Genomic DNA, 57,671 nt, shown 5'->3' on the forward strand with positions numbered 1-57,671 from the left:
CCCCCCCTCCGCCTCCCCGACGGAACGGATGCATCTGTTCGCCTGAACGCCTAGTCTGATCGCGTGAAGTTATCGGGTGAGCGGCACGCGGAGACAACGCCCCTCGCCCGCGATCAACAGGCGCCGCGTCGGGGCGGGCGACAACGTTCGCCGAGGCGTGGCAACCCCACCGTTTTACCTGACAGTACACGAGATGCCTAAAGCCATCGAGAGCCGAGAGGTCCGGCTGACCCCTTCAGCGTATGCCTACCCTCTGCTGATCAAGCAGTTGCTCCATACGCCGCTTGCCACCTGCCCGGAGCAGGAAATCGTCTACCGCGACCAGACGCGCCATAACTATTGGACCTTTCGCCACCGTATCGGACAACTCGCCAGCGGACTGCTGGAATTCGACGTCGGACCCGGCGATACAGTCGCGGTGATGGATTGGGACAGCCACCGCTACCTCGAATGCTATTTCGCCGTGCCGATGATGGGCGCGGTGCTGATGACGGCGAACGTGCGCCTGAGCCCTGAGCAGCTTGCCTATACGCTGAACCATTCCGGTGCGCGCGCACTTCTGATCAACGCGGATTTCCTGCCGATGCTCGCAGAAATGCGCAGCAAGCTCGAGCACATCGATAAATTCTTTTTGCTTGATGACGCTGGCTCGACCGCCGTGCCCGATGACTTCGTCGACGAGTACGAAAACCTGCTGGCGCGGTCCTCGCCTGACTTCGTCTTTCCCGATTTCGATGAAAACAAGGTGGCCACGACGTTCTACACGACGGGCACAACTGGGATGCCTAAAGGCGTCTGCTTCAGTCACCGGCAGATCGTGCTGCACACGCTGGCCGAGACGGCGGCGCTGACCAGTGCGCCGCACCAGGGCCGTATCCACCGTGACGACGTCTATATGCCGATGACGCCGATGTTTCATGTGCACGCGTGGGGCATACCTTATGTGGCGACCATGCTCGGCCTGAAACAGGTCTATCCCGGCCGCTATGCTCCAGACTCGCTGCTCGAACTGAAGGTGCGTGAGCGCGTGACGTTCTCGCACGGCGTGCCCACGCTCCTCCAAATGGTCTTGTCATCTCCGGATGCCGCCGCGGCCGACTTGCGTGGCTGGAAAATCGTCGTTGGCGGTTCGGCGCTGCCTCGCGTCCTTGCGCAGACGGCGCTCGAGCGCGGCATTGACGTCTTCACCGGCTACGGCATGTCGGAGACAGGGCCCATCCTCACGCTTGCCCAGGTCAAGAGCGCCACGCCTGATGACACGTCCCACGAGCTCGACATGCGAACGCGAACGGGACTGCCAGTTCCGCTCGTCGAGCTGCGCGTTGTCGATGAACAGATGCACGACGTCGCGCACGACGGCAAAACCAGCGGTGAGATCGTGGCAAGAGCACCGTGGCTGACCGGCGAGTACGTCGGTGATCCCGCTGCATCCGAAAGGTTGTGGGCCGGTGGTTATCTGCACACGAACGACATCGGGGTCATTGACAGCCAAGGTTGCCTGCAGATCACCGATCGACTCAAGGATGTCATCAAGTCGGGCGGCGAATGGATCTCGTCGCTCGAACTGGAAGATCTTATTTTCCTGCATCCAGCTGTCGCCGAAGTCGCCGTCATCTGCGTGAGAGACGCTAAATGGGGCGAACGTCCGCTGCCGCTAATCGTGCTCAAGGCAGGCGAGGTTGCTGACGAACAGTCTATTCAAAAGCACTTGAAGGAATATGCGATCCGCGGCGTCATTTCAAAGTACGCCGTACCCGAGCGGGTTGTGTTCGTCGATGCGATCGACAAGACGAGCGTCGGGAAGGTCGACAAAAAACTGTTGCGGGCGAAGTACCAAAGCGCGGGATAGCGCTTGTCGAGCCCCGCCTTCCCGACCGGTACCCGACACGCCTCGCAAGGACGCGAGGCTCCGCGGCATGCCGGCGACCAAGCTCGATATCGGCGTCATCAAGCACTCGAATAAAAGAAAAGAATTACTCGAATAACGTTAACGGAGGAGACTTTTATGAGTTCATCCTATCGCCGCAAACGCATCACCGTTGTTGTCGGCACCCTGCTTGGAAGTATCGGAACGGCTGCACATGCGCAAAGCAGCGTGACGCTCTTTGGCAGTGCCGATAGCGCAATCCTGTACACAAGCAAAACCCTCGATCTCGCCAACGGGCAAAACGCCGGCCATCAATTCTCGCTAATCACGGGAGGCCAGGCTCCGTCGGTCTTCGGCTTGAAAGGCGTCGAAGATCTCGGTGGAGGAATGAAGGCAATTTTCGAACTGGAAAGCGGTATTGACCTCTCCACCGGCGGCCTCACCGATTCGAACGGTAACCTTTTTGGCCGTCAGGCATGGATCGGCTTGACCGGCGGCTTCGGCACCGCGAAAGCCGGTGTGCAATATTCGCCGTTTGCCCTATCGTTGATCGCGACCGACCCGCGCAATGTTTCCTATTTTGGCAGCGGCGTGCCGCTTTACATCAGCAACGTGTTTGTCACCGGCATATTCAATTCGAACGCGATTTCGTATACGAGCCCGATGATTGCCGGTCTGCAAGGCAGCGCGATGCTCGCGCTGGGCGGCACGGCGGGCGATTTTCAGGCCGGCCGGCAATACTCTGCCAGTCTGAACTACACGCTCGGCCCGTTCATGGTCAGCGCCGCGATGTACAGCGGCAACTCCGGCGGCACGGCTGCGACGACGCCGGTGCCCAGTACCGTTGCTTTCTCGGGCCGCACCATCGGCGCGAGCTACCGCATCGGGGACTTGACGATGAAAGCCTCGTTCATCAATTTCAAAACCGCCGGCTCCTTCGATAATCGCATCTATGGCGGCGGCCTGAGCTACCGGGTGACGCCCGCGACAAATATCGACGCGGGGGTCTGGTATACGAGCGACGGCAATGACACCAGCAACCATTCGATCATGGCTGCGAGCGGTTTGACCTATAACCTCTCCAAAGCGACCGCGCTCTATACCCAACTCGGCTATGTCTACAACCACGGGCGCATGAATACCGGATTGTCGACCAACGGCGCCCTCTTCGGGGTGGCGGGTTCCACCGTCGGCGTCGCTGCGGGCATCCGCCATATTTTCTGATTGGCTCGCGCCGTTCGGGCCGTGCGAACCTTTAGCCGACGGCTCGAATTTCGACCGCCCCGTTTATTCCTGCGCCTTCATGAACCTCGTCTTTCACCGCAACGCGGGCGACCTGCCACTGCCCTTGGCATTTCGTTTGGTTGCATCACCGTGCTGGCGGCTATGGCGGTACGGCACGCGCCCGATGCGGTTTCCGCGCTGCACTTGCCGTGGGCGCGGCGGGGTTCAGGACGACAGTGCTCGTTGGGATCATGGCGTTCGTCGCAGCGGTAAGTTCACGAAAAATTGGCTTGGAGTTTCGTGCGGTATCCGTTCAGCAGGTCCGCAAGCTCAGCGTCGATGGATTCTTGTATCCAGGTGACGAAGCGCCGCCAGTGATAATTGAAATATTTCCCGACGATCTCGATCAGATCGAGCTCGGGACTGTAGGGCGGCAGATTGAAGAGGAGCGTTTTGTGTTCAATGGACAAGCGATCCGGCGTAGCCTGGTCGACGCTGTGATGGATGCTCGCCTTTTCGAGCGCGATCACGGTCGGTTTGCCGTCGCCCTGCTGGACCAGCGCTTCGATAGCCCTGACTACATGGAGTCCCCTGACAGTGCGCGCGTGCGAGGCACGGATTAGCGCATTCTTGCCGAAGTCGAGCACCGATGATCGAGCGCCTGCAGTGGCTTTGGGTTCAATGGCATGGGGCAAGCCTCGTGGTGACCAGCTGCGCTGAACCGGAGGTGCACCCGCTGCACGCGTGCGTGCATCCCGGTGTCTGTGAATGATCGAATGATCGAAAGCTGCTGCAATGTGTTTTCCTCCACTTCGCTCAGGTCTACGACGCACGTCATCCGCTACCCTCGCTTCAAGATGCTGCCCGGTTAGCCAAATCCAAACAGATTTACCAGGAACACTTACAACCATAAAAAGAGAGGAACAGCATGGGCAACGGAAATAATCATTCGACAAACGAGTTCGAACTGCAAGATTCCGAATTGATGGTGCTATGCACGGACGCGCATGCGCGTGTCGTTTACGCCAATCCGGCCTATCAGAGGGCGATGGGCTATACCACGCAAGAACTCAGGGCGATACCGGTCGCAGACCGGCTTAGGGATATGCCGCCGCAGGTTGCGATTGACGCGGGCATCACCCTGCGTGCCGGCAAACCCTGGCACTCCGTCGTCAGGCTTTCCTGCAAGGATGGAGGCCAATTCTGGTCTCGAGCGAATGCTTCGCCGCTGTTCTCGCAGAGCCAATACATCGGCTCCTTGATGGTGCTTGCCAAGGCATCTTCGGATGAAATCAGAAAGACTGAGGCGCTCTACAAGATATTGATCTCCGGCCAGAAGAAGCTTGGATGGCGCCAGGGGCGCCTTGTGCGCCTGAACCTCCTTGGCAAGGCAATCGAAATGGGTCGCACGCTTGGACTCAAACGGCACATCTGGGGCGCCATTGCCGCATTGAACGCAGTGGTGACGATCGGGCTGCTCGCGTTCCGCGGCGAGGTTGCTTCGCTGTCGTTCTGGGGGCCGTTGGGCGGCCTATTGGCCACCACGACCGCGGCCGGCTGGTACTTGTCGCACGTCATCGTCGAACCCTTGCGCGAGGCAGTGCGGTTTGCCAACCGGATTGCCGCAGGCGACCTGAGCGCCGAGTCCGTCAGTACGCGCAGCGATGAGATAGGCGACGTCGTGCGCACGCTCAACCAGGTGAGCGTAAATATGCGCGTCACCGTAATGGACGTGCGCAACGTTGTGCATCTGATGCAGCAGGCAACCACGGAGATAGCATCGGGCACGCTCGACCTGTCGGCCCGCACGGAGATGCAGGCCAGCAGCCTCCAGGAGACCGCAGCATCAATGGAGGAAATCAACTCCACCGTGAAGAACAATGCGGACGCGGCGCGGCAGGCCAGCGATCTCGCGGCGCAGGCTTACGGCGCGGCTGAAGCGGGCGGCAAGGTGGTGGGCGAAGTAATCTCGACCATACAAGGAATTACGCAATCGAGCGGCAAGATCGGCGACATCATTTCCGTGATCGACGGCATCGCCTTCCAGACCAATATCCTGGCCCTGAACGCGGCGGTCGAGGCAGCCCGTGCCGGCGAGTCGGGCCGCGCCTTTGCAGTGGTAGCAGGCGAGGTGAGGAATCTGGCGCAACGAAGCGCGCAGGCGGCCAAGGAGATCAAGATCCTGATCACTGAGAGTCTGGACAAGATCAACGACGGCTCGCGGCTGGTCAATTCGGCTGGCAAGGCGATCGACGACATCGTGTCACAGGTGAAGAGCGTGACGGAGCTGGTCGGCCATATCGCGGAAGCGTCGCGAGAGCAGTCTGCTGCGATCGGGCAGGTCAGTCAGGCGGTCGAGCAACTCGACCACACGACGCAGGAGAATGCCACGCTGGTAGAAGAACACACCGCGGCAGCCGACAGCCTGAAATCGCAGAACGACCGGCTGGTGGAGACGCTTTGTGTTTTCACGCTGTCGCGTACTGAGGCCAACTCGATGCTGCTACGAACCGAGGTCGCGGCAACGTCGGCGCATACGCCCGCGAGGACCGCGACGAGGCGGCAGGACGCGCCGCGGAGGCCACCCGTTGTCGGTGCAATCCATCGCCCATCGAACGGCCTGGTGCGTGGCGGTGCGGACGCCTAAATGTCCGAGCGACGCTGCAGGCGGACGACGCCTTATGGCCGAGTCTACTCATTCGCGGCAATAGCCCGCAAGCTGCCTTCGACGATATCAAGGTCCGGTCTGTTGGGACTCGTCGAACTGGTGCTCTCGGCCAGTTCGTGACATTCGCACGCGCGATCAAATGGTCACCCAAGCGGCTGATCCACCTCCGAAAGCCGCCACTCACCGCAAATAACGGATTGGCGCGTCATTGGTCGGGCGCTGTGCCTTGACACCCCATCTTGGGCGTTTGCTTGCCGCGTGCGATGGCTCATTCCGGAAGCTTCACAAAGAAAGAGACCTCCGTAATCGCCATCATTTCAGGTGGTGCGTCGGCATATTCTGTCAGTGCAAGTCAGGCAGCACCTGCGTCTGCTCCATCTTCACAGCATCGAGTTCGCTTGGGTTGAGCCCCAGCAACCTGAGGATTGTCGGCGCGATCTCCGTCGTCTGGACGCGGTCGTCGACGATCTCGTTTGAGATACCTTTGCCCCAGACGACGAGCGGTACATGACGATCCTCCTCGGCATTGCCGCCGTGCTCGGCAACCTTGGAGAGCTTGCTGCCTGCCCAAACGGTTCCATGCTCCGCGATGCCAACGAGATCCGGGTAGCGATCGTCGCCCTGCCGACCTGAGTGGTTCGATTCGAGGCGTTCGAAGACGTCCGCGTACAAACGCGATCGTCATGCCCGCCCCCTGTAGTGCTATTCAGCATTCGCCAGCCGCGCGGGATCGACGATCCTGTCGTACCGGTCCGCGTCGATGATGTCGAGCGACAGCGCCGCAGCACGCGGCGTAATGCCTTCGCGCAGCGCGAGGGCAGTGATCCGCGCGACGGCATCATAGCCGAGCACCGGATTGAGCGCTGTCACCGACAACAGTGCGTTCTCCACGTTCGTTGCAAGTTGCGTCGTGTCGACCTGAAGTCCCTTTACGACGCGTTCGTTGAAGTTTCGACATGCATCGGTCAGGACGCGTATCGACTGCAGGACGTTGTAGATCAGCACCGGCTTCGCGACGTTCAACTCGAACAGGCCGGAACCGCCCGCAAGCGTCACCGTCTGGTGATTGCCCATCGCCTGGAAGCACGCCTGGACCAGCACTTCGGCGATCGTCGGATTGCGCTTTCCCGGCATGATCGACGAAGTGAGGCCGTCATCGGGGATGATCAGTTCGCCGAGCCCGCAGCGCGGTCCCGAACCAAGCAGTCGAATGTCATTGGCAAGCTTTAGAAGCGATGTCGCAATCGTATTGAGTACGCCCGAGACATCGACCAGCGCATCGTGCGACGCCATGCCCTCCAGCTTGTGTGGATGCGTTCGAAAGGGCAGGCCCGTGCTGGCAGCGAGTTCTGCGCAGAAGCGCTCCGCGAACTGCGCCGGTGCATTCAGTCCTGTGCCTGCGGCCGTGCCGCCCTGCGCAAGCACCATGAGCTGGGGCAACGCTGCGTCGATGCGCGAAATCGCAGCTGCCATCTGATGGGCGTACGCGGCGAAAGTGCGGCCCATCGTCGTCGGTACGGCATCCATGAGATGTGTGCGCGCCATCTTCACCACATCGGCGAATGCGAGTGCGCGTTCGTCGAGCGACGCCTGCAACGATACGAGCGCAGGTCGGAGACGCCCGGTCAGTTCAAGCGCGGCGCTCACATGCATGACGGTCGGAAAGCTGTCGTTCGATGACTGTGACGTATTAACGTGATCGTTCGGATGGACCGGCGACTTTGTCCCCAACGCTTGGCCGAGCAGTTCATTGGCGCGGTTGGCGATGACCTCGTTCGCGTTCATGTTGGTTTGCGTCCCTGAGCCGGTCTGCCAGATGCTCAGCGGAAAGTGATCGTCCCATTTCCCGTCACTCAGTTCCGTGGCCGCTGCCTCGATTGCATCGGCGAGACGCGGATCAATTACGCCACACCCGCGGTTGGCGCGCGCGGCCGCACGTTTCTGCAAACCGAACGAGTGAATCAGCGCGGCGGGAAAGCGCTCTTCTGCCGCGCCGAACACGTCCAGCGCACGCTGAGTTTGCGCGCCCCAATAGCGATGCGCGGGAATATCCACGGGTCCGAACGCATCCGATTCAGTGCGCGTATTCATGGTGGGCGTTTCCAGGTCGAATATGAAAGGTCGGAGCACATCAGGCGTCAACGAACGACTCCGCATTCGAAAGCGGAAAGCGGCTGGATCAAACTGATGCCAGCCGCTTTCGTCATGCGTCGATGCCGCGTGTTCGATTAACTCCAGTTATCGAAGCGTGGCCGGACGAGGGTTCACCTGATCGAAGTTTTCGGGCGAAGGATTGCTGTCGGTCGCGCGCTCATCCGCTTCCGCGACTTCCGGAAAAAGCTCGGGATAGAGATGGCGCTTCGCGACTTCCGCGTCGAATGTGCCCGACCAGCGCGCGACCACCACGGTAGCGAGGCTGTTGCCAATCGTGTTGCACGTGGCGATTGCCATCGACATGAAGCGGTACACGCCGAAAATGACAGCCAGTCCTTCCACGGGAAGAATGCCCGTCGACGTGACCGTCGCCGCGAACACGACGAACGATCCGCCTGAAACAGTCGCCGCGCCTTTCGACGTCAGCAGCATGAGCAGCAGGATGCCGATCTGATGTTCGATTGTAATGGGCACGTTGTACGCGTGAGCAATGAACATGACGCCCATTGACATGAAGATCGACGTGCCGTCCAGGTTAAATGCATAACCCGTCGGCAGGACAAGACCCACGGTCTGTTTCGTGCAGCCCAGGCGTTCCAGCTTGATGAGCAGCCGCGGCAACGCGCTCTCCGACGACGCAGTGCCGAGCACGATCAGGATTTCGTCCTTGATGTAGCGCATGAAGCGCCACATGCTGAAGCCCGCGAGCTTCGCGATGATGCCCATCACGACTGCGATGAACAGAACTATCACGGCATAAAAGCTCAGCACGAGTTGCGCGAGCGCGACCAGCACAGCCGTGCCGTTGCTGCCGACCGCGAACGCCACCGCGCCGAAGGTGCCGAGCGGCGCGAGCTTCATCACCAGATTGATGAACGAGAACAGCACCTGAGAAATGAGATCGAGCCCTTCGTTGATGCGCGCGCGGCGGCTATCGGGAATCGCGAGAATGCCGATCCCGACCATGACAGCCAGCACGACGACCTGAAGTAGTTCACCCTTCGCGAACGCGCCGATGAAGTTGTCCGGCACCAGATGCATGACGAACTCGGTGAAGCCTTGCGGCGCTGCCGTTGCTGCGACGACAGGCACCGCACCAGGTGTGACGGCCGTCATGCCTTTGCCCGTCTGCAACAGGTTCCCCGCCAGCAGCCCGACGGCCAGTGCGATCGTCGACACGACTTCGAAGTAGACGATCGAGCGCCAGCCGACGCGTCCCGCGCTCCTCACGTCGCCGGCGGAAGCGATGCCATGCACGATGGTGAGAAACACGAGCGGCGCGACGCCTGCCTTGATCAGCGCGAGAAAGATATCGCCGAGGATTTTCAGCTGCGCGCCGAACTTCGGAAACATCAGTCCGACTGCGATACCGAGCACGAGCGCAATCAGCACCTGCATACCCAGCTTGCGGTACCACGGCCGCTTCGCCGGTGGCGCGACTGATTCGCTATGTGATGCGTTGTCGTTCGTCATGGTGTGGCTCCTCCACAGCGTTCGTCAGATCTCGCACGACAGCGAGATGGCGCGATCGACCATTTGCGGCGCGAGGCCCAGATAGTTGGCGGGATCGATCATCGCGTCGATCGCGTTGCGATCGAAATGCCGCGTGACTCCAGGCAGTGCCGCCAGCGCTTCGGCGAGTGTGCCGCCGCTTTCGTTCACCGTGCGGCACGCATCGTAGACGATGTCGTGCGCCTGCTGGCGTCCCGTGTGGGGTGCCATCTGCATCATCACGGCTTCGGCGACGATCAACCCCTTGCTGATGCCGAGGTTGTGCTTCATGCGATCCCTGTCGACGATCAGTCCACCCAGCGCGAACTTCGCTTGATGGAGCGCACCCGAAGCAAGGATGAAGCTTTCGGGAATCGCAATCCATTCCGCGTGCCACGGTCCCGTTGCGCGCTCGAAGTCCTGGATCATCGCGTCGACCATCAGGCCGGCCTGCTGTCGCACGGCCTTCGCGGCGGCGAGCATGAGCTCGCTTGAAATGGGGTTGCGCTTTTGCGGCATCGTGCTGCTCGCGCCACGACCCTTGACGAACGGCTCGTACACCTCGCCGAATTCGTTGGACGCCATGATCATGATGTCGGTTGCAATCTTGCCGAGCGAACCGGTAACGAGCGCGAGCAGATTGACGGCCTCGGCGAAACCATCGCGAGCGACGTGCCAGGTGGTCGCGGGCACGCCGAGTTGCAGTTCGGCGGCAAGCGCCTTCTGCACGTCGAAGCCCTTGTCGCCCAACGATGCGAGCGTGCCGGCCGCGCCCGCGAATTCGACGACGGCAACGCGCGGACGCAGTTGCGCAAGTCGTTGCTGATGACGGTCGAACATCGCCAGCCAGATCGCCGTCTTATAGCCGAAAGTGACGGGCAATGCCTGCTGTAGATGCGTGCGACCCGCCATCGGCGTGTCGCGGTGCTTCTTCGATAGGTCCACGAGGATGCCGCGCAGTTCGCGGATATCGGCATCGATCGAATCGAGCGCGTCGCGCACCTGAAGCGCGACGGCCGTATCCATGATGTCCTGCGTCGTGGCGCCCCAGTGCACATAGCGGCCTGCCTCGCCGCACATGCCGACCAGTTGATGCACGAGCGGAAGAATCGGATATCCGACGATGTCGGTCTCCTCGCGCATGTGATCGAAGTCGATGCGCTCGATCTGCGACTCGCGCGCGATCACATCCGCAGCGCCAGCCGGAATCACGCCAACGCGCGCTTCGGCCTTCGCGAGCGCGACTTCGACGTCGATATAGCGCTGCACCAGCGCGTGATCGGAAAACAGGGCGCGCATTTTGGCGGTGCCGAAGGCGTCGCGAAACAGGATCGAATCGAAAACGGTGCTGGAAAGCGGAGTGGTGCGGGTAGTCATGACGATGCCTCGAGTCGAGCAAGCAGGATTGTGCGATAAGCGGACAAACGTCGATATGTCCGGACATATTGAGAGTAATATGTTCGAACATATCGTTCAAGCTATGATTTACCCTAGATGAGCATCGATCCCGGTGTCTCCATTCTTTGCAAGCATGAATAGACCTCATTACGCCGACATCGCTCGCGATCTGACCGAGGGCATCGCCAGCGGCCGCTTTCCGGTTGGTTCCTATCTACCGACCGAACTGGAGCTGCGCGACCAGTACAACACCAGCCGGCATACGATTCGCGCGGCACTGAACGAGCTTCAGCAGCTTGGATTAGTCTCGCGGCGCAAGAACGCCGGCACGCGCGTCGAGTCGGCGCAGCCGAAGAACGATTTCCGCCCTTCGCTGGGTTCAGTCGAGGATCTGGTGCAGTTCGGCTCAGAACATCTGCGGGTGATTCAGTCGGTGGAAGAGGTCACGGTTGCCGGCAGACTCGCCAAAGTTCTGCAATGCGAGGAAGGTGCGCACTGGCTGCGCGTGTCGAGCCTGCGTATCGAACGCGACAGTTCGCGTCCGCCCGTCGGCTGTACGGATGTCTACATCGATCCGGCCTACACGGAGATCGCCGAAGAAGCGAAGGCAGCGCCCGACACGCTGATCAGTTCGCTGATCGAGGCGCGTTACGGCCGCTGTGTCATTGAAATCCAGCAAAACGTCCAGGCAATGAACGTCACGAAAGAGATAGCGGGGCGACTTCAGATGCCCATCGGTTCGGCGGCGCTGGAGATCGTGCGGCGTTATATCGATTCGACCGGGGTGGCATTCGAAGTGTCGGTGAGCGTGCATCCCGCCGACCGGTTCGCCGTATCGATGAGGCTGAAGCGCTCAGGGGTATGAGGGTTTTCCCCTATTCGCATTTGGATGATGCGACCGATATCCAATATGTACGGACATATTCGGAACAATACCCTTCGGGCTCACATCATCCAGCGGACATTTGCACATGTTTTCGAAAGTCTCAATCAGGGCGCGGATCTCGCTGGCCTTCGGCCTGCTCGTCGCCCTGATCCTGGTTGTTGCCGCGTTCGGCCAGTGGGGAACGCAAGCGGGGAAGTCGGCGCTCCAGGAAATCTATGCGGTGCAATTGTCGTCAGCGGTCGCGCTTGGCGACACCAAGTACAACCTGGCGATCGCGCGCGTTTCGATGGACCGAGCGCTGCTGCATCCCGAATCGCCCGCCACAAAAGTGCTTCTGCAAAAAGCACGCGCCTATCTGGCGACGTCGAAGAAGGCCTACGAACGCTATCTCGCGCTGCCGAAGTCCGCTGAACAGCAAAAGCTGGCAGAGGCCGTCTCGCTGTCATTCGACCGGTTGAGCAAAGGTGCGATCGAGCCCACGCTGCAGTCGCTCGAAACGGGCGATGCGGTTGCCGCTAACCGGATCACTATGGACGTGATGCCGCCGCTGGCGCTCGCGTTCACCAAAAGCACCGACGCGCTCAACGACTACCTGATGACGAGCGGCGAATCGAGCTACGAGGATTTCCAGTCGACACTCAGCACGGTGAGCGGCGCATCGGTAGGAGCACTCTGCGTCGCCATCCTTCTGTCACTGGTGTGCGCGATCGGCCTGCATCGCGCGATTGGCCGTCCTTTGACCCGGGCGCTGGAGGTCTGTTCGGCGATGTCAAACGGAGACCTCTCGAACAAGGTTCAAGTGGAAGGCCGCCATGAGATGAGTGCACTCATGCAAGGTCTTTCATCGATGCAGGAGGGCCTGAAATCGACGGTCACAACCGTCCTCTCGAGCAGCGAGTCGATGGCGAGCGCCACGAGCGAAATCGCATCGGGTAACTCGGACCTCTCCCGGCGGACCGAGGCGCAGGCGGCCGCGCTGGAACAAACGGCGGCAAGCATGGAAGAACTGACAGCAACCGTTGCACAAAATAACGAGCGTGTCGGATTCGCTACCGAATATGCCAGCAACGCATCGGACATCGCGAAGACGGGCGGTGTCGTGATGGATCGCGCCGTGCGAACCATGGCCGGCATATCGGATCAGTCGACAAAGATCGCGTCCATCATCGGCACGATCGAAGGGATCGCTTTTCAGACGAACATCCTGGCATTGAATGCCGCCGTCGAAGCGGCCCGCGCGGGCGAGCAGGGTCGTGGCTTTGCTGTGGTTGCCGCTGAAGTGCGTACGCTCGCACAGCGCTCCGCCAGCGCGGCAAAGGAAATCAAGGCATTGATCGACGAAGCCGTGACGGGCGTGACTGAAGGATCGGGGCTCATCGATCAGGCAGGCCGCACGATGATGGAGATCGTGCAGTCGATCGAAAAAGTGAGCAACGTGATGCAGGAAGTGGCGGCGGCGTCGAAAGAGCAACGGGATGGCATCGAACAGGTCAACCGCGCTGTCTCACAACTGGATGAAACGACCCAGCAAAATGCGGCGCTGGTGGAAGAGACTACTGCGGCAGCACTGTCGCTTGCCGACCAGGCGCAGACACTCCGGTCGGCGGCGAGTCGCTTTCGAACCTAGAGGCGCTGAAGCCAGCCGAGGCTCGGTTGCATGACGTTGTTGATGTGAGTGCGGTACCTGCGCGTGGCTGGGGACTTCCGGATTCGGGCCACTATCGGTCACTCAAGCTCGACACACAGTTCGTCGGCAATCCCGCTACGGCGACGAATGGTTGACGTCAGGCGTCGTCCCGTGGCGTGTCACGGTCGCGCCTTGTGGTGGGATAACTGTGTAGCCAACCGCACGCAACCTCTCGAGGAGAGAAGCGGCACCGAAGAAATGGCCTGCGCCTACAGCAACAAGGATCGGTCCTCTGCCATGGAAATATTCATATCGGGCGAGTGCGGCCGCAAATACTTCGGTGTTGGCACGGAAGATATACTGGTCCGCAGCATAGAGAGCATCCGACTCCTTTGGATCACGCGTAGTCAGCAGTCGATCAAGCTGTGCTGCGTCTCCCGAGATCCATGCTGCCTCCATCGCGCGAAGGTCAGCGGTGCCCGGCACCCGCACACCTGTCAGGCCGTCGCATGAGGCGATCAACATCGCTTCTTGCGCCTGGGGCGGTACGTCGCTGAACACTTTCAAACCCTGTTCGTCGGTTTCCAGATAGATGAGTGGCATCTTTCTGGCTTGGGCAATCGAAGACAGCCGCAGGTCGATGCCCGGGTAGTCGACCAGCGATACCTCGCCGCCGGGTTCGGCGGCATCCGGCGTTTTTCGCCGGTAGAAGGCCGCCAGTGAGGCGAGCCACGGCTTTAGCTGAAAGAAGAAGAGCACCTTGTGTCCGCTTTGGCGCGCGCATTGCGCGAGTCGCTCGGCCGTTATCCCGCTCACGTGATTTGTTAAATTGTCGCTTGCCGGATACATGCCGTAGCGGCGAAGGATAGCGGCCGCCTGTGCGGGCGTTGGCTTTAGTGGTGCTTCCAGCACGATCGCCTGAACACGGTCGGCGAGTGCACCAAGCGCGACATCGATCCGCGGATCGTCGGCAGCTAGAAGATGAACGGTCGGCACCAGCAGCAAGGTGGGATGGTCGGGCAACGTAGCGGTCCAAACCATCACGTGCAGTTCATTAGACGCCGACGCACGCTTAGCGTCTGTATTGCCGGAGACGGACTGCGCGTGCGCAAAGATCGCCGTTGCCCCGGCAAGCACGCTGCACATCGCAAGAACGACGACGCGTTCTATCAGCCGCACGCCAGGAACCGTCGCGCGACTGTCCGGGCCGCGCGACGCGACAACGCGATCTTTTCGATGCATGGAGTTGCCCTCGGCCCGTCTCTGTTGCGTCGAGCAGCAAGCAAGGCGCTGCCATCGAACGCGCCTATTCCGGCGCGCTGCTCGAAGCCGGAGCCATCATAGCAACGACCGAGATGCCCGTAGTGTGGGAAGTCCAACATAGTCGGAGAGCAGGGACATCTCCGGTTCAGGTGGCCCCTACGTTTGGGCAAGCAGGCCCCGCGAACGTCCGCTTCGTAGAAAATCGATCGTCCGCTCCGGGTCGCGTGCTGCCGATCGCAGGCCGCGGAGACCGAAGCCGAGTATGCAACTCGCATGAGTCGGCACCCGGCCACTTCCGGTCGCTCGACGACAGCGTCCAAATTGTTGAAAATCTCGCACCGTAGGTCAATCGTTCGTTCTCTGGCCCCAAAACGTCGACAGTCTAGGAAAAATCGCTGTCACGCCTACCTTATAACGTCTTATCAACGAAGATGACTTTCTCCGCCAATTTCACTCTGACGACGCTGCCGTCGTCACCCTCCGATACGGACCAAGCAAGCTTGGATCTTCGTGCCGGCGTGTACAACGCGGGATTACTCACGATCCTTGGAGATTCACTTGGCGGCGAAGCCAGCCGCCCTTGGCAATGGCTCCTAGGTCGGGACGCTCGCGCACTCGCTTCGACGAGTTTCGGCGATCTCTTTTTTTGGTCGGGCAGGATGGAGGCGGTCTATTTCCTTGAGGTGGAGCGCGGGACAACGACGTTCGTCGACAAAGAGGTTAGCTACGTTTTCAACGACTTCCTCAACATCCCGGAAATACAGGATCGGGTGCTGCACCGGACGAAAGCAACATTGGTTATTGAAAGATGCGGAGCCCTTGCATACGGTCAATGCTACATCGGCGTGCCGTTGCCGTCCCTGGGCGGAAGTGGCGATGCGTCAACATATCAGCCGGGCATGCTGGGCGCTTATCTGTCCTTGGTCGCTCAAGAGGCTCGCCGTCGACTCGATGCTTCTCGTACCGGCTCCCAGAGCGTCCGCTGAGTGCCCACCGGTCCGCGCCACATCCCTTTTTGAACGGCCGTTCCCGGTAACCCCGACCGTCCCTTGTGGGTCGTGAAGCACCTGTCGCGACGCTCGTGAACAGTCATCCGCCTCGAGATTCATTCGGCATCTGTCGGCGAACGCACTGGTATCACTACCTCAAATTGCCCGACTTGCACCGTAGCAGCCAAAACAATGTCGTGGAATCCATAAGCGATCTTCAACAGGCAATGGATAACGTCTGAGCCCGTCCGCTCATTAGCGCGTTGCGACCTACTGGCCGACCCGGCATACCATGCCGCTGCCTCCATCACATGATGGAGGCAGCGTTGGCGGCGCGCATATATCGTTCAAGTGTATCGCTCGCCAGAAGCAGCTTGAATGTCTACCTCTAACCGCCCACCCGTCCCTCCCAATTACCGGCCAGTCAAAGGAAGTGAGCGCAACGCACGGACTGGCATGCGCGTGGTTGGTCCATCGGATCCGGCGCAGAAGCTCTCGGTCACGGTCCTGCTGCGGCGGCGTCCCGACGCCCCGCCCTTACCCGATCAGGCGCTTTGGCAAGCCAACCAGATCGCCCGTCGCAAGTACCTAACGCGTGAGGAATTTGCCGAACGCTATGGTGCCTCGCCGGCCGATATGGACGCCGTGAGCAGTTTTGCCAGAGCACAGCATCTGACGGTCGAGAGCACCAACATCGCGAGGCGTTCGGTAGTCGTCTCAGGCACGGTCGCACAGATGAGCGCCGCCTTTGCGGTCGAACTGCTTCAGTATGAGTCGGATTCGGAGACATATCGTGGGCGCGAGGGCCCGGTCCTGTGCAGACATGGAACCGGGAAGCTAGCGCGTTGTCGAAGTCACGCCTGCTCAGTGAACACGTTGCCGGGCTGCCCCTCGAACATTTCGACGAGATACCGTTCCAGCGGCTTTTCCGACGCGGTCTTTGGTATTTCCGGCACCACTTGCACCCACGAAATGACCGAGCTCGCTTCCAGCTTTGCGCGACAGGCGCGGAACACCTGCTGCGGGTCGAAGTCGTTGGCGCGCTTGGGCACGATGGCTGCCACCAGGTCTTTCTCGCCTGGCGCACCGGACGCGCCCCTCACGCCATAGACGTAGACGTCCTCGACGGCCCCCGACTCGGCAATCACCTTCTCGATTGGCGCCGGGTTGATGAACTCACCGTTGTGGCGAATCCCGCCGCCCTTGCGGTATTCGAAGAAGAGCCAGCCGTTCTCGTCCTCACGCACGACGTCGCCCATGTGCAGCCACCCGCCCTTGCACTTCTGCGCCGAAGCCTCCGGATTGCCGAAATATTCGACGTTGAACGGCAAGCCGTCCGCCGGCCTGAACAGCAGTTCGCCCGGCACGCCCTTCGCGCAGTCGTTGCCGTCGTCGTCGATGATCCGGTGCTGGAGGCTGGGAGCCGGCTTGCCGATGCTGCCAATGGGACCCACGCCGAGCGGCTTCACGGTGATGCCGCCTTCGGCCGCACCGTAGAACTCGACGATCCCCACGCCGAAGCGTTTCTCGAACGCCTTCCAGATCGCAGCCGGCATGCCGGCTGAAATCACGAAGCGAACGGGGTTGTCCGCGTCATCAGCTTTCGTGGGTTCGCTGTAGATCGCCGTCGTCATGCCGCCGAGCAGCGTGAACGTGGTGCAGCGATATTGGCGCGTGATGTTCCACAGGCGCGACTTTGTGAAGCGGCGCGACAGAACGGCGCGCATGCCCGCCGTGAGCGACGCGCCAAGCGTCACGATCTGGGCGTTGGCATGCGTGAGCGAGAGTCCGGAGTACGGCCTGTCGTCGGCTGCATAGCCGAACAGCGCCGAAACCGCCGCCGCCGTCGCGCAGTAGCGCTGATGCGTCATCACGATCCCTTTCGGGTCGCCCGTCGTGCCGGACGTGAAGATCAGTTGCATAGCGCCTGCCGGGTCCCGAGCCATGACGGGCAAGTCAGGAACATGCGCAGGCAACAACGCGTTCAGGGACGCGACGCCAGGGAAATCCGCCAGCGGCTCGCCACCCTCATCCGTTTCCAGTGCGATCACCCAGGACAACCCGGCAAGCGAGCGGCGCACGTCCATGAGGTTCTCGAGCGTATAGTCCGCGGCGATCACGCCACGGCATTGCGCCTGTTCGAGCATGTACGCGAGCTTGTCGCCTTTCGCGCGTGGATCGATCGGCACGAATACGGTGCCCGAAATCGACGCGGCAACCATCGCATCCACGAATTCGGCGTGATTAGCCATCAGCAATGCGAAATGATCGCCGGGACGCAGACCCTGATCGATCAAGACCTGCGCGAGCCGCTGCCCGTTTTCCCAAAGCTGCCGGCAGGTGCGCACTTCATCGGGCCGCGCGCCGGCGCCTTCGACAGTGAGCACGTCGAGGTCCGGCATGGTCTCGACGCGGTTGGCGATCAACGCCGCCAACGTGGTTTCCGGTCTCGTGCTCATGGCACACAGTCTCCTTTATTTCCTTGCTGCTTCCGCCGTTCTTGTGCGCCGCTCACGGCCGCACGGGAGTTCATCGGCCGAGAATCGTGATGCTGGCCACTGCCTCTTCCACACCGCACAGACCGCCACCATTTTCAGCGATCGCGATGCACGCGCCCTTCACCTGGCGGGCTCCCGCATCGCCGCGCAATTGCGTGACGAGTTCATGAATCTGGCCCAGCCCGGTGGCGCCTATGGGATGACCCTTCGATTCGAGACCGCCGGACGGATTGATGGGAATCCGTCCTCCGATGGTGGTCTCGCCGCGCTCGGCGCATATGCCACCCATCCCGAGATCGCATAGCCCGAGCACCTCGGACTGGATGATTTCGCCGATTGCCGTCGCGTCATGCACCTCGGCCACCGACACGTCCTTGGGCGCCACGCCGGCCTGCTCATACGCCTTCGACGAACCGAGCCGGACCAGATGCTGGTCGAACCCCGCGGCCGGCCGATCGGTGCCCGTCTGGAGCACGGAGGCGAGCACCCGAATGGCCCGCGAGCGCCGGCCCTTGAGCATCGCGAGCCCCGCCTCGCTGCAAACGATCGCCGCTGCCGCCCCGTCGCTGACCGGCGAGCACATCGGCAGCGTGAGCGGATACGTGATCGGCGGCGCGCCGAGGATATCGTCAATCGTGTAGGCATCCTGATATTGCGCCAGCGGATTGTGAATCGAATGCCCGTGATTCTTCGCCGATACGGCGGCGAATTGCCGTTGCGTGGTGCCGAACTCGCGCATGTGCATGCGGCCCATCGAAGCGTAGATGTCCATGAATACGCTATAGGGCTTCGTCGATACGCTACCCGCGGGCGGCTCGATGCCGTGGCCCATTTGCAGCAGCCTGCGCTTGCCGTTCTCCGTGTCGTGCACATCCCACGCGCCGTCGAACGAACTGAACGTGCGCGCCTTGTCTGGGGAGAACATCTTCTCCGCGCCCACCGCCAGCACGATATCAGCGGCGCCTGCCTTGACGTAGTTCACGGCAAGATGAAACGCGGTGCTCGCGCTCGCGCAGGCGTTTTCGACGTTGATCACGGGAATCCTGTCGATACCCATCGCACGCAACGCAAGCTGGCCGCGAATCATGTGCTGGCCCTCCATATGCCCCTGCGTGGAGTTGCCAAAAAACGCCCCCTGCACCTGCCTGCTGTCACAGCCCGCGTCTGCGAGCGCTCGCTCCACCGCCGCGCGCGTGAGCTGCTTGATGCTCGTGTCCAGATGCTTGCCGAAGGGCGTCATGCCAACGCCCGTGATATACACTTCGCTGCTCATCTCTTCTCTCCAACGCCGAGTTCCCGGCGCCACGTGCACCATGTACGCCAGGCCCACGTGGCGTTCGCCGCTGCTGTCAAACGCTCTTCACCTCGTAGGACAGGTAGCCTTCCTCCGCCAGCGCGCCGACAAGGTTGCGCGCACCGAATGCCCGCGCCGGCGAGACAAAGCCGACTGCGTGCAATTGATTTCGCAGCACGCGGCGCACGGCTTCCGCACCGAGCACACCCGTTTGCGCATACGGAGAATTGCCACGCAGAATCACGCTGACTGAATTCGTATTGCCCCGCCCCTGGCACGAAAGCGTGCAGCGGTTCGCGTCCGGGTTCTCGCGCGCGGGCTCGACCTGGGTCACGGCCTTGCCCCATTCGTTGGTGACTTCTTCCTGTTTGGCAGCGTCGAGTGTCCGGCACTCTGCCTCGAACTTCATCAGCAGGCCGACCACGGCGTTAAAGCGCTCTTGGTTGCGGAACGAGACGAGCGTCTGGCAATTGCGCACGCGCGGATCGTCTGCGTACCAGATTGGCTCGCCACCGCCGCCCCACGGCAACGCGTTCAGCAGCACGTGCTCGCCGGGCACATGAACCTGGTACGGCGTGGCCCATGGCCATTGCACCAGCTCGTTGTTGCGCAGGAAGAACTGCGGCCGCGTGCACATCCGCAGAAAGGACATCGTCGACGCGACACTGACTTCGGAGTCGCCGAGATACACTACGTCGAGGGTATCGATGCCCTGCGTTTCCAGCGCAATCTCGGCAGCCAGATTGCCTTCGGTCCACATGTACGAGTTGCCCGGACACAGCGCCAGACCTTTCGCCGCAAAGACCTCGCCATAAGCCTCTTTGAGCAGCGACATCCAGTCGGTTTCGCCGGTCGTGTCGAAGTAGTGGCAGCCCGCTACAAGGCTTGCTTCGACTACGGGCCGCCCCAGCTGCATGAACGGCCCGACGATGTTGATCACCGTTTTCTTGCCGTGAAAGAGTTCGGCCAGCGCCGCCGTTTCATGCTCAACGCTAACGCACTGGTAGTCATGCCCTGCCAGCTCTGGCACCTTCGCCATCTCCTCCTCGAGCCGCGCCTTGTTACGACCGGCGGCAATAAACGGGATTCCGCGCTCGGCGAGCTTCCACGCAGTCAGCTTGCCGGTATAGCCACTCGCTCCGTAGAGCACCACGTCGTATTGCGTTGCCATTTCCTTGTCTCCTTCCGCTTTATTCAAATGTGTGAGCACAACCTGTCGTTCAAAGCAGTTCCGGGTCGATCAGGTAATAGCCACCCTTGATCGCAAGGACTTCGTTACAGCCATCCTCGATCAGCGAAGCGCGTGCATCGCGCCAGATCTTTTCGATCGGATAGTCACGCGTCAGTCCGTTGCCGCAAAAGATCTGCAGCGCGTCGTTGGCGACCTCGAACGCGGTCTGGGTCGCCGTGATCTTCGACGTCATCGCTGCGTGCAGCGACGGCTGCTGCGCCGTGAAGTTGTAGTGCACGACGCGCTGTGAGAGAGCGCGTGCCGCCTCCACCTTCCGGAACATGTGAAAGAGCCGCGACGCGACTGACTGGTGGCGGATGATCGGCAATCCGCCCTGCTTGCGTTCATGCGCATAAGCATGGGCAAGTTCGAAGGCCGCGCGCGCGGTGCCGGTGAACACGGCGCCCATGATCGCGTTGGCAAATGTGTGGATCGCGTAGACGGCGTCGAGATACTGGTCGGGGCCGGCGAGGACGTGATCCTTCGACAACCTGACGTCTTCGAAGAAGAGCTCGCCCTGGTTGAGCGCGCGCTGGCCGATCTTGTCGAGTGGCTTGCCACGCGATACGCCTTTGGCGTCCAGCGGAACGATGACCACCGCGCCGCGCTTCGTGTCGACGCCATCGCCGCTGTCCGCAGCGCAATAGAGAATGCACACTTCCGCTGCAATGCCGTTGGACACCCACGCCGACTTTTGCCCGTTGATGATGACTTCGTCGCCGCGCAGCGTCGCGACGCAATTGGGGCGGCCGTACGTACCCTGCGGATGGAAGATCATGCCGTTCGCGTCGAGCATGTCGGACCCGTGATCGGGCTCCGTGATCGCCCAGCAGCCAAGCTTGTCGTCCGGCGTGAGCGAGCGGCAGAACGTGTTGCCGAGCACTGCACTCAACAACGCGGGAAGGAGCCCTGCGCCGTAGGTGATGGCGAGCCCGGCGTCGCCCCAGCCCAGTTCCTCGAAGAGGATGCACATCGTCTTCGCGCGCTCGGCAGGTTCGAGCTCGAGTAGCCCATCGACGCCGAACCCGAGCCCGATGACCTTCTTGCGAGCCTCCCAGTATGGCGAGCCCGGTGCGATGACCTGTTCGGGCGTCATGCGGTCGAGCTGGATGCCCGTGGGGCGCATCACTTCCTCCGCAAAACGATGAACCGTCTGTTGGACCATCTGGCCCATCTCGGACAACTCCGGCTCCGCGCCGAGCGGCCCGAGCTTGTGAACGGCGATGGGTTGATTCGTGGCTGACATGTCTCCTCCTTCGAGGCTAGTGGGAGTATCATTTTTTGAACGACGCATCGATCCCGTTGCGCGCTGACCGAACTTCAAGGAGTGACCGATTCGCGGGTTGCCTGAACGTTGGTGCTTCCATGAGTTGATAGTCGCTTTGCGCGGCGCTTGACCCTAGCCCCCGTATGGGGGAGCACGACCGCGCAAACAGGGGGCGCAGTCAGGGTGAACCCGAATACCCGCAGGTACTCCCGCAATTGCTCATTACAGTCCGGAGACAGCCCTGAACACGTCAGCTTTGTTCCCCGCCACGAAGGTTTTGCCGCCACGATCGCCCGCGCGCCTGGTCGACCGTCCGAGGTTGATTTGTCTTGCTGACGAGGCCGGAAACAAACGGCTCGTCGTGATCAAGGCGCCCGCCGGTTTCGGCAAGACGTCGCTGGCGCTGGTATGGTTCGAACGATTGCGCATGGGCAACGCACAGGTCGCATGGCTCTCACTCGACCCCGACGACGACGAACCGGCGCGGTTCCTCAATCATCTGGCGCATGCACTCAGGCATGCCTGCAGTGGTATCGGTGCATCAGCGATCGGCCTGACGGCCCAGGCGTCGCTCGTTCCCGCGCAAACGGTCGTGTCCACGCTGATCAACGAGCTCGTCGACGTGGGCGATGAGGTGTATCTCTTCCTCGATGACTATCACGTCATCAGCCTTCCTGCGGTTCACGATGCGTTGTCGTTTTTCGTCGAGAACGCTCCAGCCAACGTTCACGTGGTGATATGCACCCGCACAGATCCCGCGCTCCCGCTCGCACGATTGCGTGCGTACAACGAGATACTCGAGATCGAAGCGCCGATGCTGCGCTTCACCTTCGACGAAACGCAGCGCTTCGTCGAATCCGAATGCCCGGGAAAACTCGCCACCGCTGACGTCAAGTCGCTCTTTGCCAGCACCGAAGGGTGGGCCGCGGCGCTGCGCATTTCCACATCGGCGCTCTCACACGAAGCATTCAAGCCGGGGCGTGAGTTCATCGCGCCATCAGGTGCCTCACGACACTTCGCGGCCTATCTGGAGGACATGCTCGAGCGCCTGCCAGCAGAAACGGTCGCGTTCATGCTGCGAACGTCGATACTTGACCGGTTAACAGCGTCACTGTGCGAGGCCGTAACAGGCGTGGCGGCGAGCCAGCGCACACTGGAAGACGTGGCCGCGCACCAGCTATTGCTTGAACCGATGGATCTCGAAGGACATTGGTTCCGCTATCACCATCTGATGCGCGAGTACCTGCACCAGCGGCTTCAAAGGCAATATCCCGTTGAAGTGGCTGAACTTCATCGCCGCGCTTGTGCGTGGTACACGGACCATGAACTCTGGACGGACGCAGTCCGACACGCGATCGCTTCGGGTGCTACCGAAGACGCGCTTGCGTTGATGGGCCATTGCGCAATGGCCCTCGTCAGGAATGGAGACCTGCTTACGCTACTTGGCTGGCAGCGCCATTTTCCTGTTCAACTGATGCGCGCGCAAACGAGGATTTCGCTGGCGATTGCATGGGGCATGGCACTCGCAATGCGCTTCGAGGAGGCGCTTGTGATGCTCAAGGAACTTGAGCACGACGCGCAAGACGGGTGTGCCGATTCGGGAGCGATTCTTCTGGAATGCCAGGCGATACGCTCAGTTGTCGCCGCGCTTCAGGACGACGCGCTAAGGGCGCTCGTGCTGGCTCAGGGCTGTCTCGCGCAGCCGTCGACCGATGTCTGGACAACAAACGTCGTTTCCAACGTCGTGCGTTTCGGGCAGTGGAAAGCAGGCAACCTCGAAGCGCTCTACGCGACTCCCTGGATCCCCTATTCAATCGACGAAGATCAGCGCAACATGTTTTCCTCGGTCTATCGCCTTTGTCTGCTCGGCCATGCCGAAATGCAGCAGATGCACTTCCCACTGGCGGAGCGGTACTTCCTCGATTCCATGCGGCTCGCCGAGCGATACGCCGGTCCCCAATCCACCTCGGCGGCGTTGTGCGCGCCGATGATCAGCCAGATACGCTACGAACAAGGCCGGCTGGACGAAGCGGAAGCCCTGCTGGTCGATCTCATGCCCGTTATCGACGCCGTGGCCTTTCTTGACTGCGTGTTGATCGCGTACCGGGTACTCGTGCGGATCGCGGTTGCCCGGTCCAACCTTGGTCAGGCCTATGCGCTGCTGGATCGTGCCTATGCACTGGGTCATGCGCGCGGATGGGACCGGCTGACAGCCGCCGCTCTTGTGGAGCGGACACGGCTCTATCTCGCCGAAGGACGGATTACGGAGGCCAGCGTGTGTGTTTCGCAGCTGCATCAGCTTGCCGCGTCGGTAGGTAAGCGCACGCAGTTGGTTTCGCCCGAGATCGAGACGTACCGGGCGATCGCCGCAGCGCGTTTGTCGATCGCGCAGAAACGGACGCAAGATGCTGTCGGGTTATTGAATACCGCGTTGCGCAGTGTCGAAAATCGTCGCAATGATTATCTCGCGTTGCATTTACGAATTGAGCTATCACTCGTCGCGATGGCGACGGGAAAGCGAAACCTCGCGATTGCGGCGTTTCGCGATGTGTTGACCACGGCAGCGTCCGCAGGCATCTTTCGGTCTATTCTCGATCAGGGACCGGAAATCGGGCCGCTGCTACTCGCCCTGCGCGAAGAGGGGTCCAGCCCCCCCAACACAGCCGACGCAGCGCCCTATATCCACGCTCTGCTCGACGGCTGGCACGCGCGCTATGAGCCTGAGTGCAAACCTCACCGTGACGCGCAAAGGGACTCGTTAAGCCCAAGGGAACGCAGCATCGTCGCGTTGATCGCCCAAGGACAGTCGAACAAGGAGATTGCACGCACCATCGGCATCACGCCAGAAACCGTCAAGTCTTATTTGAAGAACATCTTTGTGAAACTGGGCGTCGAAAAGCGTGCGCAAGCGGTCGCGCGCGCGCAGGAACTCGGGCTAATGGAACGTATCTAGACATCACGTACGGGTGCGACGTGAAGTTGCATAGGAAATTGTTTCTGTTGGTCTCGGCCAGCATGCGTTCTCGGTATCGAGTTGGTATGAAGCCGCCGGGACAATATAGAACCTATCAGAATTTTGTGTGCAAGGCGGTTTAACACACCCTAACCAGGGTCATGCGCTCCGGCGTGGACCGCGTCTCGCGCGCACCCTTCGTCCCAACCCGCTTGCATGGAGGAGCCGATACCATGAGCGCCACCGTCGCCCATCACGCACGCTGCCCGATTCGGGGCGCCTGCGCTCGTGTCGTTCTACCCCGGCAGCCGGACCGTGCCCATCGGCGCGGAAGGGGGCATTGCTTCGAGCAGATGCGCTGGCTGCTTGGCTGGCACTGCTCGACGCAGTGGGAGACGTCGAAGAACTCGCCAGCGCGAGTCATCCGCATGCTTCGCAATGCGACGCGTGGGCTGCGTGATGAGTGTTTCGCGGATCATGCGGGTCGAAGCGCGCGCCTTTACGATTCCTACTGACAGTCCACTTTCGCGCACTGCTCGAAACGTATGCCGTGAATGGGGAGCGGTGGCGCCGGGAATTCAGACAGGTCGGTAAGTGGAAAAGCCGGGGACGGGAGTCGGTCATACTGGCCGGCGACAAGGAACCAGAAGATGACGAAACGAAACCGACGGACACGCTCACCGGCGTTCAAGGCAAAGGTGGCACTTGCGGCGCTCAAGGGCGACAAGACGCTTGCCAGAGATGGCCTAGAAATTTGACGTCCATCCGAAGAAGCAGTTGCAGCAGCAGGTTGCCTCCCACCGTTCGATCAAGCTGACCGTGCCTAGCGCAGAGAGTTCGCTCTGAGTGTAGACAGCACCGGTCGGATTGTTGGGCATGTTCACGACAAGCCACTTCGTGCGAGGCGTAATCGCAGCCTCAAGCAATTCGGGCGTCAGCTTGAACCCGTCCTCCTCAGGGCCCGCGACCCCGCTGTCGCAAATCAGATTTGCGGCGTCGAGCCTTGCTTGCCTCGCGTGTTCCCGCAAGACTATTCGCTGCCTCTACCGTCGTAGGGTGCGGCACGTCGAAAGGACGTTTCATCGCTCAGGAGCATTGCATGGCAACAGTCAAAAGCGAAACGAATGATAGTACCCAGCGCCCCGATTCGTCCCGGCGCAAAGTGATCATGGGGGGCGGCATGGCCGCCGCGACGATGCTCTTTGCCGGGGTTGCGAAAGCCGAACCCACATCCGGTCGGAACGCAACCGTCGACGGTATTCCGGTGCCGATGCCGCCCGAGGATAAAACGGCCGGACCGATCGTCGCCGGGCGCGACACCAAACTGGCGGGCCGGGTCGCGGTCGTGACCGGTGCCGCGCGCGGCATCGGGCGTGCGATCGCTGTCGAATATGCGGCGAACGGTGCTGATGTGATCGCCATTGATATCGCGGCGCCCGTAACCTCGGCCTCGAGCGCCGTACCGGCGACGCCGGACGATCTCGCGGAAACGATCAGGATGATCAAGGCGTACGGTGGCCGCGCGGAAGGCATTCGCGCGGACATCCGCGATGTTGCAGCACTCCGTGCCGTCGCGGAAGGTATCAACGAGCGCTTTGGAAAGATCGACATGGTCGTTGCCAATGCCGCGGTGCAGTATTGGAAGCCACTTCTCGAGCTACAGGACTCCGAATGGCATGATGTCATCGACAACAATTTGAACGGCACGGCGAACACGATACGCGTATTCGCTCCGAAGATGGTGGCGCGCAACTACGGCCGCATTATCGTCATCTCCTCAATGCAAGGGCGCCACGGCTCGAAGGACGCTGCAAGCTATTCGGCTTCGAAGTGGGGTATCTTTGGCCTGATGAAGTCCGCCGCACTCGAACTTGGCCCCTACAACATCACCGTTAACGCGATCACTCCGGGGCTCGTCGGCACCGCGCTTACGTTCTACGACGCGCGGCTTTCGGAGAGCATCGGCGAAACCGGCTATCACAAGCCGAACGGTCCGTTGACGCCGCAAGAGGCCTGGGACCGTCGCGCAGCAACCATGCCGCTGGGTGTCGCATGGCTGCAGCCGGAAGACATTTCGCCGGCCGCCGTCTACCTTGCGTCAGAAGGTGCCGCGATGATCACCGGAGCAGAAATCGAGGTGACGGGCGGTGACAGCGCGAAGAGCATCTGACGCCCCGGCGCGTAGTCATCATCCACGACCGCGCTCGTTCCGCGGGAAGCGGCAAGATCCGCAAACTCCTCGTTCGTCTTCGCTCCATCGCATCGATTAGGGAACTTGCCGCCAGTAGGTGATGGACGACACCCTTGTCATTGAGCTTACGCACCCGCGAATGTTTCGCTCGTGCGTAAGCACCGCAGATCCGCAATACAGGCTCATTTCCGGCATGGCCGCAATTAAGCGGTATTGAACAATACGTCACCTGGCTGACGGCTGCTCGGTACCGTTTCCATCTGCATCAGTTCGCTACCTAATTCGATCGCAACGGCATCCGGTTACGGGCTGTTTCGCCAACTTTGATCAGCGGGTTCATTGCCGAGTGTGGCCCATGTGTTGCGTGGACAACGCTCCGGAACGCCTGCGGAACGTTGCAGGTCCTGCAGCGCTATGTATCGGGAAGGAGTCACGTCACGGGACCTGAGCCCGATCGTCGAGTTTCCGCAATCATATCGACATACAGGTATCCCGCGATCTATCAGCCGGGGTCAGGTCGAGCAGGTTCTGGCGAGCGTTGACCGCCGTTCGCCCTGTGGCAGGCGCAATTACGCGATGTTGTTGCTGCTGTCTACATACGGGCTGCGGGACTGCGGAGTTGCCTCGCTAAATTTGGACGATATCGACTGGCGAAACGAGCGGTTATGAATCCGGGACCGCAAGACACGCAACACCACCACGTATCCGCTTTCGGAAGTTGCCGGATCCGCGATCGTCGACTACCTCAAGAATCGCCGACCGGCCACACCGCATCGTGAGATCTTCATGCGCATGTCGGCACCGCTTGCTCCAATTGGCCACGCGGCCGTGGTGTGCCGGGCTGCCCACTTTATCCGCAAGGCGGGCATCAGCGTTCCACGTGCCGGCTCGCACGTATTACGGCACAGCTGCGTACAGCGCTAGCTGAACGCTCATTTCTCACTCAAGCATATCGGTGACTATATTTGTCCGCGCCGACGGATTTTTGAGCCAAGTGGCTCAATTCTCGGTCGGCGTAAACATCTGTGCGGCCGAGGGTGTGTCAAAACCCCGTGCGATCGCCTAGACTGAATCAACCTGTTAGCGCGAGAGGCGGAGATGGGGCGATTTGTCGAAGGTGCAAACCGCAATCAGGCCGCTTTGCTGCCGGAATGTCTCGAAGACTTTATCGCCGAAGACAATCCCGTCCGGATAGTCGACGCATTTGTGGACGAGCTCGATCTCGCTTCCATGGGATTTGAAGGCACCACTCCCGCGATCACGGGCCGACCGTCTTACCATCCTGCCGTTCTGCTCAGACTCTATATCTACGGCTATCTTAATCTCGTGCAGTCGAGCCGACGCCTTGAGCGGGAGTGCCAGCGCAACGTCGAGCTGATGTGGCTGACCGGTCGCCTCGCGCCGGACTTCAAGACGATTGCAGAGTTCAGACGCAGCAATGGCGCCGGCATTCGCAACCTATGCCGACGCTTCGTGGTGATATGTCGCGACCTGAAGCTCTTCACGCAAGCAGTCGTTGCCATCGACGGCAGCAAGTTCAAGGCGGTGAACGGTCGTGACAACAACTCCACTCCATCGCAAGGCGTCAGGAACAGATCGAGCAAAGCATCCAGCGCTATCTGGATGCCCTGGAGACGGCTGATCGCACGCAACCAGCTGAGGTGGAAGCGAAAACCGAACGGCTACGGGAGAAGATCGAGACGCTGCGCGAACAGATGCGCGATCTGGATCGGGCCGCAGAACTGTTGAATGATTTACCGGAAAAGCAGGTTTCGCTGACTGATCCCGATTCACGCTCGATGATGTCGCAAGCCAAGGGCACAGGTGTGGTGGGCTACAACGTTCAGGTGGCTGTCGATACGAAGCATCACCTCATCGTGACCCACGAAGTTACGAACGTCGGTGGTGACCACGCGCAGCTAAGCCCGATGGCCAAGGCCGCACGCGATGCGATGGGCAAGAAGACAATCAGGGCACTGGCTGATCGCGGGTACTTCAGTGCTCCGGAAATCAAGGCGTGCGATGACTCGGGTATTGCGGCGCTGGTGCCAAAAACACAGACCTCCGGTGCAAAGGCAGATGGACGTTTCGATCGGGCCGACTTCATCTACATCGCCAAAGACGACCAATACCTATGCCCAGCGGGGCAACGGGCGATTTACCGATTTACTTCCGTCGAGCGCGAAACACCGATGGCCCTGCGTACTTACTGGAGCAGCGCTTGCCCGAAATGCCCGATAAAGAACCGGTGCACGCCGACCGACTACTGGCGTATTCGACGATGGGGACACGAAGTCGTGCTTGAGGCGATGCAGTCCAGGCTGGATCGTCAGCTCGACGCCATGACGATGCGGCGGCGGACGGTCGAGCACGTGTTCGGCACGCTCAAGCACTGGATGGGTTCGACGCACTTCCAGACGCGCGGACTTGGCCATGTCGCTGCTGAAATGAGTTTGCACGTGCTGGCCTACAACCTAAAACGGGTCATCAGGATTCTCGGGTTCGCAAAGACGACGAGTGCAATGAAGCTCGCAGGCGCGTGACCTCCCGCGCGTCGATGTCGTTTGCCAGTAAAAACGATCACGTCACCTGCCTGCGTCTCGGTCTAACGCGACTGCGCGCCCAACCGGGCGTCACCGGTCGGCCGTAATGCGCGTTTTTACACGGCCTCGGCCAACAAGAGACGATCGAGGTGAATTGGTGAATGGACGACCTTCGGCGCACAGTGGACCGATGCGGAGATTGGGCGGTTAGCCGACTCGCGTGAGCAACATCCGTTAGTGTCGCCGCTTGGCTGTCGGCAGGGTCGACGAATTGGCAGTGGGTAGCGCCGCAGGGAGCGCTTTTTGCGTTCCGCTGCATTCCGCGATACGGCAAACAATGGGCCTCAGATCTCTGGCGACAAAGGTGCGAACGGCTCGACGAGAAGAATTGGCAGCAAGCGGTCATCCTAGCACTCCGACTCCGACTCCATCACCACACTGCGCGTTAGCGGGGACCTGCGAGTATCGTTCCGCGCCCTCTGGTTACGACAGGTTACATAGAGTGGTCTTCGTAAAAGATGGTAAGTATCCGCGCTGAGGCGCCGAAAAACTCGGCCGACTTTGCTGCTATGCTTCATTCAGTCGCCCAGTTCAGCCGTGTTTTGCCCGCGTAACCCAACAACGGACTCTGAATTCCGCTCCACAGACCCGCAAGCGCGCACTCTGATTGCCTCGTGGTCATGCTGTTGCAAGTCGCGAACTATGACAGCGGTAGGCGCTTCTATCCGAGTGCCGAAAGCTTGCTGCACTGTGCCGGTCGTTTTCATCGAAGCTAGTCAACGCGCGACGAACCAATGCCTCCACTCTTTACCAAGGTCGAAGTTTCTAAGACAGCCCGGGTTCAGCTTCGCCCGATCGAGATGTCCGACGCCCAAAGGATATTCGAAATCTGGTCCGATCGCGAAGTGATGCGCTTTTACGACATAGCGCCACTAGACAGCATCGAAGATGCCAGGCTGCTTGTCTCAGCTATGGTCAAAGAGCTGGCGGAAGGATTAAGTGTGCGCTGGGCCGTCGTATCGAATTGCGGCATGCGTTTCATTGGCTCATGCGGGTTTAGATTCGATACCAAGTTCTATTCAGCAAGTATTAGCTTCGAATTGGAACGTCACTCATGGCGACAGGGATTAATGCGCGAAGCTCTAAACGCGGCGATCGCCCATGCATTTGACCACTGGCAAATCAACCGTATCCAGGCGGTAACGAACCTCGACAATTACGCCTCGATTGGACTTCTAAGAAGTCTGGGATTTGTGGAGGAAGGTGTGATGCGGCAATGGGGTTACTGGAAAGATGCATTTCATGACGTCCATCTTTTCTCCCGGATCAGGGCCGATCAACGGGCAATGCAGACATCACTGCCTTCATGAGGGTCACATGTCGACGGTCGCGCGCAGGCTGTTCCACTGTGATGCTCACTCTACAGGCTCAGTTCATTGCGATAAGTGTCACACGTACTGCTGGGCTAATGGAGAATCGATAGTCCCTTCAAGGTGATTACACGTTCGTATAGATGCGTCCACCGGCGGTGAACATAGTGTGGTGTACGACATGTGCTTCCGGCAATAGCTCGCTGTTCAGAGGCGCTGCTGCACCGGTCTTCGGACGTAGCGAAGACGGTCCAATGGGATCGCACTCGGTGACTCAGCACCGTCACCGGATGCGGACCGACTCGTCGCGCAACCGAATGCCCACATCCCAGCAAGGTCCCACCGCTCCGCTGAGCTAGTTCAGTGACGCTTGCGGGTTTCGGATTCAACCGACCGGTTGAATCCGCAGCCAGCTAGCGCTATTTTTGTCGTGCATTGAGCACTCCCCCCAAGAACGACTCTTACTCACCGGAGAAGAGACGACCACTTGCCTGTTCATGGCCGTACGTCATTGTGGTGGCTAAGGCCGAGCGCACACCCTGGAACTGGCTCGGCTCCTGCGGAGGCCTGTCTACCTGAATCAGCTCGATAGGCGAAGTGCAAGTTCGCGGCGATTAATGCTTACCTCTTCGAGCGTCGGTTCGCAAACAGGGTCTATGTGCGCCATGACGTTCAGGACCGGATGTTTCTCGACAAGTTCGCGCTGCACAGCGGTCGAGATGTCGTGCGCCTCCACGAGCGACAACCCTGCATTCACTTCCAGGTGAACGTCCACCACGATCATGTCGCCCATCTTGCGCGTTCGAAGGTCGTGGAAGCCCACGATGCCGGGCATTGCCGCCAGCGTCTCGCGAATCGCAGCGACCTCGTCCTCGTCTGCTGCGCGATCCATGAGGTCGTTCAGGGCGCCCCACGCAAATTGCCATCCCATGCGGGTCACCATGACGCCCACGATAAGCGCCGCGACAGGATCGAGAATCGGGTAGCCGAGCAGGCTGCCGACAATGCCGACAGCTGCAACCAGCGACGACGCGGCATCCGACCGCGCATGCCAGGCGTTCGCGGCTAACATGCTCGACCTAACACGTTTGGCAACGGCGAGCATGTAGCGGAAAAGCACTTCCTTGGCGACAAGCGCGGCTAATGCAACCCACAAGGCTGCTACATGCACGCGCGGGATCGCCTCGGGATGGCGGAATTTCACGACGGCGGTCCAAAGCATCCCAGCGCCGACAGCAAGTAGAAGCAGTCCCAGAAAGAACGACGCGGCGTTCTCGAAGCGTCGATGTCCAAAAGGATGGTCGTCGTCCGGCCCCTTCCTGCTTTGTTGACCAGCGACGAGGACAACAAAATCCGAAATGAGATCTGACAGCGAATGGACACCATCGGATAACAAAGCCTGCGACCTCGCAACGACGCCGAGAATGATTTGAGCAATTGAGAGGATCAGGTTCACGCAAACACTTACCATGATGCTGCGCTGGGTCGCCGCGTGATGCCCGGTTTCGATCGTGTCTTTGACGCTCATGGGTCTGGCTCCGCACGTCTCCGACTGCGCGCGGAGACCGATAAAATCAACGCGCGAATTATCACATAGTCGATCAAAAATAACCCTATAAACCTTTGATTATTATATAAATTTAAACGAAAACGATTCGCAATATCCTTTTCTTTAGTTATCCTCGCGACAGGACGTCAATCCATTGCTGATTTGAATCTATGGCCAGCCCGAATCACGCTCTACTTAAAGGACATTCTGTAGTAGAAACAATACGAATTCCGCGTGCCGAAAGAGCGACACCGTAAGCTTGCGCTAAGGGTTCTATGACAAAATACATGCGCGTTAAATTCTTCGATGGATAGGAATGTCCGACGTCGCGCAACATGGCAGCCAGACTTACGGGCTCGTCGCACGCCTTCCTCACTGGCTCATCGTAGTCCTGGTCGCAGCGCAATTCGTTCTGGGCTGGACGATGTCCGAAGTCGACCGCGACACGCAACGGGTCGGCCTCATTGCGTGGCATCTTGCGGTCGGCGCTGCACTGATCGCGGCCATGGCTGTACGAATCGTCTGGCCGTTCATTCACCGGCCGCCTCGTGGCAGCCTGCCACCGCTCCTAGATGCTGCAACGGATAACGTTGTGATCGGCTATTTGTAGCAGCGGATGTTCGCTTTCGCACGCGCGACGAAATCCGGGACTTGACAAAAAATGACCGGCCACCGGCGCCACCAAGTTCTCAGCGGCAGGGCTCGGCGGCTCAACCAACGTCCCGGAAAGACATTAAACTTCGACATACGTCTGAGCGATTTCAGCAAGTCGTTGCATCGACCGGTTGAATCCGCAGCCAAGGTCTGCCCTTCAGCCTTGTGTTCAGCCGGACGATCAAGAGTCAGTTAGCGCCCTGCAGCGGAGGTGCTGCGCTAGTCGCCGCCTGACGTGATTGCCGACTGCAACGTCTTTACTTCTCCTGACACGTCCGTAAGAAGCGATTCGAAATGCACCGTGTTGTCCGCAAACTGGACGCGCTCTGTGTCAAGGTCCACCGTGTTGCCGTCGAGTGCTGGCTGTATCGGAATTCGGTATAGCAACGGGCCGTCGTCATCGGCCAGTCCGCCCATTGCGACGAGCGCCGTGTCGCCGGCGATGTGACGGGGTTGCGTCAATGCCATCGTCACGCCGCTTGTTATGTTGGCAGCCCCCATCATGGGCAGCGCAGAGCCATTCGACGGACCCGAGCCCACCGTGCCGTCGCTCCGTCGCAGAGCTCGGGCAAGAGAGGACGCGAAATCGACATCGCGCGCCTTGTAGCCTGGCGTGTCCGCGTTCGCGATGTTCGAGGACATTAGTTCTTGTCGGTACGAGCGGACATCGAGCGCCTGTTTGTCAAAGGCGAAGGCCGCATCGAGCTTATCTAGCATCAAAGTCCCTTACGATTGATCGGGCGTGCAAGGCGTCACTGACCTTTAATTCCGGCAACTGAGAAGGCCCCGAGTCCGTAATAACTTTTGGCAAATCGGTCGGGCATGCCCAAGACTCAAATTCAAGGCTTCCAGAAGGCCGACGTTTCACTACAACTGCGTCTGCATGATGTCGGTATAGGCGCTTACGAGTCGGTTGCGGATTTGCAATGATTGCTGAAACAAAATGCCGGCCTTCGCGCCGTCGATCATCGCAGAATTGAGCGAGACGTTCGACGCGCCAAGTTCGAACGCATGCATCTCACCCGTAGCCGATGCCTGACTGGCGCTTACCTTCGCGAGCGACTGTTGAAGCAGTTCCGTGAAGCTACCCGGGCTGGTCGCGGACGAGGCCGACGCCGACGAGTCCAGCGACTCCGGATTCGTCGCTTCATTCGCCATTGCTTGCATCTGCTGCAAAGCAGATGTGAACGGATTTACCAGTACCATCACTATCTCCCGTCGTTGCGGCGCGGGCAAACGTAACCTGCTTAAAGCTGCGCATGGTGCGAGCTGGTTTCGTCTGTAGGAGCCGCTCTTGGCCCGCGTACAAGAGTGGGGGTCATTATTGACGGTTCTTCATGACGCCAAGGGGACGGGCCAATTACAACTTTGTTATCTTGATCGCAACTACTATGACAATGCGTTACCGAACGACGACTCAACACAGCCATGTGCGCTGCAGTGAGGGTCCAACGCAAGCAGGCATGGAGCCAACAGTCCTCTCCCGTGCGATAACTAAGTGGCGCGATGGCTGCAGCAACTGCCGGCCTGTTCAATGGTGGAGTTTATTCAACGACGCTCCGTGGAAAAGAGAATGGGTGGCGTGGTTAGCAACCGAACGACATTGCGCCGTTCAAAACCGCTCACACAGCCTTGCCTGACGAGCCTTCCGGCCGGTCTGATGATATTTGCAAGGTCGGCGCTTCAAAAACTGCCGCTTGGTGTAACGGAGTTTGCGTACGCGTGCATCGCGTTATCGTCTGCCGGTTCCCGTTGGTTCGATGTAGCAACGACGCATACTTTCGTCCGACGTCAATCACGAATCAGGCGTAGAACAAAGCAAAGATGTCAATTCGAAATCCTTGAAGCGTAAGGATTTCGCACGCCGAATTGACGACTTTATTTGCAGTCTCAACGAAATAAAATCGTCAATTCGCATAAATCCGCATTAAATTCGTCAATTCGCGTTCTAGACTTCGAATCCCGCTCCTAAGGTCTTGATCTTATGGACGTTCCTGTGCACCTGATGCAGCCGGTCGCGATCGCGCGAGCGCGCGGCGCACACCGCTTCGAAGTCTTCAGCCCGAAGCTCAAACGCCGGCTGACGCTCGACCGACGCTGCGCCGTCGATCAATGGTTCGTGCTCGAATCCGATCCGACCGTCCGCGCCTTTTGCGAGCGCCCAGGCTTTGTCCAGTTCGATGGCCGGCGATATCTCGTCGATTTCCACGTCCGCTACGCTGACCGTCATGAACTGCTGCTCCTGCCCGATCCGGTCATCGTCGAAGACGGCAAACCTCGCGCGGTCATTGATGCCAGTGCGATGACTGTGCGCCACGTCGAGCCCGCGGAGCTGGCGGCCTCGCGCATGTGGGTCGACAACTGGCAGCGCATGCTGCCGTGCCTGATCGCCACACGCGGTCTCGTGCCGGCTTCGCTGCTCAACTCGATCGAGCGCTTCGTTGCAACGTCTCAAGCATTGCTCGACATCGAGCGAGAGTTCTCAACGGGTGACCCCATTATCGTGCGCGCCGCCTTGTTCGGCCTGTTGCATACAGGCCGCGTGACAGCACCCGAGTTGCGCACCGAGCCACTTTCGTGGCTCACGCGCTTTGCTGCTGCCGAGGCACGCTCATGAGTCGCCGCAAACCCGAACTGCAAGCACTCGACCTGACGACCTGGCCGACCGTGGCGTGGACCGAGTTCGATGCGCCCACGCGCAAGTGCATCAAGCTTCGGATGCAGGCAATCGAGCGTTACGCGCGCGGCGAACCTGTCAAGGACATCGAACATGCGACCGGAGTAAATCGCCGGCAGCTCTATCGCTTGCTCGAACGGGCGCTCGAACTGCATCGCGACGGGCGCATCTATGGGTTTCGCGCGCTCATCGCGCATGTACGCGTGACGGAGTACGTCCGTGTGCGCCCCGTCACCGTACAGGGCGAGCGGGGCAGCCGTGGCGCCGTAGGCGCCCTCTCACAACTGTTTGAGCGTTACCCTCCCCTCGCCGGCTGGCTTCGGCTGCAGCTCAAGCAGCGCCGCATCAAGCTGGATCAGCGCCATACAGATGGCGCTCTGCATACGCGCCTGCGCGGCCTGCAAGCATTGCACACTGAATTCCTGCAGCAGTGCCGGCAAGTGGGCCTGACGGCGGCGGACTATCCGTTCAATACGGCAGGCCAGGCGATTCGCTCCCTCTCGGCGTGCGTGAAGGCGGAGCTGCTAGGCAGTTTCGGTACTGCTGCGCGCGCGGCCGGCGCCTCGCACCTCAAAGGCTTGCCTCGCCCCGATGATCAGGCAGGCGCGCCACCGGCAAGCCGCCCCTATCAGGTCGTCGAATTCGATGGTCACAAGCTCGACATCCGGCTCAAGGTCGTCGTGTCCGATCCACTGGGCTTCGCGCACGAGTTCGAAATCGAGCGGGTCTGGCTGCTTGTCATCATCGACGTCTGCACGCGCACGGTGCTCGGCTACCACCTTGTGCTCGCGCGCGAGTACAGCCGCTACGACGTCATCAAGACCATCGAGAAAGCGCTTGAGCCCCACCCCGCGCGCATCTTCAGCATTCCCGGTCTCGCATACGGAACACACGACGGGTTTCCCTCCCAGCGTCTGCCCGAGCTGGCCTACGTGGCGTGGGAGTGGATGAAGCTCGACAACGCGAAGGCGAATCTCGCGAGCGACACGCTGGCCGCGCTGTGCGAATTTGTCGGCTGCAGCGTAGACGCCGGTCCCCACTATAGCCCGGACGAGCGACCTTATATCGAGCGCTTCTTTGGCACGGTCGCCTCTCGCCTGTCTTCGCGACTGCCCGGCTACACCGGTTCGCACCCGCGCGATCTGCGTCGGGCGCTGGCCGATCCCAAGGGCAATCTGCGCCTCTACGTGTCGCTCGACGAGTTGGAGGAACTGATCGAATATGCGATCGCAAGCTACCACGGGACTCCACATGCAGGCCTGAATAGCATCACGCCGCTCGAAGCGATGACGTATTTCGTGCGCGGCAAACAGCAGCTGCTCACCTGGCTTCCTGAGCAGCACCGCCGAACGTTGTGCCTGATGCAAACGGCCAGGCGCTGCCGCGTGCGGGCTTATCTCGAGCAGGGCGTGCGCCCGCACATCAACCTGTATCGGGTCCGCTACACCAACCCCGTGCTCGCCTGCAGCACGCACCTGATCGGGCAGCCGCTGCTCGTCTACATGAATGCGGACGATTTGCGTTGTGTGCGCGCCTTTCTCGCCGACGGCACCGAGCTCGGCGTACTTGAGGCGCAAGGGGCGTGGCGCGTCGTACCGCACAATCTCAAGCTGCGCCAAGAAATTCTGAAGCTACATGGCGACAAGCGCGCCCGTCCGCTCGCCTCCAATCCCATCGAAGCATACATACAAGCCAAGCTTGCCGAGGCCAGGAAGACCCGCAAGGCCGCCTCCGACCTCGCTCAGGCGATGCGCGTGCTCGCCGCAGCACCCATGGTACGCGTGCCGCCAGGTCCCGTGACATTGGCCAAGATCGCCGCGCCTGCGGCGTCGCTGGCCGCTGCGCCGAACGCCGAAACGACCCCGCCTGCGAATGTGCGTCCCCGCAAGCTCACCATCGGCACCGGACAGGTTTTCTAACGCTGTCGTTTGCAAGGGAGGCCCCATGTCGCCGCAAATCCCGCGTCCGATCGACCCGTCGCTGCACCCGCTCGTCACTGGCAATTACCGCATCGCCACACCCGCGATCGAGGCGTTCCATGAGCTCGTCACGCGCTGCCTGCGCTACCGGATCATGGGGGCGCTCATTTACGGCCCCTCGCGCATTGGTAAAACCCGCGCAATCGAGTACGTGCGGCTCATGCTCGCGCGACAGCATCCGAAGATGACGACCTTCCACGCGCAGTGCGAGCACAAGCCGCGGCACGCCGAAGGTCCATTCTTCGTGAACTTGCTGGAGGCCGTTGGCGATCACACGCCGAACTCCGGCACCAATCCGGCCAAACGCATGCGCCTGACGCTGCGCATTCGCGAGGCCGCCGCCCGCGCCGGCAGCAGCACGGTGCTGCTCTTTTGTGACGAGGCGCAACGCTACAACGAGAACGAATACGAATGGCTGCGTGATGTGCACGACGCCCTCGATCGTCAGCACATCAAACTCTTTACCTTTCTCGTCGGCCAGGAGGATCTGCTCGCTCAGAAGACGGCGCTGCAGGTCGCCGGCAAGACACAGATTGTCGCGCGTCTCATGGTCGAGGAATTCGCCTTCTGCGGCATCCGCAACGCCGAAGATGTCGCCACGTGCCTGGACGGCTACGATCAGACAGCCTACCCGGAGGGCAGCCAGTGGAGCTTTACCCGCTTCTACGTGCCGCAGGCGTTTGACGCCGGCTACCGCCTGATCAACGACGCCGGTGTGCTGTGGCAGGCGTTCGAGGCAGCGCACCACAAGGCGAGCTTGCCGGGCCGGCTCGAAATCCCGATGGAATCGTTCGCACGCGCCGTCGAAATCGTGCTCAAGGACAGCGAACTCAAAGATGCACCCGGTTACTGTCCCACGGCAGCATTGTGGGCTTACTCCGTGCAGCATTGCGGCTACGTCCAATCCCGCCATGCCACCGGACGCGTGCTTGTCACGGCGTGATGCCGCAGTGCTCAAGCCGCCACGCTTTCCGATTCTGACGTTTGACGAGCGGCAACTCTCGCTCGCGTTCGGCAGCGTGATTAACCTCAAGTGGCTGATGCCCGGGGAATCCCTCCTCTCGATCCTGTGGAAGTTCGCATGTGCCAATTCGCTGCCCAGCCACGTGCTCGTTCAGTTGTTGAGCCCCGAGGTTGACGCGTCTGAAGGCGTGGCGCCGGTGCGCGACGACATCGACCTCATGCGCCTGCGCTGCATCCTCCGCCTGCCCGAGCACATCTTGCGCGCCTCGTTGCTCGATGCGGCACGCTCAGGTCGGTATCACGCGACGTTCCGGTATTGCCGACAGTGCGTGGCGCACGGTTACCACAGTGTGCTGCATCAGCTCGAGGATGAAGATCGCTGCCCGGCGCATCATCAATCGCTCGAAACGCGCTGTCCGCACTGCCGAGGCGAGACGCCTTACATCGTCAACACCAGCGTGATCGAGGCACCGTTTCGATGCGTCTGGTGCCGTTCACACTTCAGTTATGGGCGTCTTTCGCTCCTCTCGACCACGCCTGCGATGCGCAGGCAGGACCGCATCGCCCTGACTCGCCGATTGCGTCTGCGTTTGGGCAACGGCATCGACGCAGCGGTCGCTCACGGGCCGATCGCTGCCCCCCTTGTTAACACCTGTACGACGCCAAGCCGGTGACAACTTTAATTCGTTTTCCGTAAACGTTTGAATTTACGGCGATTTTTCGGCGACCTTCGCGATGAATCCGCGAAGTGACATCTTTATTAGCGAAGTTGTGACATCTTTAATTTGGTCTACGGCAGCGTGCTGTTCGCGTGTTCGCTCTTGCGTGTTCGCTCATGCGTGTTCGCTAATGCGCTTTCGCTCATGCGCTTTCGCAAGACCCTCGGCCAGATGGCCTGAGATTTAGAACAAGGATGGGAGACGAAGGTAATCCGGCAGGTGGCGGCGAGCTTCAACATGTTCACGCTTCAGTTTCAGGCATGACCGTCTGCGCGCTGGCGCCCTGGAGTCCCCAACGCATCCGGGCCTGTAGCCCATGGACGCGCACGAGCCGGTTCACGTGCGAACGAGAATAGCGGACACCAAATTCGCGCTCGATGAAACTCCGCACGAGTTCGTTCGTCCAGAACTCACCGGCAAGGCCCTGGGCCTCAGGGGTGTGTTTGATGGCGGCGATGACGCGCTCAATACCGTGCGCGGGAAGTTGCTGTCGGCGTCCGACATCGCCAAGCTGGAACAATGCCTCAACGCCACCGGCAGAATAGACCGACTGGTACCGTTTGGCCGTTGCAGGGCTCAGGCCCAGTTCCGACGCGACACGTGCAATGCCCATTCCGGAAGCCAACATCTGCGCTGCGCGCTCGCGCCTGCCTGACCACGGTGGGCCAGTAACGATCTCGTTGACACTCACGACGCATCTCCCTGGACTGACCTTCACGTTTGACAAATGGCGCACAGCGCCCCGGGCCATCACCATGCGTAACGTAACCCGACGTCACCCCACACCCCCTTCTGGCTGCCGGTCGCCGATGAATTGATGGAAAACTGGCAGCCAAACTGTCCGTACAGGCTCATGCGCGTGTTGAGCTTTGCGCTCACGCCGGCAGCGACGTCCATTCGCGTGAATTGCTGTCGAAGCGGAACCTGGTCGACTCCCGAGTACACGGTTGTCGCCTGTGCGCCCCAATCCCGCCAGATATTGGTCCGAACGTATGGCTGCCACACCTCTCCATTGGCGCGTTCGATGGTCCACTGGCCGCGCAGGCCGATTCGTCCGGTCACCCCTGATGTCGAACCGGGGTCGACTGTTCCCAGCCCGTCCGCCTCCTCGTTCAAACCAACATGCTGCCAGATGATCTGTGCCTGAGGTTCGAGCACGAAGCCCGGGCCCAGCGGCAGGCGAAACGGATAGCCGGCTTCGAGCGATGTCGCGAATCCCGAACCCGACACGGGCAGCCGTGCATACTGCGTCGTCGCATCGCCGTCGTACCAGGTGCCTTGCAGTACCGCGTCGACATACCATCCCCCCGGACCGTAATGTGTCCAGTACGCACCACCGGAATAGCCATTGAGATTCACTGAGCCGGTGTGACCTGGCACATAGCCGGTCGCCGCCGCATTAGTGACCAGGCCATCCACATCGACATTGCTGTTGCCGTAGGCAAAGTAGACGCCCGCGGCATCGTGATGTCCGGGCGTCGTGTTGCCGCGCCAGAGATCAATACCTGCCTGTACGCCGATCTGGTGACCGTTGGCACGCGCATCCGTGAAGGTCTGGTAACGATTGTCAATCTGCTGCCCGAACAGCCGCGCCCAGGCGGAGCGGGCCAGGCCGTTGCTGCTGCTCCCGCCTCCGTCGTCCGTGAGGGTGTCGCCGATGCGCTCATGCATCGTGCCGAGCATGGTAAGGCCCAGTTCTCTGGCGAGCGGCTGGACGACCGAATACGTGGCAAGCTCGGGCCCGACGATCGGGTACTCCCCGGGAGGCAGCACCGACGGCGGGGGATCGCCAGGAAACACATCGTCCGGCGGAATGACAGGCGGCTCTTCCGTATCCGGCCCGACGACAAAGTCCGAGCGCAGGAACCAGTCGTCCGGAAAAGCGCGCGCGAGGCCTCCCTGAACCAGTCGGTAGTCGAATGCACCGCCGCGCACTTCGGTGGCCAACGTAAAGGCATTGGGGTCAGTGGTGCCGCCGTTGATTGCGACCACCACCGGAATGCCGTTGGCCGTTGTCAGCGCGCCTGGGCCGCCGACATTGGCAATCGAGAGCATCGTGGTGCCCGTGGCCGACCCTCCGTCGATGGCGAGACGGTCCGAGGGTGAACTGTCGTCGCCCAGGTAGGTGTTGATGGCGATCGTGCCGTTGTGACCGACATAGTTCTTCGTGGTCAGTACCGTGCCCGGGTCGCTCGCGATGCGCACGAGGCCCGCATTGACGACGCTGGCCACGCTCTGGTCGAAGCCGCGCAGATCCAGTGTACCGGCAGGCTGGACGACGTAGTCGGAATTCGGGCTGAAGACATCGCTTGCGCCGCCCGCAAGGGTGCCTCCATGCACCGTGGTCGGCCCCGCATACGTGCTGGCAGCGGTCATCACGGTTTTCCCGCTGTAGACATCGACGGCGCCCGTGCCCGAAACGGCCGCCGGGAACAGGTAGTTGCCGCTCGTGTCCGTGTGGTTGAACGTGAGGTTGCCCGTGCCGGCGCCGAACGTCACACGGGCCGTGTCGAGGATGCCCGGCGCGGCGGGCGCGGCGCCGGCGACGGCGCCGATGTTCAACGTTCCGGAGGAGCCCGCATTCTCGGCGATCGTCATGGCTGCCGCCGAGACGTGGCCGTTGTCGGCGATGGTCAACGTTCCCTTTCCGTCACCGCCAACCATCAGGTTTCCGCCCACGGTCCAACTCGAGCCAGGATCGGTGACGGTGACCGTACCGGTGCTGCCCGGCGTACCGCCAATGTACGTGTTGTTGACGAATCGCGGGTCCGAGTGGAGCCCAATCCCGGAGCTGACCGCGCCTGCACCGGAAATGGTCAGCGCCCCCTCGCCCATGAAAAAACTGGTCGCGTCGAGTCCATAGTTCTCCTGGTAGAACGGGATCAGGGCGGGGTCCGTACCGCCCACGACGAGCGGGTTGCTACTGGTCAGGGTTGATCCAGAACCCGATACAGTCAGGTTGGCATGCCCGCCTGTTCCACTGCCGATCGCGTCGTTGGGCGTCACGACGCCGCCCACCGGGCCACCAATGAGAGGCGGTGATGCGGCTCCCGACTTCAGGACTGCGCCGCCTGATATCGTCACGGCCCCCTCACCGTTTCCACCGGCCGTGAACGTCGACCCCACGTTCACCTGGGAGCCTATCCCGGAAAGACTGACCGTTCCGTGGCTACTATCGCCTGACGCCACGGACAGCGCCGTCCCCACGTTGACCACCGCGCCGTTCGAAACGGTCAGGGTGCCGGTGGTCGTATTCCCGAATCCCACGTAAATGTACTGGCCTGTGCTCAACCGGCTGCCGGCGCCTGTCACGGTGACGGTGGAGACTGTGGCAACGTCTGTGTATCCGAGAATGAGATAGCCATTGTGTCCGGCAGTCGAATCGAGCGACCCGCCGTTTTCGATCGTGAGGGAGGCGTTGCTCCCTGCGATTGCAGTGTCATTAAGCCGAATGAGGGATACCGTAACACCCGGATGATTGACAACGGGCGCGTTGGGGGTTGTCGTGTTGATGACGGTGGTATCAGCCAGGCCGGGCGCGGCGCCGGCGGTCCAGTTGGCCGGGTTAAGCCAGTCGCTGGAATCAACACCGGTCCACTGCGTATACGCCGCCTGGGCGGTGCCAGCGCTCATCGTCGCGAGGCTGGCAAATACTGCGGACGCGAGATCGTGATGTCTTGAGAATAGACGAGCCTTCATCGGTTACCTCACGATTTCATTTTTACCGTCAGAGAGAAACACCACCTTCAGAGAATGCACATGAATATGGTTTTTAAACTTCCGGCAAACAAGCCAATTCTGGATATTCAATACAGGATGGATATCAATCATTTCATCTGCGTGCGCGGCGTAATTTTGCCTGCCTGCAGTGCGCGGCCATCTGAATGATTCGAACCTATGGGCTGGTATTGCGGATTTCACGACAGCCGTGGTGAGCTCTAAGACGCTCACATGCAAGACGCATGAAATCGCCGTGAATGGAAACAAATGTTCGTCTGAACTTAAGGTGTTATAGGAAATAATGTCGCTTCGTTCAATCACTCCTCTTCCTGCTTTACTGTATATGCGGCGCGACGAGTCCGATGCACGCTCACCTATCGAATAATTTCCAGTCAGGAATACGAATCAACTTGACGTCGCGTCTGTGATTCCAGTTTGAAAACCTGGCACCTGCGTGATGGCACGGATGCAAACATTCTCACGAATGGGTGTTTGCAGCGTGCGACACCGCGTAGACGGAGCTGAGATGAACGCAGTGAGGGGGCGCCAGATCGGCACGTTGCCGACTTTACGGCGCGAGGTAACGGCTCGTCGGTGGCGGCTCTCTTTTGCGGCGGCGAGTGCGTAACACCGTGGCAAACGACACTCACTACGGGTCTCTTTGCCGGGGTCTGGCGCGTAGGCCTGCGCCACTTCCGGAGTGTGATCGGTTCCTTCGTCACCATCAGAATGCAGCTGTGTTTCATGAATCGATTGCACACAGCCGAAAAACAGCGCGGTACGTCCGTGCCATTGCGCGGAGGTACGCAGAATTGCAGGGCACGGCCAGGCCGACGCTGGTACCTATTCGGCGATCCTCGGTTTCGCCGCGACGTTCCACGACATTGGAAAGCCCGCGATGCCCGCTCCGCTTGTGGGCAAAGCGGGGCAACTTGACCATTTCGAATCCAACGTGACCAAACACCCATCCGACCGTCGGGGCGACCATGCGTGGGCACTCGCTGGACAGGGTTGCGCCAGCCCTTTTGCAGTCGGCCCGGGAAATGGCAGCCTTTCATCATGAATGCTGGGACGGCGGCAGTTATCCGCAAGGGCTCAGCCGGAAAGCTTATTCCGAACCGAAGATTCGAAACTGTAAAGATTCGTCATTTTTTTCATAAATCTTATTGTTAATTCCGTATTTGAATCGGGCACCAGACTGGCCCAGGGGACTGCACGCGGTCCATGTTGACGCATGAAAGACAATGGGCCTTCGAATAACTGCGGCGTGGTAGCTGGCTCGATTGTGGGCATGGGCGGACTGGCGGGTGCGATCGCACTGGTCATCCTCAATGACGCGACGCAGGTGCTGGACGCTGTCTTTCGTGTGGGATATTCCAGCTTCAATCCGCTGTGTCCAGGAAAGATACTCATCAACCCGGACTATATCGATGCCGCCTGCCTGCCATGTTGAAGAGCGGCGAGGTGCTTATCGCCCCTCGCCCCCGATCCGATCGAGGGCGTGATGTCGAAGATTTCGATGTGCACTCCCTAGACCAGTATCAATAGGTTAATGCTGGATGAAAAGCGACTGATCGTTGACTCCTCACAGGCATCGCTCATCACTTTCTGAAAGACGCGGCCTGATGTGTGGTCGTGACGGCACGGCGCCTGCCCCCGGCGGCCCGTGCTGCGGCGCACGCGCGGTGTGCCTGCGCCGGCTTAGCTGGAAACACGCCCACGCCCGGTGGTTCTGATCCACATCCTGACACCTCGGGCCAGTCGCGGGAGGTCGCGTCACCGTGCGAGCATCCACCTGACCGGCGCTCACAAAACCCCGCCGCCTGCCTCATGGGTGTGACCGTCAGATCCCGCCGGGTGCTTCGCTTGCAGGTTCAGTTTGCGCGTCGCTGGGGATCATTAACATTCGTGAACGTTCGCAGGAAATCCAGCAACGCTTCGGGATCCACCGGTTTTACAAAATGCCGTGCGCACCCCGCTTCGCGAGACCGCTCGACGTCTTCCGGTGCGCCGTATCCGCTGAGCGCAACCACCACGGCGTTCGCGGTTTCGGGTAGCGCCCGGAGTTCCCGTGCCAGGTCGTAACCGCTGATTCCAGGCAATCCGATATCAAGGATGACTGCATCGGCACGGAAGTCTCTGGCGATCGCAAGGGCAGCTTCTCCGTCGAAAGCACAGCGGACGTCATGCTCCTTCAGGACCATCGCCAGCGATTCCGCGGCATCACGGTTGTCATCGACAACCAGCACACGCAACCGTTTTGCCTGCTGTTCCGGCGGTTCGGCCGCGTCGGCCATGCCAGCACCGGTCCCATGTGTGGTAGGCAGCAACACTGTGAAGCGGGCGCCCTTTCCGGCACCGTCGCTTGCGGCCGTCACGTGACCGCCGTGCATCTCCACCAGGCTCTGGACAACGGACAGTCCGATACCCAGGCCCGACTGGGCCCGGCCCTCCGGCGGCGCGAGCTGCACGTACGGCTCGAACATACGCGCGAGTTGCGATGCCGGAATGCCAACGCCCTCGTCAGCGACGATGATCTGTACGCGGTCTGCCTGCACGGCCACATCTACGCTTATCCGTGAGTCCTCGCCCGAATATTTGATCGCGTTGTCCAGGAGGTTGGAGACGACCTGAGTCAGCCTTGTCCGGTCGCCATCGATCAGTAGCGGTTCGGCGGGCAAGTTAACCTCAATACGGTCCCGGTGATCGTTCGCAGCCGGCAAATAGATTTCGACCGCGCTGCGGACAGACTCCCTGATGTCGAAAACCTCGCGGCGCAGGCGGACCTTCCCGCTGCTGATACGGGACACGTCCAGCAAGTCGTCGATCAGACGGGTGAGATGCGCACACTGCCGCTCTACCGTCAGGCGTGCCCATTCGACCTCAGGCGGTATATCAGTTTTCAGCTGCTTGAGGATCTGCGCCGCATTGCGGATGGGTGCGAGCGGATTCCGCAACTCATGGGCCAGGGTTGCGAGAAACGCATCCTTGAGACGGTCTGTCTCCCGCAGCGATTCTTCGGCGAGCGTGCGGCGCGTGATATCGGTCAGCGTGCCAACAAAGGAGCGGATCGAACCATCGGCCTCTTTCCGGAACCGACCATGCATCTCAACCACCCGCGGTGCACGATCCTCGATCCGGAAAATCCGGAAGGTCGACTGGAAGTCGCCAACGCCATCCCGGGTCTGCGCGTGATGTGTGACCAGGGCCTGCGCGTCGTCGGGATGAACGAGCTCGCGCACAAACGCCTCCCACGACAGCGGGCCCCGCGATTCTGGTTGTCCGGTTATCTTGTACATGCGAGTGTTTTCCCAGACACCCCTGCCGTCGGGAATATCCCACTCGAAAATGCCCGACCCGGCTGCAGACGCGGCCAGCCGAAGCCGCTCCTCGCTCTTGTGCTGGGCGGCGAGTGCCCGGTCGCGTTCGCCGAGGGTCTGCGAGATCCGGCTGTCCTGTTCGTCGATCAGTTGCCTGATCGCGGTGCGAATGGTTGCGCTGAACAGATCTTCTATCAGCTGGTGAGCCTCCGCCTGGACATTGCGTGACACAGAGGTTCCCGCGAAGAACTCCCGTGTCGCCTGCTGCACGCAGCGCTGGAATTCGGTCAGTTCCCCGAACAGTTCGTCCAGCTGGTAGCCGAGCATCCAGCGCTCGCTGCCATGTTTTCTGGCGTTGGCGTGTAGCCGCCGAAGCGTCTTCTGCGCCGGCGCACTCCGCAACACTACGCAGATTTCCTCGTATATCGAGGGAAGGTGGTCGACCAGCTGGACCGTCGATAACCGTCCGGTCTGCCCGCTCGCCGTATCGGACCGGACCGCGCGAAGCCATCGGCGCGTGATCAGGCCGCGCTTTTGTTCGAGGTACGCCGCAAGCTGCTGGAGCGTGCTCGTGTGTGACGGCGTCATGGTCGTCTTCTGATGGCTATCTCAAGACCGATACCCGCGCGACGGCCAGAAAAAGCGACGGCGGCGCGGTCCTGCTTACAACGATGCGGCTTGCTCCAACATGGCACCACAAACGAGCGTTGTTCAGGCGATCGCAGCCGCCTTGCGCGTCGGGCGTGCCTGAGGCTCGCGCCCGGACTCCGCTGCGAGATGCCCGTAGCAAACGCCGTTCCCAGGAGGCGGTGGGTTTGTTCCAATGGATCAGTCTGTCTGTCGGGTCGATCGAGACATCGATCGCTGCCGGGTCGAGTTCTGGAGCGACGGCGACGATCCAGGCGCTGACGTCGGTACTGCGGATATTGAGGAGAGGAAAGATCTTGCTGCGCGTGGCGCGCAGGCTTGTGGAAAGCCCGCGAAGACACTGGCCATCTGCCGTTGCAGGCACGCTGTCCCGCGCCGCCCGTAGCCCACTGCCCGGGCGGGCGCATCGGAAACCGACAATAGCCGTGCCGATCGCCACGACGGCAATCGCCAGAATCACGATTTCCCAGCCTGGACCCCTACGACGTCAGCGAAGTGTCCAATGAACGTCCCTGTTTTCGAAAGGACTACATGAACAGCACCATTCAGCTCCGCAACCCGGGCAGCGGTAGTACTGGATGCGAATGCTGCCGAGATATGCCGGTTCGCCGACATCGCGCAGAGGGTGTGTCACATCGAAATCGGGGTGACTCAGCAGAAGACTGCAGGACGCGCAAAGATGTGATGGATCGCAAATCATTTCATTGCCCCTGCATTGCCTTCGATGCGCAACTGCCAGGCGTCGCACGATACTTTTCCCGAAGGCAGAAGATCCTGGTGTCAAGGAACACGGAGGCTTGGGGACAGAGCGGAGTGTCCCTTGCCATTCGCGAAGAACGCCGCGTCCGTGAAGCGCTCGAAGTATAGGATGCGGTCCGGCGCGGGCAAGCGTACTAAATTCATGGGTTCCGCACAGGCAATTGACCGCACTCGGACGATCAGCTGCGCACGGACGCGTCAAGAAAGGTTGGGCTCGACGGATTGCCATCTCCGCAGCGCGGCGGCACATGGCCAGGTGAAACAGATCCCTTCAGGAGCCTGCAACTGTCTGGCCCCGTCAGCCTACGCGCGCAGTCACATTCGCTGCGGCTCATCTGAATACAGCGCCACTGGTCGCATGCTTGCAAACGTCTGCCCGAAAGCTCCTGCGTCCAGCGCGCCAGCCCCACACTCGAGCGAGGTCATTCACGATGCGCCAGCATCGGAGCGAGGAAACTACAACGGCTGAGCGCGGGCAAGCGGAACTTGCGAAGAAGGCGGCGAATCTGCGCAGCCGCGATCGGTATTTCAGCAAACCGCCCGCGCGATGTCAGCATCACGACATGCGACTCGTGGCGGCTTTTGTGATTGGACCAGCGCTCCTTATAAGCTGAATAGAAAGGCCGGAAGTCGAAATCGCGGCCGTTCGCGTACGCCCATCGCGCGATGCTGTCGACGAGCAGGTTACCCACCGAGTACGGGGCATACGCTTCGTCGTAGGTCGTGATGAAATACTCGACGCTGCGCGGCCCAACCAGATTGACCGATGCCGCCGCCGGGACGCCGTTCACTTTCACGAATGAGACAAGCGGCGTGGCCGCCAGATCAACGCGCCCTGCGAGGTCGATGAAGAAATCGCGCACCTGGTCGTCCATGAGAAACGGCGTGTTGAACCCACGTGCAACTGCCCAGCGGCGCTTGTTCGCGAAGATCCAGGTGAGTACATTACAGGCGTCGCCGGTACTTTGGCACCAGCCGTAACAGACTTCACCCCGCTGGGCAAGCCGCCTTGTATGACGCCGCAGGTGACCAAAGGCGTCGTACGTGGCAAAGCCCGAAAGGGCAATCGAGTAGCCGTCCACGCCGCGCCAGCGTGCGGGTATTGCCCTCATCACCCAAGACGCTGGTACGTGTGCCAGCGCGGCATCCAGCGGGGCGCCGCGTTCGACAAGCCAAAGATCTAGCACGTCGGCGTCGACGTGGCGCAACGCGCCGAGGGCTGCGGCATAGAAGCGAGCCTCCGCGGGATCGGCAACGAGCGGCCCCCCCGTATTCCTGGTCGCTTCCGCAGCCGCGCGCGCGACCCGATATGCGCCGCGGCGCGCGACCATCACCGGCCAGAGTGCGACGAGTGCCGCGCCTTCGTACACAACGGCCACGCTGGTCGTCGCGCCGCACGCGAACGCTCTGTCCGCCGCAATTTCGCAATATGTAAAACTAAGGCTGGGCGGACACGCATCGACGAGTGAATCCCACGCTGGGCACAGGCGGGCGAAGTCAGCCGTTGAGCGGCACACCACGATTTCATGGCAGATCGCCCGTCCGGGAGGGCGGGCGGCTATGTCAGGGCGGGAAGCGCCGATTTCAATCGGCGCGTTTCGCATGGCATCCATACGACATAGGACTGGTGATTACGTTGTGTTTTCAACGTCAGAGAGGTTCGCGCTTCAAGGGGCTTCCTGATACAACGCGATCTAGCTCCCCCATATATTGGGCCAGAACCGCATGAATAAAACGCTGGAAATCGCTGTTTTTTTATTTTGTCGGAAGGCGACTTGAAGTGCACAAACATCGGTCGATCCTTAAATTTCTCTCAACGGCATATGCATGACAAATCAACTATATCGGACCCGGGCTCCCGACCGCCATGTGAGTAGCCGTGAAGCGCCGACGCGATTCGTCGGTAAATGCCATTACGCTATCTGTCCGTGTGCCGCCTCAGCGCAATCGCGCTCCCAACCGGGCGTCGCCGGTAGGGTGTTCTGCGTGTTTTTACACGGTTTCGGCCAACTGCAGCCTTTGGCCAGGAAGACATTGTCAGCGATCCACGTCCGCAACGCCGCCGAATGCGGCCAATTCCACATACGTTTTACTGGCCGTTGCCTGGCTAACGTGCGGGTATCTTCGCTGGAAGTCCGGCTGCGCTAATCACACTAACTGGCGCGCAAAAGCGGGTCCAGTAAAAAGAGGCTGTAGTGTCAGCTGTGCGCCGCAACTAACGAGCAATGCATCGATCTGGTCCAATGCGCAGAGAGGAAGATCCTGTGCAATCAGTATGCGAGCCTCGTAGGTACGGTTTCGACATGCAGGCTTGTCTGAAATAGCGCGTTCCAACAAATCGATAAATCGGGTGATTTCGGCGAGCAGACCCTTTCGATCGATAGATCCGGTGTCCACGGCCACATTCCGAAGGGCGGTGGCCAGCACAAGAAAATCGCTGATCTCTGAAGTCAGTCCGAAGCCGTCCATTGCAGCTCTCCCTGTGAATGATCACAGCTTTCGCGCGTGCTGCCTGGGTTACTGTATTGCATTTCGGACGATGGCGGGGCGTCCGAAAGGCAAGCGTTTTGGCAAGCGATGATTCACGGGGTCTGGGGCGTGTGACGATTGCCTGCTACGGTCCTTGAATGTAGCCATGATCCCCGTCCGTCGAACACGGTGCCCGAGCGCCTTACCTGGGACACAATACAGCTTCGTTGATTCCATGACACACGCGGAAAACGTGCCGGACCTCGTCATGCTGGGCAATCTGGTGCAGGAGTTCGTCAATCACGTGTCCCACACGCAGGGTAAAACGCTGGCGGCACTGACGGACGCATCGGTAACCTTGCAACAGGTATTGCTGCTGCGCCGTTTGGCGTCGTCCAGCGAAAGCACACCCTCGGCGCTTGCGGAACAGATGCATATGTCGCTGCCCGCCGTGAGTCAGATGGTCGAGCGACTGTTTCAACTCGATCTGGTGTCGCGCATTGATTCACCTGACGATCGCCGAAAAAAACAGCTGGCAGTCACGCGCCACGGACGTGCGTTACTCAAACGCATTGCGGAGGCACGAACTGCCGACTATGCCGCGGGAATTGCGTCACTCTCGCCCGGCGTAACGACGGCTTTGGCTCGGGTACTTGAGGATGCGCTGAAGGAGTTGTAGTGAGCCGGCGCAATCCCGAAGGAGTTCGGCAAAGCGGCCATTCGCGGCGGGCGGCAACGGGTCGGGCTATGCCTTTTGCATCTCGCGCCCGCCCCCGACGATCGCCGCGCTCGGCCGTCGGGCTCTGGTCGGCCATCTACGGACGTTGGCGCAGGCTTGCACCCGGACGTTCAAGGGACGGCTCTGCACCAGACAGCGGCCCTTCGTGCGCAAATCATTCACTCGTGACGTCGGCGAACGCGGGTCCGTTAGCACGCTCTTCTCAGCGGCAGTTGGTGAATGCCTCCTCCGCGTGGGCGTAGGAACGGCAGCCGGGCTCATGCCGCGTGGCTGCTGTTGCCTCGCGCACGCTGCACCTTGCATTCGTTTCCCGCTTCGGATCAGGTACAGAAACTGCTACTGCGTGCAGGTCATATGCGCTCATTGCGGTCCAGCCTGAGCCGTGGCTCTCGAGTCAAAAGCGATGCCTGCACGATTGTTGGGAGAAGCGAGTAAGTCTTGCAAGCAAGTCTTACAAGCCAAGGAGGCGGCAGGATTGCGGCCCCGTGTCGCAAACCGTGAGTCCGTTAGCCGGGAATCAAAGACGGCATATTGGGGCATGGACGAGCCAGGGCATCTTATGCCGACCGCGGCGGAAGTGGAATGGACAAGCCGATCGACGAAAGCGGCGCACACGAGCGAAGTCCGGGAAATTGAATCGCTTGCGGCGCTGGGGTCGCTGCGCGAAGTGTGGCGCGCGCTCGCTGCCGATGCCGAGGACTGCCCTGGGCATATGACCTTCGAGTATTGCGAGCTTGCCGCCTCGCATGCATTGACCGACGGGGAACGCGTCAGTGTGGCGATGGTGTATGGCGACGGGGAATTGCTCGCGCTGTGGCCTGTTTCGATCGTCCGACGTGGCATTGTGCGCATTGCAAAAGGGCTGACCTGCGGAACCAGCGAAGAGTATGGACAGCCGCTGGTGAGGGGGGGCGCCAGCCGAGCCGTCTACGCCGCCGCAGTCGAAGCGATCAGGCGGGTCGATGCGGACGTTCTGCAGATCCCGCTCGTTCGTCACGGCAGCCTGTTGCAGGAGGCGCTCGAGGACGTCCCCCACTCCTGGGTGCTCGCGCGCGTGCCCGCACGGTGGCGCGGCCTGCCCGGATTTTCGATCGTGCTGCGAGACGTTCCGCGGTGGGACGACTTCGTATCGACGCGGTCGAAGTCGCTTCGCGGCACGTTGCGAAATCGGCACAAGCGGCTCGAAGCACGAGGCCATGTCGAATTCGGCTGGTGCCGAACGATACCGGACGCTGTCGCCGTTCTGAGCTGGCTATTCCGCACCAAACGCCGTTGGGCCGAGCGCCGCGGCGTGAGCGTTGCCTATTTGAAGGACGATCGGGTTCGGGATTTCTTTGTCGCGCTGGCACGGCGAATGGATCTGTCGAAGGTTCCGCTCGTTGCCTTCGTGAAGGTCGAAGGCGTGACCGTCGCCGCGTCGGTAAACCTGGTGGGATCTCGAACCGTCGAGGGCTTCGTGACGACGTATGACGAGGCATTTGCTGTGTGTTCGGTTGGAGCGCTGCTTGCAGAATTCCTCGTCAAATGGTCTCACGCCAACGGTCGTGATTTCGATTTTCGCCCTCTCGATGCCGAATATAAGGCGAGCTGGGCGAATCGGCGGACATGGCACGAAACACGTGTCGTCATGCTTCGCGCACGTGGCCGTTTGGCGGAATTTTCGTTGTTGTTCGGGCAACTCGTTCGAGTGCGGAGAAAGTGCGCGGAATATGCCATGCGGCTACTCGAGGGCATGAGAGCACCGTGATTCGCCCAATGCCGCGGTGATCGTAGGCTGGAACGCTACCAAGCGCCTCGATCGCGTCAAGCATCTGGAAATACTGCGCGCGGTTTGCGTTGGGCTCGGCGCCGAGATCAGTATCCATCATGACCAGCGTACGGACGCGCGCCGGATCGCGCAACGCAAGCTCGGCTCCCCACATGCCGCCGACAGAGAGCCCAACGACGGCGCATTGCGGGATGGCAAGCGCATCCAGCAGGCGACTCGCGTGCCTTGCAAGATCACCCTGGGTACGCGTGCTTTCGGGAAGACCGGCGGATTGGCCATGGCCCCAGAGATCGGGGGCGATCACCTGAAACGAGCGCGAAAGTACCTCGATTTGCGGCTCCCACATGGACGAGTCCCACAAGTAGCTGTGTCCGAGCAGAACCGGGAAGCCAGTGCCCCGGATCTGGTAGTGCTGGATTCGGCCTTCGATTTCGATAAATGGCATTCGCCAACTGGAGGAAATGTGATGCTCATGCAGCCGGGGACGTTGCGCGGCTCACGCGAAAGTTGCAGTCCGGATACGTCACGGGACAGTTCATCGTAGCGGCTCCTGCTCCGACGCTTACCCTCTTTCCTCGCTCACATGGCCAAGACGAGTTTTACGCAGGGCGCCGACTGCCCAGTTGCTCACCGATTGCTTGCAGCCTCGCCCGGTCCACCTTGCCTAACGAATTGCGCGGCAACTGGTCGACAACGATGAGCCGCTCCGGCATCTTGTAGCTCGCAATCCTGGTGGACAGGTCGAACAATACTTCCTCCACCTGCGTCGCGGCTTCGGTCAGTTCAACAAAACCAATTACGCGCTGACCGAGGACAGCATCCGGCACACCGACTATCGCTGCCTCGCGCACGCCGCGATGGACGAGAAGCGCGTCCTCAACTTCGACCGGCGAGATATTCGACCCGCCACGGATGATCAAATTTTTCTTTCTGGCGACATACCAGAAATCGCCGGCTTCGTCCTGTCTCAGCACATCGCCAGTGGCCCACCAGCCATCCTTGCGTGCGTCGTCGATGTGTCCGGGCCCATGCCAGTAGCCGACGAACATGTTCGGACCGCGCAGCAACAGTTCGCCCGCGTCGCCGCGCCTGACGGTGTTTCCCTCTTCGTCGACGAGGCGGACCCGGTTCATGTCGACCGCGCGGCACACCGGCCCGATATCGAATCCGTAGGTGAATGTGCCCATGCTTTCGCTCATCGCAAGCACGTTGCGCATCCTGACGCCGAACACCCGCAAGAATTCCTCCTGCAGACTTCGCGGCGTCGTGTCGCCTACGACGAGGCAGGTGCCCAGTGACGTGACGTTGCGTGGCTGCGCAATCTGCTCGGCGCAAGCCGCCGCATACATGAACGGCAACCATATCAGCAACGTGCAACGGTGCCGTTCTATCAGGTCAAGCGCGGCCGCTGGCTCGAATCGGTCCAACAGGACGCAGATGCCATGTGCGGTTAACGTCGCCAGCACAGTAGCGAGCCCTCCCCCATGCATCATGGGCGTGGCAATAAGTGTGACGTCGTACGGCCTCAACGCGACGGCCTGGCATGCTTGCGTAATTGCGCACACCGTGCGCTGGGTGTGGGTGACGAGCTTCGGTTTCCCCGTAGTGCCGGTCGTCGACAGCAAAAGCGCAGGTTCATCGACACACGCCGGCTCGAGCCGCACCTCGTCTTCCTGGTGGTCAATCAACTCGCTCCATGCCTTTGCGCCCGTGTCCTGGGACTCGCCATCGACAAGAAAGCGCCTGCGGGCATCGAGAACCGAACCATCCACGCCGGCAATTGCGCCGTACAGATCACTCTGGCCCAGATATAACGAAACGTGCAGTCGTCGCAATTGCGGCTCGAGTTCCGCGCGTGTGAGCCGGTTATTCAGGGGCACCGCAATCAGGCCTGTCAACATGCACGCGTAATACGCGATGACGGTTTCCGGTTTGTTCGTCAAGTGCAGTGCGACGCGATCGCCTGGTTTCAGACCCTGTGCGCTCAGGCCTTGTGAAAGCCTTTTGACATACCGCGCCAGACGGCCGTAGGTCCATGTGTCGTCGCCGGCGATCAGCGCAATCGCGTCAGGGCAGGCTTCGGCGGTCTCGAACAGGCGCTCGGGCAACGTAATGAGTCGCGGTGTCTGTATGGGTTCGGGGCGTGTACCGGGACAAGACATGGCGGTTACTCCAACGGTTGAATGGTTGCTCAACGCTGGACAAGGAGTTGTCCATCTGACTGCTCCTGTAAGCGCGTCATCGCAGGCGTCACGCGGCCGGTGATAGCGCTGGCAGCGGAATGGCATGGAGGACGCCTCTCGAGTCGAAGCGGGATTTGATCCGGGACAGCCTCAACGCATTGGGGCCGTAAGCGTGGGCTATCCGGTCCGATGCGCGGTCGGGCAGGAGGTTGGCATAGCCCCCCGGCAACGAGGTCGACGCGAGTTCCGCGTCCAGGGACGCCGCCCAGGCCCGATGCTGCTCTGCGTCGGCCAGCGGAGGCTCCCACGCTGCGTAGACCAGAGCAGTGAAGTGTGGATCTCTCATGCCAAACGCGGTCGCGTCAGCCGCGACCTGTGTAGCGGCCCCATGGCAATGATGGACGACGATAGAAGCCAGGGGCGACGTGCGCGCCTCGAACGCTGCAAGGAGTACGTCGATCGTCGTGCTTGTGAGGGCGCTGAACCACCGCGTCGCAACTTCGTAGCCGAGACCTTGGGCAAGCTTTCCGTCGGTCAGGAAGAGAAGATCGCTCGCAGCAGTCGGTTCGACCCTGACGACAATGGGATGACCCGCTGCCGCCGCCTCGCCGATGATTGCCTCGCCGGCCGCCGGATCTCCTGTCCAGACAAGCGAGATCGCGATCACCGGTTTGCCGCCTGGTCCGGTTGCCAGGACGGCGGCGCCGAACAGTTCGCCTGGCGCCCGGAGCATCAACGCGGCATAGTGCGCCAGGGCAGCACGCCCATCAGTCCAGGGGAACACGATCGTACCGACCAGCGCGTCATCCAGCGTGTGGAGACGCAGGCTCATCGACGTGACAATCCCAAAGTTCCCACCGCCACCGCGTAGCGCCCAGAACAGGTCCGGCTCGTGCTCTCCGTCGCAGGTCACGATGCGTCCATTGAGCAGCACGACCTCGGCCGACAGGAGGTTGTCGCACGCCAGGCCGAAGCGCGTCATGAGCGGTCCATAGCCACCACCGATCGTGAGGCCGGCCATACTCACCGCCCCATCGTTGCCGATCACCGCGGCAAGACCTCGCTCGCCCGCAGCGCGATTGAGCTGAGCGCTCGTCACGCCCGCACCGATCGTCGCTACGCTGCGCCCGGTGTCAATCTCAATGGTCCGCAAGTCGCAAAGGTCTAGCAGCAGACTGCCGTCGCGCATGGACCGACCGTTCCAGTCCTGCCCGCCGTTGTGGACGGCTAGAGGAGCGTCAAAGCCGCGCGCGGCGCTCATCACACGGGAGACCTGGGCAACGGTGCTGCATCGGACCAGCATTTTCGGACGGGGATCCAATGCGCCGTTCCAATGCGTAATTTCCCCGCCAGCTGCGGGCATCATCAGCACCTGGCTGCCGGCTTCGACAAGCCTGTCCTTCAACGCCGCCCAGTCAGTCTGATCGATATTTGCGATTGTGTTTTCGCCGTCCATTCCACTCACTCCATCAGTGCGAGACCGCGTTGTCTGGACTGTGAGATGCTTCCGGAAACCTGCCTCGCTCATTCAATCCTTGCACTGCTCGCCGGTGTACTCAAAACCGCCGGGCGTCTCGATCAGCAGGTTCAGACTCATCAGCAAACCGAACGCATTCCGTTCGTGCGCGACCGGATCGGCGGCGCGACTGGCAAAGAGTAGCGACGGTTGTCGAGTGCGCCAATTACATCGGGTGTAATCGCGCGCAGCGGAACCGCACTTCAAGTTGATAAGATAGGCGGCCATTTTCATTCCGATAATTCGAAATATTCGAAGGATCGCATCTGCGTTATCGAATTGCGGTCGGTTCGTATCAATCGCGAAATCCAATGGCCCGCGGTGGCCGACTACTGCCCGATACGGTCGCGCCGGGTCGACCCATTGCGGACGTAGCGCGAGCAAGCCCCACCGGAGAGGGCTGTCGTGCCCTTCAGGCGTTGGCGCCGCCGTCGACGGTGAAGTTTGCGCCGGTGATGTAGCTGGCCTCGGGGCCAGCGATGAACGCCGCCATCGCGGCGACGTCGTCGACGTGGCCGAACCGCTTCAGCGCCGTGATCGCGATCTGCGGCGGCGCCCAGTCGCCGGCCGCGGGGTTGTTATCGGTGTCGATCGGCCCCGGCTGGATGTTGTTGACCGTGATGCCGCGGGGGGCAACCTCGCGAGACAGGCTCTGGGTGAACATCTTCACTGCGCCCTTGGTCGCGGCGTAGGTCGTCAGGACCGGAATCATGTTCCGCTCGCCGACGCAGGAGCCGATCGTGATGATGCGGCCGCCCGCCCTCAGGTGCTTGAGCGCGACCTGGGTGGCCACGAACACGCCGCGCAGATTGACGTCGATCACACGGTCCATCTCCTCCTGCGTGGCCTCCTCGAAGGGCTTGGGGATGAGTATGCCGGCGTTGTTCACCAGGATGTCGAGCTGGCCGAAGGTGGAGACGGTCCGTTCGACCGCGGCCGTAACGGCCTTCGCGTCGGCGGCGTCCGCCTGGATCGCGATCGCCTCGCCTCCTGCGCTTTCGATCTCCTTCACCACCAGGGCGGCGGCGTCCGCGCCCCTGACATAGGTGATCACCACCCTTGCGCCGTCGGCAGCCAGCCGCTTGGCGATCGCG

General features: G+C 60.8%; 39 protein-coding genes and 5 pseudogenes (1 of these 44 running past the window's edge). 19 read left to right on the forward strand and 25 right to left on the reverse strand.

Annotated features, from left to right (window positions below; genetic code table 11):
* Positions 1–193: 193 nt before the first annotated feature.
* Positions 194–1,849 (forward strand): fatty acid--CoA ligase, encoded by a 1,656-nt coding sequence (locus tag AB4Y36_RS36295; protein WP_368685524.1) that lies wholly within the window; start codon positions 194–196, stop codon positions 1,847–1,849.
* 156 nt (positions 1,850–2,005) lie between these two features.
* Positions 2,006–3,091: a porin gene (locus tag AB4Y36_RS36300; RefSeq protein WP_368685525.1), complete on the forward strand. Its 1,086-nt coding sequence runs from the start codon at positions 2,006–2,008 to the stop codon at positions 3,089–3,091.
* A 275-nt stretch (positions 3,092–3,366) separates the two neighbouring features.
* Here the strand turns inward: AB4Y36_RS36300 and AB4Y36_RS36305 are convergent, their stop codons facing one another.
* Complete coding sequence (locus AB4Y36_RS36305) at positions 3,367–4,002, reverse strand: transposase (RefSeq protein ID WP_368685568.1); 636 nt, start codon at positions 4,000–4,002, stop codon at positions 3,367–3,369.
* A gap of 17 nt (positions 4,003–4,019) precedes the next feature.
* Here AB4Y36_RS36305 and AB4Y36_RS36310 point away from each other — a divergent pair, with 17 nt between their 5' ends.
* Positions 4,020–5,738 (forward strand): methyl-accepting chemotaxis protein, encoded by a 1,719-nt coding sequence (locus AB4Y36_RS36310; RefSeq protein ID WP_368685526.1) that lies wholly within the window; start codon positions 4,020–4,022, stop codon positions 5,736–5,738.
* A gap of 363 nt (positions 5,739–6,101) precedes the next feature.
* On the opposite strand, the gene AB4Y36_RS36315 is transcribed toward AB4Y36_RS36310, so the two are convergent.
* The 4 genes from AB4Y36_RS36315 to AB4Y36_RS36330 all read right to left on the reverse strand — a co-directional run bounded on the left by AB4Y36_RS36315 (position 6,102) and on the right by AB4Y36_RS36330 (position 10,781).
* Positions 6,102–6,431: a hypothetical protein gene (locus tag AB4Y36_RS36315; RefSeq protein ID WP_368685527.1), complete on the reverse strand. Its 330-nt coding sequence runs from the start codon at positions 6,429–6,431 to the stop codon at positions 6,102–6,104.
* A gap of 30 nt (positions 6,432–6,461) precedes the next feature.
* Complete coding sequence (locus tag AB4Y36_RS36320) at positions 6,462–7,850, reverse strand: class II fumarate hydratase (RefSeq protein ID WP_368685528.1); 1,389 nt, start codon at positions 7,848–7,850, stop codon at positions 6,462–6,464.
* Between the two features lie 147 nt (positions 7,851–7,997).
* The gene (locus tag AB4Y36_RS36325) at positions 7,998–9,386 is read right to left on the reverse strand and encodes a cation:dicarboxylase symporter family transporter (RefSeq protein ID WP_368685529.1); all 1,389 of its coding nucleotides are present in this window, start codon (positions 9,384–9,386) and stop codon (positions 7,998–8,000) included.
* 24 nt (positions 9,387–9,410) lie between these two features.
* Positions 9,411–10,781: an adenylosuccinate lyase family protein gene (locus tag AB4Y36_RS36330; protein WP_368685530.1), complete on the reverse strand. Its 1,371-nt coding sequence runs from the start codon at positions 10,779–10,781 to the stop codon at positions 9,411–9,413.
* Between the two features lie 154 nt (positions 10,782–10,935).
* Here AB4Y36_RS36330 and AB4Y36_RS36335 point away from each other — a divergent pair, with 154 nt between their 5' ends.
* Both AB4Y36_RS36335 and AB4Y36_RS36340 read left to right on the forward strand, forming a co-directional pair.
* Positions 10,936–11,667, forward strand: coding sequence for a GntR family transcriptional regulator (locus AB4Y36_RS36335; protein ID WP_368685531.1), 732 nt, complete (start codon positions 10,936–10,938; stop codon positions 11,665–11,667).
* Between the two features lie 106 nt (positions 11,668–11,773).
* Complete coding sequence (locus AB4Y36_RS36340; protein WP_368685532.1) at positions 11,774–13,315, forward strand: methyl-accepting chemotaxis protein; 1,542 nt, start codon at positions 11,774–11,776, stop codon at positions 13,313–13,315.
* A gap of 135 nt (positions 13,316–13,450) precedes the next feature.
* Here the strand turns inward: AB4Y36_RS36340 and AB4Y36_RS36345 are convergent, their stop codons facing one another.
* A complete protein-coding gene (locus AB4Y36_RS36345; protein ID WP_368685533.1) occupies positions 13,451–14,557 on the reverse strand; it encodes a TraB/GumN family protein in 1,107 nt (368 codons plus the stop codon).
* Positions 14,558–15,009: 452 nt separating this feature from the next.
* Between AB4Y36_RS36345 and AB4Y36_RS36350 the strand changes: the two genes are divergently transcribed.
* Positions 15,010–15,564 carry a T6SS immunity protein Tdi1 domain-containing protein gene (locus tag AB4Y36_RS36350; protein WP_368685534.1) on the forward strand — a complete coding sequence of 185 codons (555 nt, stop codon included), beginning with the start codon at positions 15,010–15,012 and terminating at the stop codon, positions 15,562–15,564.
* A 459-nt stretch (positions 15,565–16,023) separates the two neighbouring features.
* Positions 16,024–16,356 (forward strand): annotated as a pseudogene (locus AB4Y36_RS36355) (protease pro-enzyme activation domain-containing protein); the annotation flags it as partial.
* A 65-nt stretch (positions 16,357–16,421) separates the two neighbouring features.
* Here the strand turns inward: AB4Y36_RS36355 and AB4Y36_RS36360 are convergent.
* From AB4Y36_RS36360 to AB4Y36_RS36375, 4 genes are all read right to left on the reverse strand, one after another.
* Entirely contained in the window at positions 16,422–18,026 is a 1,605-nt protein-coding gene (locus tag AB4Y36_RS36360; protein ID WP_368685535.1) for an AMP-binding protein, read from the reverse strand.
* A 70-nt stretch (positions 18,027–18,096) separates the two neighbouring features.
* A complete protein-coding gene (locus AB4Y36_RS36365; protein WP_368685536.1) occupies positions 18,097–19,338 on the reverse strand; it encodes a thiolase family protein in 1,242 nt (413 codons plus the stop codon).
* A gap of 76 nt (positions 19,339–19,414) precedes the next feature.
* On the reverse strand, positions 19,415–20,530 hold the full coding sequence (locus tag AB4Y36_RS36370; protein WP_368685537.1) for a trans-acting enoyl reductase family protein: 1,116 nt from the start codon (positions 20,528–20,530) through the stop codon (positions 19,415–19,417).
* 49 nt (positions 20,531–20,579) lie between these two features.
* Positions 20,580–21,836 carry an acyl-CoA dehydrogenase family protein gene (locus AB4Y36_RS36375; protein ID WP_368685538.1) on the reverse strand — a complete coding sequence of 419 codons (1,257 nt, stop codon included), beginning with the start codon at positions 21,834–21,836 and terminating at the stop codon, positions 20,580–20,582.
* Between the two features lie 382 nt (positions 21,837–22,218).
* Between AB4Y36_RS36375 and AB4Y36_RS36380 the strand changes: the two genes are divergently transcribed.
* Positions 22,219–24,810, forward strand: a complete 2,592-nt coding sequence (locus tag AB4Y36_RS36380; RefSeq protein WP_368685539.1) for a LuxR C-terminal-related transcriptional regulator — start codon at positions 22,219–22,221, stop codon at positions 24,808–24,810.
* An 824-nt stretch (positions 24,811–25,634) separates the two neighbouring features.
* Here AB4Y36_RS36380 and AB4Y36_RS36385 read toward each other — a convergent pair.
* Positions 25,635–25,778: pseudogene (locus tag AB4Y36_RS36385) on the reverse strand (aminotransferase class I/II-fold pyridoxal phosphate-dependent enzyme); the annotation flags it as partial.
* A 131-nt stretch (positions 25,779–25,909) separates the two neighbouring features.
* Here AB4Y36_RS36385 and AB4Y36_RS36390 point away from each other — a divergent pair.
* The 3 genes and pseudogenes from AB4Y36_RS36390 to AB4Y36_RS36400 all read left to right on the forward strand — a co-directional run bounded on the left by AB4Y36_RS36390 (position 25,910) and on the right by AB4Y36_RS36400 (position 30,914).
* Positions 25,910–26,980, forward strand: a complete 1,071-nt coding sequence (locus tag AB4Y36_RS36390; RefSeq protein WP_368685540.1) for an SDR family NAD(P)-dependent oxidoreductase — start codon at positions 25,910–25,912, stop codon at positions 26,978–26,980.
* 1,119 nt (positions 26,981–28,099) lie between these two features.
* Positions 28,100–29,544, forward strand: a pseudogene (locus tag AB4Y36_RS36395) (IS1182 family transposase).
* A 794-nt stretch (positions 29,545–30,338) separates the two neighbouring features.
* Entirely contained in the window at positions 30,339–30,914 is a 576-nt protein-coding gene (locus tag AB4Y36_RS36400) for a GNAT family N-acetyltransferase (protein ID WP_368685541.1), read from the forward strand.
* A 580-nt stretch (positions 30,915–31,494) separates the two neighbouring features.
* Here AB4Y36_RS36400 and AB4Y36_RS36405 read toward each other — a convergent pair.
* Entirely contained in the window at positions 31,495–32,442 is a 948-nt protein-coding gene (locus tag AB4Y36_RS36405; RefSeq protein WP_368685542.1) for a cation diffusion facilitator family transporter, read from the reverse strand.
* Between the two features lie 337 nt (positions 32,443–32,779).
* On the opposite strand from AB4Y36_RS36405, the gene AB4Y36_RS36410 reads away from it, so the two are divergent.
* Complete coding sequence (locus AB4Y36_RS36410) at positions 32,780–33,073, forward strand: cytochrome b (protein ID WP_368685543.1); 294 nt, start codon at positions 32,780–32,782, stop codon at positions 33,071–33,073.
* 263 nt (positions 33,074–33,336) lie between these two features.
* Here AB4Y36_RS36410 and flgB read toward each other — a convergent pair whose 3' ends face one another.
* A complete protein-coding gene (gene flgB, locus AB4Y36_RS36415; RefSeq protein ID WP_368685544.1) occupies positions 33,337–33,834 on the reverse strand; it encodes a flagellar basal body rod protein FlgB in 498 nt (165 codons plus the stop codon).
* Positions 33,835–33,984: 150 nt separating this feature from the next.
* On the reverse strand, positions 33,985–34,323 hold the full coding sequence (gene fliE / locus AB4Y36_RS36420) for a flagellar hook-basal body complex protein FliE (RefSeq protein WP_368685569.1): 339 nt from the start codon (positions 34,321–34,323) through the stop codon (positions 33,985–33,987).
* 778 nt (positions 34,324–35,101) lie between these two features.
* On the opposite strand from fliE, the gene AB4Y36_RS36425 reads away from it, so the two are divergent.
* From AB4Y36_RS36425 to AB4Y36_RS36440, 4 genes are read left to right on the forward strand one after another with little or no spacing between them, the layout of a single operon-like run.
* Positions 35,102–35,734: a hypothetical protein gene (locus AB4Y36_RS36425; RefSeq protein WP_368685545.1), complete on the forward strand. Its 633-nt coding sequence runs from the start codon at positions 35,102–35,104 to the stop codon at positions 35,732–35,734.
* Positions 35,731–37,713 (forward strand): integrase, encoded by a 1,983-nt coding sequence (locus AB4Y36_RS36430; RefSeq protein WP_368685546.1) that lies wholly within the window; start codon positions 35,731–35,733, stop codon positions 37,711–37,713. The genes AB4Y36_RS36425 and AB4Y36_RS36430 overlap by 4 nt, the downstream gene beginning before the upstream one ends.
* Before the next feature lie 25 nt (positions 37,714–37,738).
* Complete coding sequence (locus tag AB4Y36_RS36435; protein WP_368685547.1) at positions 37,739–38,716, forward strand: AAA family ATPase; 978 nt, start codon at positions 37,739–37,741, stop codon at positions 38,714–38,716.
* A gap of 7 nt (positions 38,717–38,723) precedes the next feature.
* A complete protein-coding gene (locus AB4Y36_RS36440; RefSeq protein ID WP_368685548.1) occupies positions 38,724–39,410 on the forward strand; it encodes a hypothetical protein in 687 nt (228 codons plus the stop codon).
* Positions 39,411–39,696: 286 nt separating this feature from the next.
* Here AB4Y36_RS36440 and AB4Y36_RS36445 read toward each other — a convergent pair whose 3' ends face one another.
* Positions 39,697–40,146 carry a helix-turn-helix domain-containing protein gene (locus AB4Y36_RS36445; RefSeq protein ID WP_368685549.1) on the reverse strand — a complete coding sequence of 150 codons (450 nt, stop codon included), beginning with the start codon at positions 40,144–40,146 and terminating at the stop codon, positions 39,697–39,699.
* A gap of 59 nt (positions 40,147–40,205) precedes the next feature.
* Positions 40,206–43,154 (reverse strand): autotransporter outer membrane beta-barrel domain-containing protein, encoded by a 2,949-nt coding sequence (locus AB4Y36_RS36450; protein ID WP_368685550.1) that lies wholly within the window; start codon positions 43,152–43,154, stop codon positions 40,206–40,208.
* A 1,255-nt stretch (positions 43,155–44,409) separates the two neighbouring features.
* Here AB4Y36_RS36450 and AB4Y36_RS36455 point away from each other — a divergent pair.
* The gene (locus AB4Y36_RS36455) at positions 44,410–44,628 is read left to right on the forward strand and encodes a hypothetical protein (RefSeq protein ID WP_368685551.1); all 219 of its coding nucleotides are present in this window, start codon (positions 44,410–44,412) and stop codon (positions 44,626–44,628) included.
* 421 nt (positions 44,629–45,049) lie between these two features.
* Here AB4Y36_RS36455 and AB4Y36_RS36460 read toward each other — a convergent pair whose 3' ends face one another.
* From AB4Y36_RS36460 to AB4Y36_RS36475, 4 genes and pseudogenes are all read right to left on the reverse strand, one after another.
* A complete protein-coding gene (locus AB4Y36_RS36460) occupies positions 45,050–47,083 on the reverse strand; it encodes an ATP-binding protein (protein WP_368685552.1) in 2,034 nt (677 codons plus the stop codon).
* A 256-nt stretch (positions 47,084–47,339) separates the two neighbouring features.
* Positions 47,340–47,491 (reverse strand): annotated as a pseudogene (locus tag AB4Y36_RS36465) (Hsp20/alpha crystallin family protein); the annotation flags it as partial.
* An 833-nt stretch (positions 47,492–48,324) separates the two neighbouring features.
* Positions 48,325–49,515: a GNAT family N-acetyltransferase gene (locus AB4Y36_RS36470; RefSeq protein ID WP_368685553.1), complete on the reverse strand. Its 1,191-nt coding sequence runs from the start codon at positions 49,513–49,515 to the stop codon at positions 48,325–48,327.
* A gap of 535 nt (positions 49,516–50,050) precedes the next feature.
* A complete protein-coding gene (locus tag AB4Y36_RS36475; RefSeq protein WP_368685554.1) occupies positions 50,051–50,371 on the reverse strand; it encodes a hypothetical protein in 321 nt (106 codons plus the stop codon).
* A gap of 268 nt (positions 50,372–50,639) precedes the next feature.
* On the opposite strand from AB4Y36_RS36475, the gene AB4Y36_RS36480 reads away from it, so the two are divergent.
* Both AB4Y36_RS36480 and AB4Y36_RS36485 read left to right on the forward strand, forming a co-directional pair.
* On the forward strand, positions 50,640–51,050 hold the full coding sequence (locus tag AB4Y36_RS36480) for a MarR family winged helix-turn-helix transcriptional regulator (RefSeq protein ID WP_368685555.1): 411 nt from the start codon (positions 50,640–50,642) through the stop codon (positions 51,048–51,050).
* Positions 51,051–51,648: 598 nt separating this feature from the next.
* Complete coding sequence (locus AB4Y36_RS36485; RefSeq protein ID WP_368685556.1) at positions 51,649–52,857, forward strand: GNAT family N-acetyltransferase; 1,209 nt, start codon at positions 51,649–51,651, stop codon at positions 52,855–52,857.
* A 25-nt stretch (positions 52,858–52,882) separates the two neighbouring features.
* Here the strand turns inward: AB4Y36_RS36485 and AB4Y36_RS36490 are convergent.
* The 5 genes and pseudogenes from AB4Y36_RS36490 to AB4Y36_RS36510 form a co-directional block, all read right to left on the reverse strand.
* Positions 52,883–53,323, reverse strand: a pseudogene (locus AB4Y36_RS36490) (alpha/beta fold hydrolase); the annotation flags it as partial.
* A gap of 154 nt (positions 53,324–53,477) precedes the next feature.
* Positions 53,478–55,040, reverse strand: coding sequence for a class I adenylate-forming enzyme family protein (locus AB4Y36_RS36495; RefSeq protein WP_368685557.1), 1,563 nt, complete (start codon positions 55,038–55,040; stop codon positions 53,478–53,480).
* Positions 55,041–55,128: 88 nt separating this feature from the next.
* On the reverse strand, positions 55,129–56,517 hold the full coding sequence (locus AB4Y36_RS36500; RefSeq protein ID WP_368685558.1) for an FAD-binding oxidoreductase: 1,389 nt from the start codon (positions 56,515–56,517) through the stop codon (positions 55,129–55,131).
* A gap of 72 nt (positions 56,518–56,589) precedes the next feature.
* Positions 56,590–56,805 (reverse strand): hypothetical protein, encoded by a 216-nt coding sequence (locus tag AB4Y36_RS36505; protein WP_368685570.1) that lies wholly within the window; start codon positions 56,803–56,805, stop codon positions 56,590–56,592.
* A 184-nt stretch (positions 56,806–56,989) separates the two neighbouring features.
* Positions 56,990–57,671 carry the 3' portion of an SDR family NAD(P)-dependent oxidoreductase gene (locus tag AB4Y36_RS36510; RefSeq protein WP_368685559.1) on the reverse strand. The gene runs 59 nt beyond the window's last position, so 682 of the gene's 741 nt are visible here — the last part of the coding sequence; the start codon falls outside the window, past its right edge; the stop codon is at positions 56,990–56,992.

Origin of the sequence: Paraburkholderia sp. BR10936 (assembly GCF_040965735.1) — a bacterium.
Classification (GTDB): Bacteria; Pseudomonadota; Gammaproteobacteria; order Burkholderiales; family Burkholderiaceae; genus Paraburkholderia; species Paraburkholderia nodosa_A.

What these genes read in the sequence shown, in the direction of transcription:
- AB4Y36_RS36480 (WP_368685555.1), top strand. Translation starts at nt 50,640, where the DNA reads ATGCTGGGCAATCTGGTGCAGGAGTTCGTCAATCACGTGTCCCACACG.
- AB4Y36_RS36335 (WP_368685531.1), top strand. Translation starts at nt 10,936, where the DNA reads ATGAATAGACCTCATTACGCCGACATCGCTCGCGATCTGACCGAGGGC.
- AB4Y36_RS36320 (WP_368685528.1), bottom strand. Translation starts at nt 7,850, where the DNA reads ATGAATACGCGCACTGAATCGGATGCGTTCGGACCCGTGGATATTCCC.
- AB4Y36_RS36475 (WP_368685554.1), bottom strand. Translation starts at nt 50,371, where the DNA reads ATGGACGGCTTCGGACTGACTTCAGAGATCAGCGATTTTCTTGTGCTG.
- AB4Y36_RS36460 (WP_368685552.1), bottom strand. Translation starts at nt 47,083, where the DNA reads ATGACGCCGTCACACACGAGCACGCTCCAGCAGCTTGCGGCGTACCTC.
- AB4Y36_RS36455 (WP_368685551.1), top strand. Translation starts at nt 44,410, where the DNA reads ATGAAAGACAATGGGCCTTCGAATAACTGCGGCGTGGTAGCTGGCTCG.
- AB4Y36_RS36345 (WP_368685533.1), bottom strand. Translation starts at nt 14,557, where the DNA reads ATGCATCGAAAAGATCGCGTTGTCGCGTCGCGCGGCCCGGACAGTCGC.
- AB4Y36_RS36405 (WP_368685542.1), bottom strand. Translation starts at nt 32,442, where the DNA reads ATGAGCGTCAAAGACACGATCGAAACCGGGCATCACGCGGCGACCCAG.
- AB4Y36_RS36365 (WP_368685536.1), bottom strand. Translation starts at nt 19,338, where the DNA reads ATGAGCAGCGAAGTGTATATCACGGGCGTTGGCATGACGCCCTTCGGC.
- AB4Y36_RS36325 (WP_368685529.1), bottom strand. Translation starts at nt 9,386, where the DNA reads ATGACGAACGACAACGCATCACATAGCGAATCAGTCGCGCCACCGGCG.
- AB4Y36_RS36430 (WP_368685546.1), top strand. Translation starts at nt 35,731, where the DNA reads ATGAGTCGCCGCAAACCCGAACTGCAAGCACTCGACCTGACGACCTGG.
- AB4Y36_RS36375 (WP_368685538.1), bottom strand. Translation starts at nt 21,836, where the DNA reads ATGTCAGCCACGAATCAACCCATCGCCGTTCACAAGCTCGGGCCGCTC.
- AB4Y36_RS36505 (WP_368685570.1), bottom strand. Translation starts at nt 56,805, where the DNA reads ATGGCCGCCTATCTTATCAACTTGAAGTGCGGTTCCGCTGCGCGCGAT.
- fliE (WP_368685569.1), bottom strand. Translation starts at nt 34,323, where the DNA reads ATGGTACTGGTAAATCCGTTCACATCTGCTTTGCAGCAGATGCAAGCA.
- AB4Y36_RS36500 (WP_368685558.1), bottom strand. Translation starts at nt 56,517, where the DNA reads ATGGACGGCGAAAACACAATCGCAAATATCGATCAGACTGACTGGGCG.
- AB4Y36_RS36295 (WP_368685524.1), top strand. Translation starts at nt 194, where the DNA reads ATGCCTAAAGCCATCGAGAGCCGAGAGGTCCGGCTGACCCCTTCAGCG.
- AB4Y36_RS36410 (WP_368685543.1), top strand. Translation starts at nt 32,780, where the DNA reads ATGTCCGACGTCGCGCAACATGGCAGCCAGACTTACGGGCTCGTCGCA.
- AB4Y36_RS36300 (WP_368685525.1), top strand. Translation starts at nt 2,006, where the DNA reads ATGAGTTCATCCTATCGCCGCAAACGCATCACCGTTGTTGTCGGCACC.
- AB4Y36_RS36360 (WP_368685535.1), bottom strand. Translation starts at nt 18,026, where the DNA reads ATGAGCACGAGACCGGAAACCACGTTGGCGGCGTTGATCGCCAACCGC.
- AB4Y36_RS36330 (WP_368685530.1), bottom strand. Translation starts at nt 10,781, where the DNA reads ATGACTACCCGCACCACTCCGCTTTCCAGCACCGTTTTCGATTCGATC.
- AB4Y36_RS36305 (WP_368685568.1), bottom strand. Translation starts at nt 4,002, where the DNA reads ATGGTTGTAAGTGTTCCTGGTAAATCTGTTTGGATTTGGCTAACCGGG.
- AB4Y36_RS36370 (WP_368685537.1), bottom strand. Translation starts at nt 20,530, where the DNA reads ATGGCAACGCAATACGACGTGGTGCTCTACGGAGCGAGTGGCTATACC.
- AB4Y36_RS36470 (WP_368685553.1), bottom strand. Translation starts at nt 49,515, where the DNA reads ATGGATGCCATGCGAAACGCGCCGATTGAAATCGGCGCTTCCCGCCCT.
- AB4Y36_RS36425 (WP_368685545.1), top strand. Translation starts at nt 35,102, where the DNA reads ATGGACGTTCCTGTGCACCTGATGCAGCCGGTCGCGATCGCGCGAGCG.
- AB4Y36_RS36485 (WP_368685556.1), top strand. Translation starts at nt 51,649, where the DNA reads ATGGACGAGCCAGGGCATCTTATGCCGACCGCGGCGGAAGTGGAATGG.
- AB4Y36_RS36340 (WP_368685532.1), top strand. Translation starts at nt 11,774, where the DNA reads ATGTTTTCGAAAGTCTCAATCAGGGCGCGGATCTCGCTGGCCTTCGGC.
- AB4Y36_RS36350 (WP_368685534.1), top strand. Translation starts at nt 15,010, where the DNA reads ATGACTTTCTCCGCCAATTTCACTCTGACGACGCTGCCGTCGTCACCC.
- AB4Y36_RS36400 (WP_368685541.1), top strand. Translation starts at nt 30,339, where the DNA reads ATGCCTCCACTCTTTACCAAGGTCGAAGTTTCTAAGACAGCCCGGGTT.
- AB4Y36_RS36450 (WP_368685550.1), bottom strand. Translation starts at nt 43,154, where the DNA reads ATGAAGGCTCGTCTATTCTCAAGACATCACGATCTCGCGTCCGCAGTA.
- AB4Y36_RS36310 (WP_368685526.1), top strand. Translation starts at nt 4,020, where the DNA reads ATGGGCAACGGAAATAATCATTCGACAAACGAGTTCGAACTGCAAGAT.
- flgB (WP_368685544.1), bottom strand. Translation starts at nt 33,834, where the DNA reads ATGCTAGATAAGCTCGATGCGGCCTTCGCCTTTGACAAACAGGCGCTC.
- AB4Y36_RS36390 (WP_368685540.1), top strand. Translation starts at nt 25,910, where the DNA reads ATGGCAACAGTCAAAAGCGAAACGAATGATAGTACCCAGCGCCCCGAT.
- AB4Y36_RS36495 (WP_368685557.1), bottom strand. Translation starts at nt 55,040, where the DNA reads ATGTCTTGTCCCGGTACACGCCCCGAACCCATACAGACACCGCGACTC.
- AB4Y36_RS36435 (WP_368685547.1), top strand. Translation starts at nt 37,739, where the DNA reads ATGTCGCCGCAAATCCCGCGTCCGATCGACCCGTCGCTGCACCCGCTC.